Origin of the sequence: Micromonospora sp. NPDC049662 (assembly GCF_040675055.1) — a bacterium.
GTDB lineage: Bacteria > Actinomycetota > Actinomycetes > Mycobacteriales > Micromonosporaceae > Micromonospora.
In genome coordinates, this window is the sequence record NZ_JBFAOC010000032.1 from 1 (window position 1) to 57,671 (window position 57,671).

Genomic DNA, 57,671 nt, shown 5'->3' on the forward strand with positions numbered 1-57,671 from the left:
GGGCGCGGGGGTGCCCGACGGGGCGTGGCTTCCGGCGGCCGGGGCGGGGGGGTTCGGGGGCGCGGGGCCCCGGGGCGCGGGGCGGGTGGTGCACCCCCCCCCCCGCGACGGGTTCGTCACGGCCACGGTCGGCGGCTTCGGCGACGTGACGCACACCTTCGTCCAGCCACCCGAGGGGTCGGCCGGCCCGGTGCTGCCCGGCCTGACGCCCGGTCTTCCGGACGGGCACCTGCCGGAGGCGGGGCCGGCTCTGGGGCTGGGGGTGGTCGACCACCTCGCCGTCTGTCTCGAGGCGGGCACGCTCGACCCGACCGTCGACTTTTACCGCACGGTGCTGGATTTCGACATGACGTTCGAGGAGCACATCCTCGTCGGCAGCCAGGCGATGTTCTCCAAGGTGGTGCAGAGCCCGTCGCGGTTGGTCACGCTCACGCTCATCGAGCCGGACGCCTCGGCCGCCGCCGGGCAGATCGACGACTTCCTCAAGGGGCACGGTGGCCCCGGTGTGCAGCACGTGGCGCTGTGCTCACCGGACATCGTGTCGGCGATCTCGGCGTTGACCGATCGGGGCGTGGAGTTCCTGCGCACGCCGGAGACCTACTACGACCTGCTCGGCCAGCGACTCGACCTCGCCCGGTACGACGTGAACCAGCTGCGGTCCCGCAACATCCTCGTCGACGAGGACCACGACGGCCAGCTGTTCCAGATCTTCGCCAGGTCCACCCATCCGCGCCGGACGTTCTTCTTCGAGGTCATCGAGCGGCTGGGTGCGCGCACCTTCGGCAGCGGGAACATCCGGGCGCTGTACGAGGCGGTCGAGGCGGAGCGGACCAAGACCCACGACGTCCTGTGACCACCATCGCGGCCCAGGGAACCGACCTCGCCGGCCTGCTCTGCCTCGACGACGTGGCGTTGGCGGCGCGGCGGGTGCTGACCGAGCCCGTCTGGGACTACGTGGCCGGGGGCAGCGGCACCGAGTCGACGCTGCGCGACAACCGGGACGCGTTCGACCGGGTGCACCTGGTCCCCCGGGTGCTGGTGGGTACGGACACCTGCGACCTCGGCACGGAGTTGCTGGGCACGCCGATGGGTCTGCCCGTCGGGGTGGCGCCGATGGCCTACCAGCGGCTCCTGCACCCGGACGGCGAGGTGGCGCTCGCCGAGGCGGCCCGGGACGAGGGCGCGGTCTTCGTCGCCAGCATGCTCAGCAGCGAGCCGGTCGAGCGGATCGCCGCCACCCAGGCGGAGGTCTGGATGCAGCTCTACTGGCTGCGCGACCGCGGGCTGGTCGCCGATCTGGTGGCCCGCGCCGAGGCCGCTGGCTGCCGGGCTCTCATGCTGACGGTCGACGTGCCCCGAATGGGTCGTCGCCTGCGGGACATGCGGTCCGGGTTCACACTGCCCGACGACGTGGTGGCCGCCAACCTGCCGCCGGAGGTCGGCGCGGCAGCGCACTCCGGCGGTCTGCACAGTTCGGCGCTGATGGTGCACACCGGTCTCGCTTTCGACCCGAGGCTGTCCTGGCGGGATCTGGACTGGCTGCGACGACGGACGCGGCTGCCGATCGTCGTGAAGGGCGTCCTGCACGCGGACGACGCGGTGCGCGCGACGGACCTCGGGGCGGACGCGGTCGTGGTGTCCAACCACGGCGGCCGCCAGCTCGACGGCGCGGTGCCCAGCATCGCGGCGCTGGAGCCGGTGGTCGCGGCCGTGGCCGACCGGTGCGCGGTGCTCCTGGACAGCGGCGTCCGTAGCGGCGTGGACGTGGCGCGGGCGCTGGCCCTCGGCGCGTCCGCGGTGCTGGTGGGTCGGCCCGCTCTCTGGGGGTTGGCGGTGGGTGGCCGGGCCGGGGCCCGCCGGGTGCTCTCGTTGCTGCGGGCCGAGTTGGAGGATGCGATGGCGATGATGGGCTGCGCCGACCTGCGGGCGCTGGGCCACGGCACCACCGTGGCCGGTGGCGGGCCGGTGTCGACGGGGCGGGGCCGGGCGTCCGGTGACGCCCTCGCGGGATGGTCCCCGTGACCGGCCGGTCGGGGACGACCACGGTGGGCGCCCGCGCGCCGATCGCCCTGGCCGACCTGCACGGTTCGCTGGCCGACCCGGTGCTCGACTCGATGACCTTCCTCAACGAGATCGCCGGTCGCTTCCCGGACGCGGTGTCGTTCGCCGCCGGCCGGCCCTACGAGGAGTTCTTCGAGGTCGAGGCGGTGCATCGGTACCTGCGCCGCTACTGCGACCATCTGCGTGACGAGCACGGGTTGAGCGAACGTCAGGTCAACCGCACGCTGTTGCAGTACGGGCGGACCAAGGGCATCGTGCACGACCTGGTGGCCCGCAACCTGTCCGTCGACGAGGGGATGGACGTCGACCCGGAGTCGGTCGTGGTGACGGTGGGCGCGCAGGAGGGCATGTTCCTCGTGTTGCGGGCGTTGCGGACCGACCCCCGCGACGTGCTGCTGGCCGTCTCGCCGAACTACGTGGGCATTCGCGGGGCCGCGTCGCTCGTGGACATGACCACGCTGCCGGTGCGGGACGGCTCGCGCGGCATCGACCTGGCCGACCTCGCCCGGGTGGTGCGCGACGCCCGGGCGGCGGGGCAGCGCCCCCGCGCGCTGTACCTCGTGCCCGACTTCGCCAACCCGGCCGGGGCGAGCCTGGACACCGAGACCCGGGTGGCGGTGCTGCGCGCGGCCGCCGAACACGATCTGCTGATCATCGAGGACAACCCGTACGGGCTGTTCCACGCCGGTGGCGACCGCCCGGCCACGCTCAAGGCCATGGACGACGACCGTCGGGTCGTCTATCTCGGCTCGTTCGCCAAGACCGGGATGCCCGGCGCCCGGGTGGGTTACGTGGTCGCTGACCAGCCGGTGGCCGGCCCCGGGGGAACGGGCCTGCTGGCCGACGAGCTTTCCAAGATCAAGAGCATGGTGACCGTCAACACCTCACCGCTGGCGCAGGCGATCATCGCCGGCAAGTTGCTGGAGCACGACTGCAGTCTCGTCCGCGCCAACGAGCGCGAGGCCGGCGCGTACCGGCGCAATCTGCGGCACGTGCTGGACGGCCTGGCCGCGCGCTTCGGGCCGGGTGCCGGCGTTTCCTGGAACACCCCCGGTGGGGGCTTCTTCCTCGTGGTGACGGTGCCGTTCGTGGTGGACGACGCGCTGCTGGAGCGCTCCGCCCGCGACTTCGGTGTGTTGTGGACGCCGATGCACCACTTCTACGCCGACGGAGGTGGACGCCACCAGCTCCGTCTGTCGGTCAGCCTGCTGCAGCCACCGCAGATCGAGCAGGGGCTCGACCGACTGGCGGCCCTGATCAGGGAGATGAGGCCGGTATGAACGCACCCATCATGCCGCTGGCCGGCGGACAGGTCGTGATCCTGCTCGTCCAGATCGCGTCCCTGCTCCTGCTCGGCCTCGGCCTGGGCCGGTTGGCGGCGCGGTTCGGCCTGCCCCAGATCGTCGGCGAGCTGATGGCCGGCGTGGTGCTCGGGCCGTCGCTGCTCGGCCACGCCGCTCCGGCGGTCCACGACTGGCTGTTCCCCGCCGACCCGGCGCAGATGCACCTGCTGGACGCGGTCGCCCAGATCGGCGTCCTGCTGCTGGTGGGGGTGGCCGGCATCGAGTTGGACACCCGGATCGTCCGCCGCCGTGGCACCTCGGCTCTCCGAATCAGTCTGGGCGGTCTGCTCATCCCGATCGGCTTCGGCATCCTGATCGGTTACCTGGCCCCGGCCGTCCTCGTGCCGGACACCACCGAACGCCCGGTGTTCGCGCTGTTCCTCGCCGTTGCCATGTGCGTGACGGCGATCCCCGTGATCGCCAAGACGCTGGCGGACATGAAGCTCATCCACCGCGACGTCGGGCAGTTGATCATGACTTCCGGCATGGTCGACGACGCCGTGGGCTGGTTCCTGTTGTCGGTCGTGTCGGCCATGGCGACCGTCGGCGTACGCGCGGGTCAGGTCGCGCTGTCCCTGCTGCTGCTGGTGGCGTTCGTGGTCGCCGCGATCGTCGTCGGCCGGCCGCTGGTGAGTGGAGCGTTGCGGCTCGCCGGCCGGTCCACCGAGAGCGGGCCGACCATCGTCACGGCCGTGATCATCGTCCTCGTCGGCGCGGCGATCACCCAGTCGCTGCACATGGAGGCGGTGTTCGGCGCGTTCGTCGCCGGCATCCTCGTCGGCCAGGCGATCCGGGATCGGCGGGCGGTGCTGGCCCCCCTGCGGACCGTCGTGCTCACCGTGCTGGCACCGATCTTCCTGGCCTCCGCCGGCCTACGGATGGACCTCGGCGTGCTGCTCGACCGCGACGTGGCGATCGCCGCCTTCGTGGTCCTCGCGGCGGCGATCCTCGGCAAGTTCACGGGCGCGTACCTCGGTGCGCGATCCAGCCGGCTCGGCCACTGGGAGTCCCTGGCCGTCGGCGCCGGCATGAACGCCCGGGGCGTCGTCGAGATCGTCGTCGCCATGGTGGGGTTGCGGCTCGGCGTCCTGGACATCGCCACCTTCACGATCATCGCCCTCGTCGCCATCGTCACGTCGATGATGGCGCCCCCGCTGCTACGCCTGGCGATGTCCCGGGTCGCGCACAGCGCCGACGAACTCCTGCGCAAGGCCGACCACGAGGAGCAGTGGGCGACCGGACCGGTCGTCCGACCGGCGGGCACGGGCGCCCCGCCGGCCGCGTAGCGGGCCGACCCAGCGGATCAACCCAGGACGCCGGCGGGGCCGATGGGGTCGGCCTCCCCGGAATCGTGCAGGGCGAGGATGGCCTCGGCCGCGTTCGCGGGTCCGTCAGTGGCCGCGTACCAGCGCTGGACCCGCTCGGCCGCCTCGCGGTAGGACCGGTCGGCCAGCATCTCCGCGGCGAGCGTGACCAGTCTCGCGCCCACGTGTCTCGGCGCCAGCAGGCGTGCCGCGCCGATCCGTTCCAGCAGCGCGAGGTTCAGGTCCTGCTCCGGTTGGAGCGGAAAACCGAGCACCGGCGTGCCGCCGGCCATCGCCGTCTGCACGCTGCCCTGTCCGCCCGCGGTGATCGCCAGGTCCACCTCCGGCATGATCAGGTGGCTCGGCAGCACGCCGCCGACCATGACCCGGTCGCCGGCCATGTCGTGCAGGTCGTGGTGGGTGCCGGCGACCAGTACGCGCACCGGGAGGGTGGCGATGGTCGTCACCACGCGCCGCACGAAGCCGACCTCGGCCGAGTTGACCGCCACGTAGACGACCGGCCCCGGCTCGGCGAGGAAACGGGCGACCCGCTCGGGCAACGGCAGGTCGAGCCGGGCGTAGAGCGGCCCGACGCAGCGCAGCCGGGTGCCCGCCCGATAGCCGGACCGGCCGTCCGGCCGCCAGTCGGCCACCTCCGTGGCGGACACGCCCAGCACCTCCGGCACCTCCGGGATGAGCGCCAGGTCGCCGAGGACGAGCGCGGCGAGGCTGGGTACGCGCGGTACGCCCAGGTCGGCCGCCAGCCGGTTGAACCCGCCGCAGTAGAAGCCGACCCGGGACGGCAGGGAGTTCGACAACCACCGCAGCAGCGGCGACGGCAGCAGGCCGAAGTGCGCCTGACTCGGCGCCGGCAGCATCCCGCGCTCGAACAGCGGCGGTACCCAACTGCCGGCGTGCTCGGTGACCAGCCGGGCACCGGCCAGCCGGGTCGACAGCAGGGTGGTCAGCGTGAAGCCGGTGACCACCGTACGGATGTCGTGCTGGCGGAAGTACTCGGTCTCGGCGGTGACGTAGTCGCGCATCTCCCGGTCGGTGTACATGCTCTGACCGACGTAGCCCATGCCGATCTCGTCGCGGATGAACCGTTCGCACCGCTGCGGCGTCATCCGTTCACCGACGATGTCGTACGGGACGCCGACGTCGCGGAGCACGTGCTCGTAGGTGCCGCCGTGCGTGGCGATGCGGGCGGTCACCCCGCGCTGTCGCAGCGCGCGGTAGATCTCCAACATGCGCGAGGTGGCGGAGAGGAAGCCGCAGTGCGGCATCAGACAGATCACGCGGTCGTCGCCTCCGGGAGCGGACCGGCCTCCGGGAGCGGACCGGCCTCTGCGACCGAGTCGGCCTCCGGGAGCGGTTCGGCCTGCGGTGACGGGCCGACGCCGCGGGCCACCGCGCGTACCTCGTCCAGCACCCGGGCGACCGGCACGTCGGCGCGCTGGGCGACCGCCAGGGCGTCGTCGTACTCCGGTTGCACGCTGACCAGACGGTCACCCAGGTAGCCGCGCTTGACCCGTACGGCGGTGTCGCCGTACGGCATGGCGATCTGGTCGCGGCGCAGCCGGCGGCGCTGCACGGTGGACACCCGTACGCCGAGCGTGCCGGTGTAGGTGAAGACCAGCCGGCAGACCAGGTCGAGCTGCGCCGGTGCGGCCAGCACGCTGAGCAGTTGCCCCGGTCGGCCCTTGCGCATCAGCACCGGCGTGCACCAGGCGTCCGCCGCGCCCACGGCCCGCAACCGCTCCAGCAGATCCGGCCAGATTCGCGGGTCCAGGTCGTCGATGGTGGTGTCGACCCGGTGCAGCGGTTCGCCCTGCCAGGGTGTGGCGTCGGAGTCCGGGGCCGCCGAGGCGCCCACCAGCACCCGCAGGATGTTCGGGTGGCCGGCCGGGTCGCGGGTGCCGGCGCCGACCCCGACCGCGTGCGGCACCAACGCCGGTGGCGGCCCCCAGCCGGTGGCCAGGGTGGCGAGCAGGGCGGCGCCCGACGGCGTGCACAGCTCCATCGCGGCCGGATGGGCGGCGATCGGTGCGCCCGCGCCGGAGAGGATCTCCAGAACGGCGGGCACGGGTACCGGCATCGGGCCGTGCTCGGTACGGACCACGCCGGAGCCGACCGCGACCGGGCCGACCACCCGGATCGGCGCGTCGAGCAGCCCCAGGTCGGCGAGCGCGAGCGCGCATCCGACCAGGTCGACCACCGCGTCGAGGGCGCCGACCTCGTGGAAGTGGATGTCCGCCAGGGGTACGCCGTGCACCCGCGCCTCGGCCCGCGCGAGGGTGGTGAAGGCGGCGACCGCGAAGTCGTGCACCGCCGACGGGAGCGCCGCCCGCGCGATGATCGCGGTCACCGCGGCCAGGTCGCGGTGGGTGCCGCTGTCGGGTGCCGTGACGACGAGATGGGCGGCGCGCAGGCCGTGTCGGCGTACGCTCTCCAGCTTCAGCGTCACCGGCTCCACCGCGAGTCGCGCCACGCCCTGCTCGACGGCGGACAGGCTCGCGCCCGCGTCGAGCAACGCCGCCAGCAGCATGTCGCCGGCCGCGCCGTTGCTGGGGTCGACCCACAGGGCGGTGCTCGACGGGACCGCCGCGCTGTCCTCGGTCATCGTCCGCGGCTCAGCCATTCGCGTCTGCGCAGCTCGGCGTGCGGCGGGCGATCCTGGCGGCGGCGACGCCCGCGCCGAAGCCGTTGTCCACGTTGACGGTGAGCACGCCCGGGGCGCACGAGTTGAGCATGCCGAGCCAGGCCGTCAGGCCGTCCAGGTGCCAGCCGTACCCGACGCTGGTGGGCACCGCGATCAGCGGGCTGCCGACCAGTCCACCGAGGACCGACGGCAGCGCGGCCTCCATCCCGGCGATGGCCACCACCACGTCGGCGCGGGCGATCCGGTCCCGCTCGGCCAGCAACCGGTGCAGGCCGGCCACCCCGACGTCCACCACGAGATCCGCCCGGGACCCGAAGACGGCCACGGTGGCCGCGCACTCACGGGCGACCGGCAGGTCGCTCGTGCCGCCGCAGGCGATGGCGACCGTGCCCACCGGCGTGCGCTCGGGGCCCACCACCGCGGTCCGGGACACCGGATCCACCACGTCGGCGCCGAACTCGTCGGCGCACCGGGCCATGGCGGCGTCGGTGAGCCGGGTGGCGAGGATCGGAGTGTCCGGATGGGCGACGCGTAGCGCGTGCATCGCTCCCGTCACCTGTTCAGGAGTTTTGCCCGCGCCGTACACCACTTCGGGGTCGCCGGTGCGCGACAGACGGTCCACGTCCATCCGTGCGAATCCTAGGTCGATGAATTCCGGTGCGGACACCTCACGCTCCTTCCAGTACTGTCGAGCTGTGAGACCTGATGGATGGGCCTGGGGGGCCGCGGATCAGCTCGTCGCGGAATTCACACGATACGGCAAAACGCTCGTCGCATTCTCCGGTGGCGTGGACTCCAGCGTCGCCGTAGCGGCGGCGGTGCGGGCTCTGGATCCGGCCGATGTCGCCGCGGTGACGGCGGTTTCGGCCGCTGTCCCCGCCGCCGAGGTCGCCGCCGCCCGCGACTTCTGCGCCCGGCTCGGCGTGGCGCACCACGTGCTCGGCACCCGCGAGCTGGAGGTCGAGGGCTACCGCGAGAACGGCCCGCGCCGGTGCTACTTCTGCAAGAGCACGCTCATCGACACCGTGCGTGAGCTGGCCGACCGGCTCGGCTTCACGACAGTGGTGACGGGCACCAACGCCTCGGACCTGGCCGCCGGCTTCCGGCCGGGGATCGCCGCCGCAGCCGAGCGCGCGGCCCGCACGCCGCTCGCGGACCTCGGGCTCGACAAGCCGGCGGTACGCGCGATAGCGGAGCTCTGGGGCCTCGACACGGCCGCCAAACCGGCCGCCGCCTGTCTGGCCAGCCGGATCGCGTTCGGGGTGCCCATCTCGCCGGCCCGGCTGGCCCGGGTGGAGCTGGCCGAGCTGGCCGCCCGCCGCCTGCTGGACCCGCACGGGGTGGTCGACCTGCGGGTCCGTGACCTGGGTGACGGCGTCCGCCTCGAGGTCGACGCGCCCATCGTGGAGCGGGCCCGTGCCGACCAGCGGCTCGCCGCGGCCATCCGCGCGGCCGGATTCCCCGACCTGCCGCTCACGGTGGAGGCGTTCCGGTCCGGATCGATGAACGAACTGCTCGACGATCCGGACCGCTGGCGCTGACCGTCGGCGTCGTTTTTTCCGCGAATCGGTGGGCTGACGCGCGGCCCGTTTGACGCTATCCTCATCTGGTGAATTACAACCCGGGTGACCGACCCGCCACGCCGAACTGGTCTCTCGATGGTGCCCACGTCCTGCTCACCGGGGTGACCGGGTTCCTCGGGCAGGCGGCGCTGGAGCGGCTGCTCGCCGACTACCCCAACACCCGGGTGACGGTGCTGGTGCGCGGGCGCGGCGCGACGTCGGGCGCCGACCGCGTCGCCGGACTGGGGCGCAAGCCGGTGTTCCGCACGCTGCGCCGCAGGATCGGCGGGCCGGCCCTCACGCAGTTGCTGGCCGAGCGGGTCAGCGTCCTCGAGGGCGACCTCACCGGCTCGGTCCCGGCGCTGCCGGACGACCTGACCGCCGTCCTGCACTGCGCGTCCACCGTGTCCTTCGACCCGCCGATCGACGAGGCGTTCGAGGTCAACGTCGGCGGTCTGGTCAACCTCTACGATGCGGTCGTCGCGCTGCCGCGACGTCCGCACGTGGTCCACGTCTCGACGGCGTACGTGGCCGGCGCCCGCAAGGGCGTGGTGCCCGAGGCCCCGCTGGACCACGACGTCGACTGGCAGGCCGAGCTGACCGCCGCGCGGGCCGCCCGCGCCGAGGTGGAGCGCGCTTCCCGCCGCCCCGAGGCGCTGCGCGCGCTGTTGGCCGAGGCCCGCGCCGAGCACGGCAAGGCCGGCCCGCAGGCGACGGCGCGGGCCGCCGAGGAGGCGCGGCGTCGCAAGGTGACCGAGCGACTCATCGACTACGGCCGGCTGCGCGCGCACAGCGTCGGCTGGCCGGACGTCTACACGTTCACCAAGGCGCTGGGGGAGCGGGTCGCCGAGCAGTACGCCCGCGACGAGGGGTTGCGCCTCTCCGTGGTGCGCCCGGCGATCGTGCAGAGCGCGCTGCGTCATCCGTTCCCCGGGTGGTTCGACTCCTTCAAGATGGTGGACCCGATCATCCTGTCGTACGGGCGCGGCACGCTTCCGGACTTTCCCGGCCTGCCCGACGCGGTGGTGGACATCGTCCCCATCGACCTGGTCACCAACGCCCTGCTGGCGGTCGCGGCCGTCGAGCCGGAGCCCGCCGCGCCGGTCTACTACCACGTCGGCACCGGCGCGCGGAACCCGCTGACCCAACGCCAGCTCGACGAGAACATCCGCAACTACTTCCGCCGTCACCCGCTGCCCGAGGCCGGTCGCGGTCACATCGCGGTGCCGACCTGGCGCTTTCCGGGCGCGAGCCAGATCGAGCGCAAGCTGCGCACCGGTGAGCGCGCCGTGTCGCTCGCCGAACGGGCGCTGCTGCGGCTGCCGGCCTCGCCGCGCACCCGCGACTGGATGACGAAGGTGCACAAGGAGACCAAGCGGATCGAGTCGCTGCGTCGACTGTCCGACCTGTACGGCGTATACACCGAGGTCGAGGCCATCTACACCGACGGCAACGTGCTGGCGCTGCACCGCCAGGTGCCCGAGGAGATGGTCAGCCGGGGCAGCTTCGACGTCGCCGAGGTGGACTGGCCGCACTACCTCCAGGAGGTGCACTGCCCGGCCATCACCGCGCTGCTGCGGCAGTCGGTGACCCGGCGTCCCCGTTCCAGCGGGCGCGGGCCGCTGCCCGAGGGCCGCGACACGGTGGCGGTCTTCGACCTGGAGGGCACGGTGGTGGCGTCCAACCTCATCGAGACCTTCCTGTGGGCCCGCCTGTCCGACCGGCCGAAGGGCGGCTGGGCCAAGGAGTTCGCCGCGCTCGCCGGAGCCGCGCCGCGCTACCTGCGCGCCGAGCAGCGCAGCCGGGGTGAGTTCATCCGGACCTTCATGCGGCGGTACGCCGGCGCCTCCGAGGAGGCGCTGCGCGACCTGATCCGTGACCGGATGGGTGACGCGCTGCTGCGGCGGGCGCTGCCGGAGGCGATCCGGCAGATCCGCGCCCACCGTGCGGCCGGCCACCGCACCATCCTGATCACCGGCACCGCGGACATCCTCATCGAATCGCTGCGCCCGCTCTTCGACGACGTGGTCGCGAGCCGGTTGCACGTGCGCGACGGCGTCCTGACCGGCTTTTTGGCCTCACCGCCGTTGGTGGGCGAGGCCCGCCTGGCCTGGCTCCGCCACCACGCCGACGACATCGGCGCAGACCTGCGCAGCTCGTACGCGTACGGCGACAGCTTCTCCGACCGATCACTTCTCGAGGGGGTGGGCAACCCGGTGGCCGTCAACCCCGATCCCAAGCTGTACCGCCACGCGAAGCGCCAGAACTGGCGCATCGAGGAGTGGGGCGGGCACACGGTCGGCGCGGTCGAGAACATGGTCGAGCTGACCACCTCGGCCGCCGGCCCCGGCGCGCGGGGAGCGGCCCGATGATGCCGGCCCTGGAATACCGCCAGTCGACTCCCCGCTTCCTCGCCGCCCGGGGCGCCAGCTCCACCAAACTCGGCGGCCGGATGTCCGGCGTGCTCGCCAGCAACGTGGCGCCCCTGCGCCTGGTGCACCGGGCCGAGCCCAGCCTGCCGTCGGGCGACTGGGTCCGGCTGCGACCGCTGCTCTCCGGCATCTGCGGCTCGGACGTCAGCCTGCTGACGGGTCGCTCGTCGCCGTACTTCGGAGCGGTCGTGTCGATGCCCTTCGTGCCCGGGCACGAGGTGGTCGCGGAGACCCTGGACGACCTACCCAACCTGCCCAAGGGCAGCCGCGTCGTGGTCGACCCGGTGCTGTCCTGCGCCGTACGCGGCGGGGAGCCCTGCCGATGGTGTGTCGCGGGGCAGCACAGCCGGTGCGACCGGGTCACCGCCGGTCGTGTCTCCGCCGGCCTGCAGACCGGCTACTGCACCGACACCGGCGGCGGCTGGGGTCGGCAGATGGTCGCGCACGCGGCCCAGCTGCATCCCGTACCCGACACGATGGACGACCGTCGGGCGGTGCTCGTCGAGCCGCTGGCCTGCGCGGTGCACTCGGTCCATCGGGCGCAGGTGCCGGCCGGGGCGGCCGTGTTGATCGTCGGCGCCGGCACGGTCGGCCTGCTGACCCTGCTGGCGCTGCGTGCCCTGACCAAGGCCGGCCCCATCTACGTGGTGGCCAAGCACGCGCACCAGCACGCCCGGGCCCGCGAGCTCGGGGCCACCGAGGTGTTCCAGCCGTCCCGTGCGGCTCGCGCGGTACGCCGGGCCTGTGGCGGCACGCTGGAGCAACCCATGATCGGCGGCGACTTCCTCCTCGGTGGGGCGGACGTGGCCTTCGAGTGCACCGGTGCCGGGGCCGGCCTGGATATGGCGCTGCGGCTGGTCCGGGCCGGTGGCACGGTGCTGCTGTCCGGGATGCCTTCCGGCGGGGTGGACCTGACACCCGTCTGGTTCCGGGAGCTGAACCTCGTCGGGTCGTACGCCTCCAGCGGCAGCGCGGCGGCGAGCCCGACCGCCGGGACCGAGGCCGACGTGCCGGAGGCCGACGAGCCCGTCGGGGGCACGTTCGCCGAGGCGATGGCGCTGGCCGCCGAAGCGCCCCTGGACGGTTACGTCGACGCGATCTACCCGCTGTCGCGGTGGCGCGAGGCGCTCGGCCACGCCGCCAAGGCCGGGCAGTTGGGCGCCGTCAAGGTCGCCTTCGACCCCAGCCGCAACTGACCAAGCAGCCCGACGCACCCGCACGAGCCGGAACGACGAAAGGACAATTCATGAGCAGACCTGGCTTCGTGCTCGAGGTCGACGAGCGTACGCCGCCGCTGCTCGTCCACCAGGGGGAGGGTTTCCTCCTCGAGCGGTTCCCGCTCGGCACACGGGTAGTGTACCCGCCGGATTCGCTTCCGCCGATCGCCAACGTCGACGCCGCCATCCAGCGCGCGCTGCTGCACCCGGTGGACTCGCCGCCGCTGCCCGACCTGCTCCGCCCCGGGATGCGACTGACGATCGTCTTCGACGACCTGTCCCTCCCGTTGCCGCAGATGCGCCCACCGGACGTCCGGCAGCGGGTGATCGAGAACGTGCTGGAGCTCGCCGCCGAGGCGGGTGTGGACGACGTCGAGCTGATCGCGGCGAACTCGCTGCACCGGCGGATGACGCCGGCCGAGCTGAAGCGGATCGTCGGCGAGCGGGTCTTCCGGGCGTTCTTCCCCAAGCACCTGAAGAATCATGACGCCGAGGACCCGGACGGTCTGGTCCACCTCGGCACCACGCCGCACGGCGAGGACGTGGAGATCAACCGGCGGGCGGCCGAGAGCGATCTCATCGTGTACGCCAACATCAACCTCACCGCGATGAGCGGCGGCAGCAAGTCGGTGACCGTGGGTCTCGGCTCCTACCGGAGTCTTCGCCACCACCACAACGTCCACACGCTGCGCCACTCGCGCTCCTTCAACGACCCGCCGAACTCGGCCATGCACCACTCGTACGACCGGATGGCCGACGTGCTGGGCGAGGCGGTCAAGGTCTTCACGGTCGAGACCACCCTCAACCTCGACTCGTTCCCCAGCCAGGTCGGCTTCCTCAACAAGCGCGAATGGGAGTGGGGGATCGGCGACCAGCTCTCCTACCTGGCCGCCAAGCGGGCCAACGACCTGACGCCGCCCAAGCTGCGCCGACGCGTCTGGCAGAACAACGACGCGCCGTACGGGGTGACCGGGGTCAACGCGGGCCGGCCCGACTCGGTCCACCCGCTCACGCTCGCCAACGTGCACCGTCAGCAGCTCACCGAGGTGCAGGGTCAGAGTGACATCGGCGTGTGGGGCCTGCCCTTCATCTGCCCGTACAACGTCAACTCGATCATGAACCCGATCCTGGTGATGTCGCTGGGCCTGGGGTACTTCTTCAACCTCTACCGCAACCAGCCCATCGTGCGGCGCGGCGGGGTCGGCATCTTCTACCACCCGATGCCCAAGGAGTTCCACCCGGTGCACCACCCCAGCTACATCGACTTCTTCGAGGAGGTCCTGCCGCAGACCACCGACCCGGCGGCGATCGAGGCGAAGTACGAGCAGCAGTACGCGCAGGACCCCTGGTACCGGCACCTGTACCGGACCAGCTACGCGTACCACGGCGTGCACCCGTTCTACATGTGGTACTGGGGGGCGCACGCGATGGAGCACCTGGGCGACGTGATCTTCGTCGGCGCCGACCGGAAGACGGCGGCGGTGATGGGCTTCCGGGCGGCCTCTTCGCTCGCCGACGCGCTGGAGATGGCGCGTGACACGGTCGGGTCGAGCCCGAGCATCACCTACCTGCACGCCCCGCCCGTGACCCTGGCGGACGTCCGATGACCCGGGAGGCGACGTGCGCCTGATCGACGAGGTGAGGCTGCTGCGCGGCCGCCGCGACTGGCGTGGCCGGGCGACGACTCCTCGCTCCGCCGAGCCGTACGAGATCCGCCGCGAGCGCTCCGAGTTTCCCACCGCCTGGGCCCGCACCCGGGCGGCGGGGGCGGTCCGCTTCGGCCTGCAGCGGGGCGTGCTCAAGTCGGTGGCCTGGACCCAGACCCATCCGGTCGTTCGCGGCACGGAGTACCTCGACGGCTTGCAGGGGCCCGCCGTCTTCGTCTCCAATCACGCGAGTCACCTGGACACGCCGTTGATTCTCGGCTCGGTGCCCCGTCGGTTCGCGCGGCGGCTGGCCGTCGGGGCCGCCGCCGACTACTTCTTCGACGCGCGCTGGCGGGCCGTCGTGACGTCGCTGGTGTTCAACGCCTTCCCGATCGAGCGGCAGGGTGACCGGCGGCTACGCAGCCTCGCCACCAAGCTGCTCGGCGACGGTTGGAGCCTGCTGCTCTTTCCGGAGAGCAGCAGGTCCACCGACGGCTGGATGAGCGGCATGCGGTTGGGCGCCGCGCACCTGTGCTGCACGCACAACGTTCCGGCGGTGCCGGTCGCGCTGCGGGGCACGTTCGGCGCCATGCCGCGCGGCCGGAACTGGCCGGTGCCCGGCCGGCGCACGGTCGTGGTGCGCTACGGCCGGCCACTGTGGCCCCGCGAGGGCGAGGGGGCGCGGGCGTTCCACGAGCGGATGTCCGCCGCGATCGGCCGGTTGTGGGTGGAGGAGGAGGTCGGCTGGTACCGCTCACTGCGGACCGCGCCGGCCGCCGCCGTCGCGTCCACCACCGGGCCGCAGGCCGCCGAGTGGCGGCGGTTGTGGGAGTCGACGCGTCCGCTTCCCGCGGCCGACGGCCGCCCGGCCCGCCGTATCTGGCCGACCAGCCGTTCCTGACCGTCGGACGACTCCCGTCCGGGCGGTCGGCGTGCGGGCTACGGCCGCTCGCGCGGGAGATCGGCGGTTGGCTGCCCGGCGGCGTTGCCGGCCGGGAGACGGTAGCCGGCGAAGAAGACCGCCAGTCCCACCACGACGGTGAGCGCCAGCAGGGCGTTCTCCGCGACGCTGTCGGCGGTTGGCAGCGCCCCCGCGTGGGCCAGATGGAACAGCAGGTGTGGCGTGTTCGCGACGACCGACGCGGCCGCTGCGGCGAGACACAACTCCCGCACCGGCCGCGCGGCCGCCCACCCGAGGACGACCGCCAACGCCAGGTAGGCGTAGCCCAGGTCGGACAGCAGGTGCTCGTTGTACGGGCCACCGGCGGCGACCCAGCCCGCGCCGAACGGGAACCAGTCGAAGAACCACCGTGGCGCGACGGACGCCGGCACGCCGAGGGCGAGCATCTGCGCGGCCAGTAATGCCGATCCGATCCGAATCCACCGCATGGGGCTTTTCCTGGGCGCTTGCGCGTCGTGTGTCGGCATCTTGCCTCTGCTCAAAGGTTCGTTGACACCCTTCAACGAGGGCATCTATGGTTCGACCGTTCCTCGACTAATGAATTAGTAGCACAGACTCGCTTATGGGAGGGGGCTGCGACGTTGCGATCGTACGGGTCCTACATCGCAGGTCAGGACGTTCCAGCGGACAAGTGGGTACATTGCCTGCGCGCCTCGGCGGTGCTCGACGACATGCTGCCCCAGCTTTCCCTCAAGCGTGACCTGGACCGCGGCCGTCGCCACGACGGCGACGACCACGCGAGCGTCCTGGCCCGCTGCGCGGTGGCCGACGACGCCGTCGTCGAGCAGGCCATCCAGGCCGCCGCGGCGGCGGCGCCCGTCTGGGGCGCGATGCCTCTTCGGGTACGGCTCCAGGTGGCGCACCGACTCCACGAGGAGCTGCGCCGGCGGCACGACGAGGTGGTGGAGGTCCTCGTCCAGGAGGGGCACCCCCGCGCGCTCGCCGAGTGGGAGCTGGCCGGGTGCCTGCACGGGACGAGCCCCGAGACGATCGGGCTGTGCGCGGAGCAGATGCACCGGGAGTACGACGACGCGAACCGGCGTCTACTGGTGGTACGCAAGCCCGACGGCGTGGTCGCGCTGAGCCCACCGCAGAACGCGGCGGCGGTCAACTCGCTGCTCGGCGTTCCCGCGCTCGCCGCCGGCAACGCGCTCGTCGTGAAGGCGCCGCGGGGGAGCCCCTACGGCGTGATGTTCGTGCTGCGCGAGATCGTGGCGCCGATCCTCGACGAGGTCGGTGCCCCACCCGGCACCCTGAACGTGGTCTGCGGCCCGCCCAAGCGGATCCTCGACCAGTTCCTGGCCAGCCCGCTCGTCGACGACATCTTCTACTTCGGCAGCAGCGAACTCGGCATCCCGCTCGGAGTGGAGGCGGTACGCCGGGGCAAGAAGCCGATCCTGGAGTTGGCCGGCAACGACGGTTGCGTGGTGTGGCACGACGCCGATCTCGACCGTGCCGCCGAGGCGCTCACCGAGAGCTTCTTCGGGTCCGGGCAGATCTGCATGGTTCCCAACTACGTGGTGGCCCACCCGGCGATCGCGGACCGTCTGCTGGCCCGCCTGATCAGCCACGCCCGCAAGATCCGGCCCGGTCATCCCGAGGATCCGGACGTGCTGCTGTCGCCGGTGCTCAAGAGCGACCAGTTCGCCCGGTACGTCGAGCAGGCCACGGAGTGCGGCGCCGAGGTGCTCGCCGGTGGGAACCGGATGGAGCTGGACGGCTCGATCTCGTCCACCGGGGTGTTCGTCGAGCCGACCGTTCTGCGGGTCAACGGCCTGACCGACGCCCGGGCGGTGTGGGCGGTGGCCCGGGAGACCTTCTTCCCGCTGCTGCCGGTGGTGGTGCCCGACCCGGACCACGGCGACGGCCTGCTCGACGACGTCATCGACTTCCTGAACGCCAACGAGTACGCCCTGCGCAACTCGGTCTGGACCGGTGACGAGTCCATGGTCGAGCAGTTCGTGGCCCGGGTGCACAACGGGGGCCTACTCAAGATCAACGACTCGCACATCGGGTTCGTCCCGTACCTGTCCACCCACGGTGGCGCCGGCCTGACCGGCGGCCCGGGGGGCGAGAGCAACTATCCAATGCTGCGTACGTCGCACCTGCAGGGCATCAGCATCGGTCGCGACGTCCAGCCCCGGCGGGCGGCACTTGCCTCCCCGCTGCGTGCCGAGCGGGAGGGTCTGGCGGCATGAGCTTTCTCGACACCGAGCGGGACACCTGCGACATGCTGCTTCCCGGCCTGCTCAAGAGGCTCGGCGAGGTTCCCCTGATGGAGTTGGAGCGCCCGGGTGGGCCGGGCGTCGCCCTCTTCCGGGAGGCGGGGGGCGCGGGTCTGGTGGTGCCCAAGACCTACCAAGGGCTCGGCGCGTCCGCCCTCCAGGCCGTGCGGGTCACCCGCGCCCTGGCCGCGCAGGCGCCGTCGCTGGCGGTCGCCACCACGATGCACCAGTTCTCGGTCGCCGGCCTGGTGGCCCTGGCCCGGGCGAACGTCGGGTTCGAGTGGATGCTGCTGGAGGCGGTGGCCACCGATCGCCGGCTGGTGGCCTCCGGCTTCGCCGAGGGGCATGCCGGTCGCGGCATCCTGACGCCCACCATGACGGCCCGGCGGGACGGCAAGAACTGGCGGGTCACCGGTGCGAAGCGCCCGTGCAGCCTCTCCGCCTCGATGGACCTGCTGACCGCCAGCGTGGCGGTGCCCACCGACGACGGCGGCACCCGCCTGGGTGTGGCGCTCATCCCGGCGGAGTCGCCGGGCATCACGATCGAGCCCTTCTGGGCGTCGCCGGTGCTCACCGGCGCCGAGTCCGACGCCGTGCTGCTCAACGACGTCGAGGTGCATCCAGACCTGTTCGTCTACCCGGAGGTCGCGCTCGACGGCCAGCTCGACGACCTGCAGACCATCGGGTTCGTCTGGTTCCAGCTCCTGGTGACCGCGTGTTACCTGGGGGTGGCGTCCGCGCTGGTCGAGCGCGCGATCACCAGCGGCCGGGGACCGGTCACCGAGCGGGCGGACGTGGCGACCGCCGTGCAGGGCGCGGCGATCATGTTGGACGGCGCGGCACGGAGTCTCGACGACGGCGACGGCGGCAACGACGCCCTCGGCCGGGCGCTCGTGGTGCGCTTCGCCGCCGCGAACGCGATCGCCACGGCGGTGCGCGGGTCGGTGGATCTGCTCGGTGGGATGGCGTTCATCTCCTCGCCCGAGGTGGCCTATCTCGCCGCCACGTCGCACGCGGTCGCCTTCCATCCACCGTCGCGGGTGAGCACCGCCGCGGAACTGACGGCCTGGTTCGGCGGCCAGCCGCTCGTGGTGAGCTAGGAGGAGTGGTGACAGCCAGCAGCGTAGAGACCGATCAGCAGGTACGGGAGCAGGTCCGGAACAACTACCGTCGGTTCCTGTCCCGGGGCCGCGCCAAGCTCGGCGACATGTTCGGCGGGCACGTCGAGGTCGGTTCCGAGGGCGCCTGGGTGTACACCTCGGACGGCAACCGTTTCCTCAACGTGGGCGGCTACGGCGTGTTCCTGCATGGCGCCCGGCACCCGGCCGTGGTCGCCGCGGTCATCGCGCAGATCCAGAGCCATCCGATTGCCACCCGACTGATGCTGGAGCCGTCGGTGGCCGAGGCCGCGGCGGCGCTCGTCGCGGTGGCGCCGCCCGGGTTGACCCGGGTGCACTTCGCGGGCTCCGGCGCGGAGGCTGTGGAGGCGGCCATCAAGATGGCCCGTGTCCAGGGCCGGCGCAGGCTCGTCTCGACCGTCAACGGATACCACGGCAAGACCATGGGGGCGCTCTCCGTCACCGGGCAGGACCTCTACCAGCGCCCGTTCCGCCCGCTGTTGCCGGACGCGTCGCACGTTCCGTACGGAGACGCCGAGGCGCTGGCCGCCGTGCTGGCGGCCGGGCCGCCGGCCTGCGTGATCATGGAACCGGTGCAGGGCGAGGGCGGGGTGGTCATCCCGCCGCCCGGCTATCTGCGCGAGGTGTCCCGACTGTGCCGGGAGCACGGCGCGTTCCTGGTGCTCGACGAGATCCTCACCGGCGTCGGCCGCCTCGGTCACTGGTGGGGCGCCCTTCGCGAGGGCGTGACACCGGACGTGCTGCTGGCCGGCAAGAGCCTGTCCGGCGGCATCGTGCCGGTCTCCGCCGTGGTCGCCACCGCCGAGGCGTTCCAGGCCTTCGACAAGGACCCGTTCCTGCACACGTCCACGTTCTCCGGCGCGCCGATCGCGATGGCCGCCACCCGTGCCGCGATCACGGTCGCCACCGAGGAACGGTTGGTCGAGCGCTCGGCGACGCTCGGCGACGAGTTGCTGGCCCGCCTGCGGGCGGTGGCGGCCGGGTATCCGCACCTGGTTCGTGAGGTACGCGGCGTCGGGCTGCTGATCGGCGTGGAGTTCGCCGGTCCGGGGCTGGCCGGCGAGGCCATCCTCGAACTCCTCAACGCCCGGGTGATCGTGAACCACTCGCTGAACGCCAGCGCCGTGCTGCGCCTCACTCCACCCGCGGTGCTCTCCGGCGACGAGGTCGCCCTCCTGGTCGACGCGTTCGACGGCGCGCTGCGCACGCTCGGCCACCGCTATCCGACAGCAGACCGGCTGGGGGTCCACTGACATGCGACGGGTCGAGATTCAGGCATTCCTTTCCGGTGGGGACGGCGGCGCGGTGTTCGACCAGCTGGTCGACTTCGAGCGCTACCCGCACCTGGTCGACGTGGTCCAGAGGGTGACCGTGCAGTCGCCGGCCGACGCGCGACGGGTCGTCAGCTCGTGGGAGGTCCTGTTCCGCAACGGGATCCTGGCCTGGACGGAGGCCGACGACCTGGACCGCGATCGTCTCACCATCGAGTTCGACCAGATCGACGGTGACTTCGACGAGTTCTCCGGCGCGTGGACGCTGCGCCAGGACCCGGACGGGGTGGCGATGACGTTCGTGGCGAGCTTCGACTTCGGCGTGCCCAGTCTCGCCAGCATCATCGACCCGGTCGCGGAGCGGGTCCTCACCGAGACGATCCACCACGTTCTCCGGGGACTGTTCCCGGCGGTGACCATCCCGGACGGCGTCCTGGCGACCGCGTCGGTCGGCGTCAGCGGGAAGGCCTGACGATGGACCAGCTGAACACGTTCGACACGCCGACCACCGCCCGGCTGCACCGCGCGGAGTGGTTCGCCGGGCTCGCGCTGGCGAGTGGCCTGTTCATCGCGCACTGGGACGAGATCCGGTGGCTGCCGGCGATCGGGCTGTTCCTCTACATCGACCTGATCGGCTACATCCCCGGGGCGATCGCCTACCATCGCAGCCCGGACGGGCGGATCCCGAAGGCGTACTACGTCCTCTACAACAGCATGCACAGCCTGCTCAGCGCCGGACTGGTGGTGGCGCTCTGGGCCTGGCTGATCGGGCCGGAATGGGCGCTGCTGGCGGTGCCGATCCACCTCTTCGGTGACCGCTCGCTCTTCGGCAACCAGCTCAAGCCCTTCGGCGTGCCGTTCGAGCCGAAGCGTCTGCCCGCCTTCGACGCGCTGCTGCGCGAGGTGACCGGCGGTCCGTCGCCGGCCCCTGCCGGGCGAGCCGACTCACCGGTCCCGACGGGCACGTCGAGACCCACCTCGGTGGCCTGATGAGCCGGCCGGTCTCCGCGGCGAGCGGTTGGCAACGCGACGACCCGCGGGCCGCGCGACTGCCGGCCCTCGCCGGCGACGAGGAGGCGTCCGTCGCCATCGTCGGAGGAGGGCTGGCCGGGCTCGCGCTGGCGTACCAGTTGACGAACCACCTGCCCGCCCGCGACATCCTGGTCCTGGAGGCTACCGAGGTCGGCTCCGGCGCCAGCGGACACAGCACCGGCATCGTCGGCCCCGGGGTCGGCGGCCCGATCACGACACTGGTCAGACGGTACGGACGGGACCGGGCCCGGACCATGTTCGCCGCCACGCTCGACGGGATCGCCGCGCTGCGGCGGCTGGCCCGGGGTCTGCCCGACGGCTGCGAGCTGACCGACGGCTTCCAGCTCGTGGCCGCGTCGGCGCCCGCACACGCCGGATCGCTCCGACGTCAGGCGCAGACCCTGCGCGACCTCGGCTTCGACGCCTCCTACCTGGACCGTGACGGCACCACCGAGCGGCTGGGCAGCGCCCGTTACCACGGCGCGTTGTGCTACCCCGACGTGGCGCTGGTCAACCCGTGGCTGCTGGTCCAGGCACTCCGGGCGGCGCTGCTCACGGCCGGGGTGCGTATCGCCGAGAACACGCCGGTCACCGCGATCACCGGCGGCGCCCCGGTCACGGTGACGGCCGGGGGACATCGGGTACGCGCCAGACGGGTGGCCCTGACCACGGACGGCTTCACCACCGGGCTGGGACTGTTCACCCGGAACGTCGCGGTGATCCGTACCCATGTCCTGCGCACCGGCCCCGTACCCGCCGACCTGCTGGCGCGGACCGGTTGGGACGGGCGTGGCGCGGCCATCGACAGCCGGTCGTTCTTCAACTACCTGCGGATGACCGCTCGCGGCCGGCTGCTGTTCGGCGGTGGTCCCGCCCTGCTGGAGCCGCGCGTCGACGAGCGCGGTATCGCCGCCGTTCGGGACCGGCTGGTCCGCGAACTCGCCGCGACCTTTCCGGCGCTGGCGGACGTGCCGGTGACCGACTTCTGGTCCGGCGTCACGGCGTCCACGTTCGACCGGCTGCCGATCGTCGGTCCGGTTCCGGGCCGGCCGGGGGTGTGGTTCGCGGGCGCGTGGTGTGGGCACGGCCTGGCCCTCTCGGCGCTGACGGCCGAGGTGCTCGCCCCCCGGCTGGTCGACCGCTCGGATCCGACGGCGGCCGACCCGACCGCGCCGCTGCCGGAGCTGCCCTGGCTGCGCGGCACCGCGGGCCTGATGCCGACGGGCCGGATCGGCAACCTGCTGCTGGCCGGCTACCTGCGCGGGCTGGACGTGGCCGACAAGATCGCCCCTGCCCGCCGCTCGCCAATCCCACCCGCCCTCGTGACCCCTGTCGCGCCGACCGACCCGTCGTCGGCCGTCGAGCCAACTCGGCCCCCGGTCGCTGTGGCGGCGGAGCTGCCAGTCTCCGCGGCGTCCGGGCCGGCCACAACGCCAGACCTGCCGGTTGCCGCGGCCCCAGAGCCAGCGGCCACCGCGACGGTGCCGCCGGTCGGTGCGGCCGCGGAACCAACGGGCCCGGCCACCGGATTGCCGGCGGCGGCGACGGGCGGCGCGGTCGTGGCCGGCAACCGGGCGATGGAGCAGCAGGTCGACGTCGTGATCGTGGGGGCGCGGGTGGCCGGTTCGGCGCTGGCGGCCCGGCTCGCGGCGGCCGGTCTGTCGGTGGCCGTGTTCGACCGCGGTGACCTGCCCGCGCCGACCCTGTCCACGCACATCCTGCACGGCACCGAGGACCTGCGGATCGAGGGCGTGTACGACACCGTCGTCGCACAGGGCGTGCCGCCGCTGCACGACGTGTGGGTCCGGCTGGACGACGTGAAGCTGCACTTCCGCCACCCGGACGACCCGGGGCTGTGTCCACCTCGGGACGTCCTCGACCAGGTTCTGCTGGACCGGGCGGTCGCCGCCGGCGCCAAGACCTCCACCGGCACCGCCGTCGTCGGTCTGCGGCACGGCGCGGACGGCGCGGTGCGCGGCGTGACCGTGCAGCGTGCCGACGGTTCGGTCCGGGACGTGTCGGCGCGGCTGGTGGTGGGAGCGGACGGCCGTAACTCGTCGGTGGCCCGGTGGGTGGGTGCCCGCCAGTACCTGACGGCGCGCAGCGAACGGGCCCTGCTCTGGCGGTACTTCACCGGCGCACGGATTCCGCCGGCGCTGCTGTGGCACCGCATCGGGGTGCACATCGTCTCGATCCTGCCCACCGGTCCCGAGGATTTCGTGGTCATCGCGCAACCTCCGGAGCGCCTACAGGGCGAGCTGGCCGGTCAGAAGGTGGCCGGGTTCCTGCGGCACGTCGAGTCGGTCAGCCCGCAGGTGGGCCACCTCGCCGCCGCCGGCGAGCCGGTGGGGGACCTGCACCGCGTGGTGCGGTACCCGTCCTTCTTCCGGCAGCCGTTCGGGCCGGGCTGGGCCCTGGTGGGCGACGCCGGGCACGCCAAGGACGCCACCCTGGGACACGGGATCAACGACGCGCTGCGCAACGCCCGCGCGCTCGCGGCGGTGCTGACCGCGCACTGGGAGCAGCCGGCGGCGCTGTCGTCGGGGCTGGCCCGGTGGGCCCGGGACCGGGACCGGGCCGAGTTGCCGAACTACTGGTACGGCCAGGACATCGGCCGGGGCGGCACGGTCACCGCGATGGAGCACGCGTTCCTCGCCGGCCTCCAGCGCAACTCCCGGGCCGTGGGCCGGCTCGATGACGTGATGGGTGACCGGCTCGACGCCGACCGACTGCTCACCCTGCCCCGGCTGGTGGGTGCCGTCGCCCACCGTGTCACCGGCGGCGAACCCGCCTCGGCCGTCGGGCGTGAGGCCGTGGACCTTGTCCAGCTCGCGTGGGCACGCCGGCGCGCGGCGACCCGCCACGACCCGTCCGCTCCCTGACAGGTGGAGGCCACCGCCATGGAACCGATGACCGCCCTGGCCGTCCTGCGCCGGCACGCGCAGCACTCCAGCGCCGCGCTGGCGCTGAACAGGGAGACGCGGCACTTCACGGTGACCGGTCTCGACGGGTTCATCGCCTACCGGCCGGCCGGGCGGCGGCACGCCGTGCAGCTGGGCAGCGTCTACGCCGACCCGGAGGATCGCAAGCGGCTGCTCGGGGCGTTCCACGGCTGGGCGCAGCAGGAGGGCCGGCGGCTCTGCGCGGTCCAGCTCACCCCGGACGACCTCGATCTGTACGCCGAGTTCGGTTACCAGCTCAGTCAGCTCGGCGCGGCGTACTCGATCGACCTGGACAGCTTCAGCCTGCGCGGCCGCAAGTTCGAGAAGGTGCGCAACAAGTTGGCGCGCTCCCGGCGGGCCGGGGTCACCGTGGTCGAGGCCGGCCGGGACGTGCCGTACGACGCGGCGCTCGCCGCGCGCCTGGACGCCCTGGACGCCCGTTGGCTCGCGGACAAGGGCCGGCACGTCAAGCAGATCGAGTTCCTGGTCGGTGAACGTGCCCGCCAGGACGATCCCGTACGCCGGCTGTTCCTCGCGTTGTCCGACGGTGAGCCGGTGGCGTACGTGTCGTACTCCCCGGCGTTCGGCCGCGAGGGCGGCTGGCTGTACGACATCACGCGGCGTGAGCCCGACGCGCCACCCGGGGCGGTCGACCTGGCGTTCGTGGTCGCGTCGCAGCGTTTCCAGGCCGAGGGTGCGCGGTGGCTGCACCTGGGCCTCACGCCGTTCCGGGAGCTGTCGCCCCGGCACCAGCCGGCCGGTGGCAGCCATCGGGGCACGGACCGGCTGATCGGGTTCATCGCCGAGCACGGGGACTGGATCTACCCGGCCCGCAGCCAGGCCGAGTTCAAGGAGAAGTGGCAGCCGCGGGTGACGCCCGAGTACGTCGGCTTCTATCCGAGCGTGTCACTGCGTACCGTCTGGCGGTTGCTGCGGCTGACCCGGGCGGTGTGACAGACCGACGGTCGTCTCCGGAAGCCGCGCGGGCTTCCGGAGACGACAGTTCGTTTCAGCTTCGCGTCACTCGACGGTCACGCGAATGCGCCGCCGCCGGGCCGCGACGAGCGCGACGGCGCCGGCCAGCAACAGCAGGATGCCGGCGCCGGCGATCGTGAGGGCCTTGACGCCGGTGATCGGCAGACCGGGTTCGCCGGCTCCGCCGCCGTTGCCGGTGCCGCCGCTGGGGCTGCCGGTGGGCTCACCGCTGGGGCCGCCGCCGACCGGGGCGCCCGGCTGGTCCACGGTGTACGCGCGCTCCACCGTGTCGGCGGTGACCGGGGACTTCGCCCGGAGGTAGTCGACGAGCACGGTGAGGTCGTTGTCGCCGGTCGCGAGCGGGTCGACGCCGCCGGCGAGCGCCTTGAAGTTGTCACCGCCGGAGGCCAGGAACGAGTTGACCGTCACCCGGTAGGTGCCCTTCGGGTCGATGACCGTGCCGTTGAGGAAGATGCGGTCGGCGATGACCCGGTTGCCGGCCGGACCGTTCGGGTCGTAGACGTAGCTGAAGCCCTTGGAGACGCCCAGGTGCAGGAAGGGCCGCGACGCGCCCGCCGGTTGCCACTGCTGCTCCAGCGTCTCCTTGATCTCCGCACCGGTGTAGGTCTTGGTGATCACGTCGTTGGCGAACGGCTGGACGGTGGCGGCGTCGGCGAAGGTGACCGTGCCGTCCGGGCTCTTGACGAAGTCGGCGCGCAGGCCGCCCGGGTTCATGAAGGCGATCTGCGCTCCGCCCCGGTTGGCCGCGCGGGTGCCCTCCAGCTGGACGTCGGCGATGAAGTTGCCGAGGGTCGACTCGCTGCCACGGTCCTCGACGCCCTCGGCGGTGACGGCGCGCTTGATGTCGGCGGTGATCTCGCCGATCTTCACCTTGCCCTGCACGTCGGCCTCGGCCTTGGTGTCGGCGACGAACTGCGCGACCGCCGGGTCCGCCGGGTAGCCCTTGATCGGGAGGACGGCGCCTTCGGCGGCGGTCACCTTACCGTCGGCGACGGTGAGCTTGACCTGGTCCAGGGCGTCCCCGTACCGGCCGGTCTGCAGGACCGGCCGCTTGTGCCCCAGCTTCGGCACGTCGTACGAGCAGTTGTACGGGACGTGGGTGTGACCCGAGATGATGACGTTGATGTCGGCGCTGGCGCCGGCCACGATCTTGCCGAAGGGAGTGCTCGGGTCCGCCACGGCGGCGCAGGCGGCGGCGTCCGTGCCGCTCGCCTCCGAGCCCTCGTGCACGAGGAGCACGACGGCGTCCACGTCGTCGTCGGCCTTCAGCTTCGCCGCGACGCGGTTCGCCTCGGCGGTCGGGTCCTTGAAGGTCAGGCCCGGGATGCCGGCCGGTGACACCAGCGACGGGGTCTCCAGGGTGACCGCGCCGACGACGCCGATGCGGACGCCGCCGACCGTCAGCACGGTGGACTCCGCCAGGCGGCCGGGAGCGGCCTCGGTGCCCCGGTACACGTTCGCGGCCAGGTACGGGAAGCCGGAGCGGGGGATTACCCGGTCGTCGAGGTCGTCGAACCCGCGGTCGAGCTCGTGGTTGCCGACGCTCGACGCGTCGACGCCGATCATCTTGAGGAAGTCGATCGTCGGCTCGTCCTTCTGCACGAGCGAGATGAACGGGGACGCGCCGATGCTGTCACCGGCGGACAGGACCAGCGTGTTGTTGTTGGCCGCCCGCAACTGCTCGATCATGCCGGCCATCTGCGCGGCGCCACCGACTCCCGCCGTGGGCGCCTCCAGGCGGCCGTGGAAGTCGTTGAAGCCGAGGATCTGCACCTCGGTCGGCGCGGCCTGCGCCGGGGCCGGCGCGGTGCCCAGCACGACGAGTGTCGCCGCGGCCGTGGCCAGAGCCGCGCGCATAGGAAGGGAACGCAAGGGATACTCCTCATCGGACCATCGGTGGAAGCGCCATTCGGGCGCCCTCGAAGGAGATTGCTTGATCTTCGCGCTCATGGTCAGTCATCCGTGTGAATGGCGAGTAACGTACCCGTTCACGTGACCATCAGGTAATTGTCGGTGCTGAACGTTGCTCGTGCAGAGCGAGCCAGACCCGGTCGGCGGTGAGTGGCAGATCGGTGAAGCGGATGCCGGTCGCGTCGCGTAGGGCGTTCGCCAGCGCCGCCGCGACCGGATTGAACGGGCTCTCACTCATCGACTTCGCGCCCAGCGGGCCGACGGCGTCGCGCGTCCGGGCGAAGTGGACCTCCGTTCGCGGAATATCGGCGAGGGTCGGCAGGTGGTACTGGCGGAACGCGGCCGTGGTGACGGTGCCGCCCGCGTCGACGCGTACCTCCTCGCACAGGGCGGCCCCGATGGCCTGGGCGACCCCGCCCTCGACCTGGCCCCGGCACTGCATGGGGTTCACGACCGTGCCGGCGTCGGCGGCGTGGACGCTGCGCAGGATGCGGATCTCGCCCGTGTCCGGGTCGACCGCGACCCGGAACCACTGCGTGTTGAAGGCCACCGACCGTGGCGTGCCCGCGCAGTGCCCGTCGGCGGCCGTCTGCTCGCCGGCCGACTGGGCGAGTTCCCACAGGTCCGGCAGGGACAGCCGGTCGCCGGCGCAGTCGAGGGCGTCGGCGTCGAGTCGGCAGTGCGCGACCGGTACGCCGGTGTGCGCGGACGCGAACGCGAGCAGGCGGTCACGCAGCGCCCGACAGGCGCGCAGGACGGCGGTGCCCGCGACGATCGTGCCGGTGCTGCCGAACGCCCCGGTGTCGTGCCCGACCAGGTCCGTGTCGGACTGGCGGATGGCGATCCGGTCGGGCGTCGTGCCCAGCGTCTCGGCGGCGAGCTGCTGGTGCACGGTGGTGCTGCCGTTACCGAACTCGGCGGTGCCGACGGCGACCTCGAAACGCCCGTCGGGCAGCAGCGTCACCCGGGCGTCCGCGTGGTGCCCACCGGGTGGCGCGGTGGCGATCATCGACAGGGCCATGCCGTGCCCGGTGAGCCAGCCGGGCGGTGCGGGCGGTCCCGCGTCCCGCGCGGCGGCGGCGACGACGTCCAGACACTGGTCGAGGCCGTAGCTGCCGACGGTCAGGTCGTCGTCGTGGCCGGCCGGGGGGACGAGTCGTTCACCGGGGCGTACGACGTTGCGGGCGCGCAGGTCGACCGGGTCGAGGTCGAGGCGTCGCGCCAGCTCGTCGAGGACCGACTCGACGGCGAAGCTGACCTGCCCGAGGCCGTAGCCGCGGAACGCGCCGGCGGGGACGGTGTTGGTGTAGACCGCGTACCCGTCGACTCTCTTGTTCGGGCACCGGTACACCGACAGGGATTCGTGGCAGCCGTGGAACAGCACACCGGGCCCGTGGTTGCCGTACGCCCCGGTGTTAGAGACGACCCGCAGGCGGATGCCGGTCAGGGTGCCGTCCCGACGGGCGCCGGCGGTCACCTCGACGGTGAAGGGGTGCCGGGTGGTGGTGGCGGTGAACTGCTCCGCGCGGGTGTGTTCGAGTTTCACCGGGCGGCCGGTCTTCAGCACGGCGAGGACGACGAGGTCCTCGACGAGCATTTCCTGCTTGCCGCCGAACCCGCCGCCGACCCGGCCGGTGAGCACCCGCACCCGGTCCAGCGGCAGGTCGAACAGCCGGCACAGCGCGCGGCGGGTGAGGAACGGCGTCTGGGTGCTGGAGCGTACGGTCACCCGTCCGTCGGCGTCGACCCAGGCCAGCGCCCCGTGCGTCTCCAGGCTGGCGTGCTGCACACGTTGGGTGCGGAACGTCTGCCGATGGACCAGGTCGGCGGCCGCGAGCCCGGCGTCCACGTCGCCGACCTCGGCGTGGATCTCGCCGACCACGTTGTCGGCCGGTCGGGCGATGCCGGCCTCGGCGCCCCGGTCGCCGTGCAGGACCGGCGCGCCGGGTGCCATCGCCGCCTCCGGGTCGACGACCGCCGGTAGCACCTCGTAGCGCACGACGACGCGTCGGCAGCCCTCCTCGGCGGCGGCCTCGGTGTCCGCGACGACGGCGGCGACCCGCTGGCCCACGTGGCGCACCACGTCGTCCAGGAGCCGGGTGTCGGCCGGGTCGTCGCTCGGGTGCTCGTGCTGCGCGGTCGAGTAGCGACGGTCGGGGGCGTCCGCGTGGGTGAGCACCGCGTGGACGCCCGGCAGGGCGAGCGCCGCGGTGGTGTCGACGGCCAGGATCCGCGCGTGCGGGTGGGGCGAGCGCAGCACCTTCAGGTGCAGCAGACCGGGCACGTCGACGTCGAACGTGTACCGGGCCGCGCCGGTGACCACCTCCCGGCCGGCCGGCGCCGCCACGTTGGCCCCGACCGCCGCGCCCGAGGCCGGCTCGTGGACGTGGCGGTCACCGCGAACGGCGTCCTCGATCGCCCGGTAGCCGGTGCAGCGGCACAGGTTGCCCTTCAACGCCTGCGGGAGCGCGTCGAGTTGGCGCTCGTCGAGCGCGGCGGCCGTCATGATGAACCCGGCGGTGCAGAAACCGCACTGGAAGCCCTGCGCGTCCAGGAAGCGCTGCTGCACGGGGTGCAGGCCGTCGGGCGTGGCCAGGCCGCCGATGGTGGTGACCTGACGACCCCGGGCCCGGACCGCCGGGTAGACGCAGCTGTGCACGGGTTGACCGTCGACGTGCACCGTGCAGGCGCCGCAGTCGCCCGTGTCGCAGCCCTTCTTGACCCCGAAGCGACCGCGTTCGCGCAGGTAGGTGCGCAGGCACTGGCCGGGCCGGGGGGCCTGGTTGCACGCCGTCCCGTCAACCACGATTCCGCCGGCGGTCACCGCGGGCTCCTTCCGGCGAGTTCGGCGCGGATCTGCTCGGCGAACAGCAGGGTGAGGTGGCGTCGCCACCGCGGCAGACCGTGCACGTCGTCGACGTACCGCTCGGCGGGGATGCCGTCGGTGACGGCCTGCCGCAGCGTCCCGGCCGTGGGCAGGGTGTCGAACCGGAGCTGCACCGGCCGTACCGTGGACGCGGTCACGGTGAGCACGAACGACCCGTCCGGGTCGGTGCGGCCGACCAGCAGCGCGGCGGACCGGCCGCCGACGAACAGGGATCCCCGGCGCAACGCGGTCGGACTGCGCAGGGAGGCGGCGGGCAGGGTCATCGACCGCAGAAACTCCCCGGGTACGAGGGCGGTCGTGCCCTCGCCCGTCACGAAATCCGCGACCGCCAGCTCACGCCGGCCGCCCTCGGCGGTCAGCAGCAGGCAGGTGCCGTCCAGGGCCGCGCCCAGCGAGATCATCGGGCCCGCCGGCAGCGCCGTGCACATGTTCCCGCCGACGGTCGCCGTGTTCCAGATCTTGAACGAGGCGAGGAACGCCTCGCAGCAGCGCCGGACCAGCTCCCGCAGTGCCGTGGGCCGCACCGTCGTGGACCGGGCCAGCTCCGCGATCGTGCACGTCGCGGCGATGTCCAGGCCGCGCGGTGTGTCGGTCACCGGCGGCCAGTCCTCGCCGGTCAGGTCGCGGAGCCGGCGGAGGTGCCGATGGGGTTCGGAGAACAGGTATGTGCCACCGGCGAGCCAGGCGTCGCCCGGCTGCCAGCGACCGGCCGCCGCCGCGGGCACCACGGTCCGTACCGAGTTCAGATCCACCCCGCACACCCCGTCCCGCGAACCCGGTCGGCTCACCTGACAGCCATCTCAGCAGTGCGGAGGGTCGCAGCCCATTGGCTCAGGGCACGAAGGCTGCCGGGTGCTCGCCGCCGCGAGTTGGGCTTTCGCACAGCGGGCAGCCACCTGGACACGTACTCGTCCAGGCCGGGTGTCAAGGTCCTCGGTCGAGCCGAGGGGCGGACGGCGGACACCAGAATGAGCGTGATGCCGGTGAGTCATCTTGATGACCCACAGGCATCACGCTCAATGGAGCGGGTGGCTCCGATCCGGTCGGACCACGGGCCCGCGAGCGGCGGTTCACCAGCGGCCGAAACGGCCGGTCCGCTCGGCCTCCGCAGGCCGGCCAGGGGCTTTGACACACGGCCTAGTGGCGTTGCAGTTGCAGCGCGAGGTACAGGTCGACGCGGTCGTCGAAGCGGTGCAGCTTGCGGCCGGTGAGCTGCTCGATGCGCTGGATGCGGTAGCGCAGGGTGTTGACGTGGACGTGCAGCTCCTTCGCCGTGCGGGTCCACGAGCCGTCGCAGCGCAGGAACATGTCGAGGGTGTGCACGAGGCGGGCGTCGTGCGCGCGGTCGTACTCGGCGAGGGGGCGCAACAGCCGGCGGTGGAACGCCCGCCGGGCCTCGGTCGGGACGCCGGCCAGCAGCAGCGCGTGCGAGGACAGGTCTCCGCTGGACACCACCGCCACCCGCTCCTGCCCGGTGACGGCGTACCGGTAGGCGTGGCGGGCCTCCTCGACCGCCGTGTCCAGCGCGTCGGCCCCCGATGCCGCTGCGCTGATCCCGATGGCGAACCGCGCTGCGCCCAGAGCCGGTGTCAGTGCCCGCGTCGCCTGGCGGATCCCCTGCACGAGGTCGGCCGGGCTGACGTCGCCGGGGGAGTCGACGGGGATGAGCGCATGGACCTCGTCGCCGACGGTCGCGATGGCCGACGTGGGCGCCAGCGGCCGCACGACCTCCTCGACGACGCTGAGCGGCAGGTCGTCGGGCGCCGCCGTTGCGGTGCCGGCGGTGAGGGCGAGGAAGGTGGCGTCCGGGGCCAGGCGACACGCTTCGAGACGCGCCGCGATCTCGGCGGGCGCGGCGCCGCCGACCAGCGGTCGCAGCAGGAGCGCGGCGAGGCGACGCTCGACGTGCAGGTGCCGGTCGAGGTGGGCGCGTTCGAGGGTGAGCAGGGTGACCAGCCCTTCGACGGCCTGGCGGCGCTCGGGCTCCCAGGTGGTCAGGTCGCCCGCGCAGGCCAGGAACCACGTGCCGACCCGCCGGCCCGGGTGGGCGCTCGCGCCGAAGAGCGAGACGCGCCGGTCCCGGCCGACGCCGAGGACGTGGGGCAGCCGAGGGGCGGTCAGGAACGTACGCGCCAGCCGGGCGCACAGGTCGCCGTCGATCGGGGCGGTGCCCGCGACGAGCCGGCCGGTGGGCGACAGGACCCAGCAGGGGGTCTCGGCGGCGGCCGACGGCAACAGGTCGGCGAGGTGCGCGTCCTCGGTGAGCGCCGCGATCAGACCCTGGTGCCGGTGCACGGTCGCGGCCAGTCCGGTGGCTCTCTCGACCCGCAGGGCAGTGCCGATGGCATCGCTGATGACGGTGAAGGACACCTCGACGGGTACCTCGAACACGGGGACGTCGTGACGTGCGCACGCCTCGACGACATCGGCCGGGACGGTGCCGAACGCCGCCGCGCCGGCCCCGACCGCGCTGACGCCCGCCCGCGCGACGGCCGCCGCGAACACCTCGGAGTCCGTCGGACCGCGTCTCCACATGAGACCGGTGAGCACCACCTCGCCGCCGGACAGGTAACGGCTCGGGTCGAGCAGGTCGGTGGTGAAGAACTGCTGGATCACCCGCTCGCCCTGGCTGTGGCCGCTGAGCAACGTCAGTTTGAGGCCGGCCTGGCCCAGGAGGTCGTTGAGGCGCATCGACAACTCCTTGCCTTGGAGGAAGCTCCAGAGACCGTAGGGCGGCAATGTTTCAAGTTCGGTTCGCTCGCCCAATGCACCCGGCTCGATGTCGCTGTTTGACTACCGCCACCGCGAAGTGGAGGGGAGGTCCGGTGCACGAGCGTCTGACGTGGTTCAACGCGCTGCCGGCGGCCGACGCCGAGCGGGAGCTGTCGGCGTGCTGCGCGTCGCCGTCGTGGGCGCGGGCCATGGCCGCCGCCCGTCCCTACGCCACCCCGGCGGCGCTCGTCACCACGGGATCCGCGACGCTCGCCGCCCTGCCCTGGCCCGACATCGCCGAGGCGCTGGCGGCGCATCCCCGGATCGGGCAACGGGCCGACGGCGACGGGCGTGACGCGACCTGGTCCCGCCGCGAGCAGGCCGGCGTCGCCGACAGCGACGAGCGCACCCGGCTCGCCCTGCGCGAGGTCAACCGCGCCTACGAGGCCCGCTTCGGACACCTCTTCCTGATCTTCGCGAACGGACGGTCGCCCGCGGAGATCGTCGCCGCCGCCACCGCCCGGCTCGCCAACGGCGCGGCGGCGGAGCGGGAGGTGGTCCGGGCCGAGCTGACCCGGATCACGGCGCTGCGACTGACGAGGCTGATGGACGAGTGAGCCTCTCCACGCACGTCCTCGACACCGCCCGCGGGGAACCGGCCCAGGGAGTGGCCGTGCACCTGTACCGCTGGGCCGGCGACCGGTGGATCGACGTCGCCACGGGGCGTACGGACCCCGACGGGCGGCTGCGCGACTGGGTGCCCAAGCGGCGCTGGGCCCGGGGGACGTACCGACTCTGCTTCGACACCGCCGGCTACCTCGGCCTCGGGGCGTTCTTCCCGGAGGTGTCGGTGGTGTTCGTGGTCACGGATGTCTGGCGGCACGTGCACGTGCCCCTGCTGCTGAGCCCGTACGGCTATTCGACGTATCGAGGGAGTTGACCCGTTGGACGTTGTTCTCGGCCCCCACCAGTACGGCAAGGCCGAAGTGCGGCTGGTCCACGTCGTCCGCCACGGCGAACGGCACGACCTGACCGACCTGACCGTCGGCGTCGCGCTCGCCGGCGACCTGGCCGACACCCACCTGACCGGCGACAACAGCAAGGTCCTGCCGACCGACAGCCAGAAGAACACGGTGTACGCCTTCGCCCGCCAACACGGCGTCGGCGCGATCGAGGACTTCGGGCTGCGCCTGGCCCGGCACTTCGTCGAGTCGCAGCCCGCCGTCACCCGGGCGACCGTCGACATCCACGAGCACGCCTGGGGACGCCAGGGCCCGCACTCGTTCGCCCGCTCGGGGGCCGAGACGCGGACGGCGACGGTCACCGTCGACGGGTCGGACGCCGTCGTCGTCTCCGGGCTGACCGGGATGGTGCTGATGAACACCACCGACTCGGAGTTCTTCGGCTTCGTGCGGGACGCGTACACGACGTTGCCCGAGGCGCACGACCGGATCCTGGCCACGGCGGTGGACGCCCGCTGGCGACACGCGACGAGCGGGAGCGACGACTGGGCGGTCTCGTTCGGCGAGGCACGGCGGCACCTCGTCGAGGCGTTCGTCGACACGCACAGCCTCTCCCTGCAACAGACCCTCCACGCGATGGGTCAGCGGGTCCTCGAAAATCGGCCGGAGATCACCGAGGTACGGATGTCGCTGCCCAACAAGCACCACTTCCTCGTCGACCTCGCACCCTTCGGGCTCGACAATCCCAACGAGGTCTTCCACGCCCCCGACCGCCCGTACGGGCTGATCGAGGGCGCCGTGCGTCGCGACGACGCGCCACGGTGGGTCGAGTCGTGGTGGGACGTGTGACCCCGCCCCGGCCGGAGCGCATCGTCATCGAGGGCTGCGCGGTCGCGACCGTCGACGGCACGGGCCGCGAGTACGAGCGCGGTCACCTGGTCGTCGAGGGTGGACGGATCGTCGCCGTCGGGCCCGGTCCGGCGGCCGCCACGGACCAGGCGGGGCCCGTCCGGCGCGTCGACGGCACCGGCTGCCTCGCCACGCCGGGGCTGGTCAACACCCACCACCACCTCTACCAGTGGGTCACCCGGGGCCTCGCGCAGCAGGCCGACCTGTTCGGCTGGCTCACCGACCTGTATCCGGTGTGGGCGCGCATCGGCGAGGAGGACGTCTCGGCGGCCGTCGGCGCGGGGCTGGGCTGGCTCGCGCTGTCCGGCTGCACCACGACCACCGACCACCACTACGTGTTCCCGGCAGGGGCCGGCGACCTGTTCGCCGCCGAGGTGGCCGAGGCGGGCCGGGTGGGGCTGCGCTTTCACCCCGTCCGCGGCTCCATGGACCTCGGCGCGTCCGCCGGTGGTCTGCCGCCGGACCACCTCGTGGAGGACACCGACGCCGCGCTGGCCGCGACGGCCGAGGCGATCGACCGCTTCTCCGACCCCGCACCGGACGCGATGGTCCGGGTCGCGGTCGGTCCCTGCTCCCCGTTCTCCGCGAGTGAACGGTTGATGCGGGACGCCGCCGCGTTGGCGCGGGACCGGGGCGTCCGGCTGCACACCCACCTGGCCGAGACCGTGGACGAGGAGGACTACTGCCGGGCCACGCACGGCTGCGCGCCCGCCGAGTACGCCGAGCGGCTCGGCTGGCTCGGCGACGACGTCTGGCTTGCGCACGGCGTGCACCTGGACGCCGACGCCATCGGGCGGATCGCGGCGACCGGCACGTCGTTGGCGCACTGTCCCAGCTCGAACGCCCGGCTCGGCGCGGGTATCGCCCCCGTGCGGGACCTGCTCGACGCCGGCGCGTCCGTCGGCCTCGGCGTCGACGGCGCCGCCTCCCAGGAGGCCGGACAGCTGGTCGCGGAGGTACGCCAGGCCCTGCTGGTGGCCCGTCTGCGGGGTGGGCCGACCGCCCTGACCGCGCGCGAGGCGCTCACCCTCGCCACCCGTGGCGGCGCCCGCTGCCTCGGCCGCGCGGACGAGATCGGCTCACTGGAGGTGGGCAAGCTGGCCGACGTCGCGCTCTGGCGTCTCGACGGGCTCGGCCACGCCGACATCGCCGATCCGGTCGCCGCCCTCGTCCTCGGCGCGCCGGCGCCGGTGGAGCTGCTGCTCGTCGGCGGTCGACCGGTCGTTGAGGGCGGCCGTCTGAGCACCGTCGACGAACGGGACCTGCTCCTGCGGGCCCGACGGGCAGCGGGTCGGCTGCGCGACGCGATCCGGTGACGGCCCACCCGACAGCGAGGACAGGAGTGCACGTGCCGACGATGACCGAACGGGAAATCCTCAGCCCCGAGGCGCTGGGGTTCGTCAGCGAGCTGCACCGGCGCTTCGACGCCCGCCGGGCGGAACTGCTCGCCCGTCGCGCCCGGCGACGCGCGGAGATCGCCCGGACCGGCCGACTCGACTTCCTGACCGAGACGAAGGACATCCGCGAATCCGAGTGGCGGGTACCCCCGCCACCACCCGGTCTCGTCGACCGGCGCGTGGAGATCACCGGACCCACCGACCGCAAGATGGCCATCAACGCGCTGAACTCCGGCGCGCAGGTCTGGCTCGCCGACCTGGAGGACGCCAACACGCCGCACTGGGCGAACGTCATGGCCGGGCAGATCAACCTGTACGACGCCGTACGCGCCACGATCACCCACGACGCGCCGGACGGGCGGCACTACGCCCTGCGCGGGGACGGGCCGCTCGCCACCATCGTCGTACGACCACGGGGCTGGCATCTCGACGAGCGTCACGTGCTGGTCGACGGCGTGCCGGCCGCCGGCGCGCTCGTCGACTTCGGCCTGCACGCCTTCCACAACGCGCGGGAGTCGATCGCGCGGGGCGTCGGCCCGTACTACTACCTGCCAAAGCTGGAGAGCCACCGGGAGGCGCGGCTCTGGCACGACGTGTTCGCGTACGCCGAGGACACGCTCGGCATCGGACGCGGCGCGATCCGCGCGACCGTGCTCATCGAGACCATCACGGCGGCGTTCGAGATGGACGAGATCCTGCACGCGCTGGGGCCGCACGCCGCCGGGCTCAACGCGGGGCGCTGGGACTACCTGTTCTCCATCATCAAGAACTTCCGCGAGCGGACCGTGCTGCCCGACCGTGCCGCGATCACGATGACCGCGCCGTTCCTGCGCGCGTACACCGATCTGCTCGTCGCGACCTGTCACCGCCGTGGCGCGGTCGCCATCGGCGGCATGTCGGCCTTCGTGCCCGGCGGTGACGCGCAGCGGAACGCGGCGGCCTTCGCGCAGGTCCGCGCGGACAAGGAGCGCGAGGCGAACGACGGCTTCGACGGCTCCTGGGTGGCCCACCCGGCGCTGGTGCCGGTCTGCCGCGAGGTCTTCGACGGCGTCCTCGGGCAGCGCGACAACCAACTGGACCGCATCCGCGACGACGTGCGCGTGCCCGCCGACCGGCTGCTCGACTTCACGGTCGCAGGCGGCGAGGTCACCTCGGCCGGGTTGCGGACCAACGTCTCGGTCGCGCTGCGTTACCTGGAGGCCTGGCTCCGGGGCGTCGGGGCCGTCGCCATCAACAACCTCATGGAGGACGCGGCCACCGCCGAGATCTCCCGCGCCCAGGTCTGGCAGTGGGCGCACCAGGCTGTCCGGCTGGCCGACACCGGCGAGACGGTCTCCGCGGACCTCGTCCGACGCGTCGTGGGGGAGGAGCTGGCCGGGATTCGGCACGCCGTGGGGGAGACCGCCTACGCGGCCGGGCGGTGGCCGGACGCACGGGCCCTCGTCGAGCGGGGCGCGCTGGACGACGAGTTCGTCGACTTCCTCACGGTGCCCGCGTACGAGGTCGTCGACTGATGGGCCGGCGACTGCACGAGCGGACCGGCCTCGAACTGGACCGCCGGCTCGCGCCGGTCGACGAGGCGCTGCGGCGGCGCTACCCGGGTGCGGCCCCCGGCCGGCAGCCGGTGCACACCGTGTACGTCCCGGCGGACCGGTACACCCCGGACCTGTGCCGGCGCTGGGGCGAGCAGGCCCTCGACACGCTGAACGGGTGCCCACCCCTGCCGTTCCCGGTGGAGCTGCGCGACCGCGTGCTGGCGAAGCTGTCCACCGAGCCCATCGAGGATCTCCGTCTCGACTTCGAGGACGGCTACGGCGTACGCGACGACGACGAGGAGGACGAGAGCGCCCGCGTCGCCGCGACGGCGCTGCGGAACGGCCCGCGCCCCGCGTTCGTCGGGCTGCGCTGCAAGAGCCTCGACGCCGACAGCCGGGACCGGGCGATCCGTACCCTCGACGTGTTCCTCGACGCGCTCGGCCCACCCCCACCCGGTTTCGTCGTCACCCTGCCGAAGGTCCGGGCCGTCGAGCAGGTCGCGGCGATGTCCCTGCTGTGCGCGGCGTTGGAGGCCGCGTACGCGCTGCCGGCCGCGAGCCTGCGCTTCGAGCTGCAGATCGAGACCCCGGAGGCGGTGCTGGGCGCGGACGGCACCGCCACCGTCGCCCGCATGATCACCGCCGCCCAGGGCCGCTGCGTCGGGCTGCACTACGGCACGTACGACTACAGCGCCGCCTGCGGCGTCGCGGCCGCCCACCAGTCGCTCGACCATCCCGTCGCCGACCACGCCAAGGCCGTCATGCAGGCGGCGGCGGCCGGCACCGGCGTACGCCTCAGCGACGGCTCGTCGAACGTGCTCCCGGTCGGCGACGCGACGGCCGTACACCGGGCCTGGCGGCTGCACACGAGCCTGGTCCGGCGGTCCCTCGCGCGCGGCTTCTACCAGGGTTGGGACCTGCATCCCGCGCAGTTGCCCACCCGGTACGCCGCCACCTACGCCTTCTTCCGCGAGAGCCGTGCGGCCACCGTGGAACGCCTCACCGCGTACCTGGACCGCCGCGCCGGGGGCGTGCTGGACGAACCGGCGACCGCACACGCGCTCGCCGGGTTCCTGCGCCGTGGCCTCGACTGCGGCGCGCTCGACCCGGACGAGGTCGGCGTCGACCGAGCCACCCTGGAGGCGCTGTGAGCTACGACCTCGTCCTGCGCTCGACGCGGGTCGTCACCCCGCGGGGCGAACGGCCGGCGACGGTCTGCGTCACCGACGGACGCATCATGGCGGTGACCGACCACGACGCCACGCCCGACGGGCCGGTCACCGACCTCGGCGACCTGGCCCTGCTGCCCGGCCTCGTCGACACCCATGTGCACGTGAACGAACCCGGGCGTACCGAATGGGAGGGCTTCGCCTCGGCCACCCGCGCCGCGATAGCCGGCGGCGTGACGACGATCGTCGACATGCCGCTCAACTCCCTCCCGCCGACCGTGTCGGTGCCGGCCCTCGACGTGAAGCGCCGCGCCGCCGACGGCGCGGTGCACACGGACGTCGGTTTCTGGGGCGGAGCTGTGCCCGGCAACGCCGGAGACCTCGCGGCGCTGCACCGCGCCGGTGTCCTCGGCTTCAAATGTTTCCTCGTCGACTCCGGTGTGCCGGAGTTCCCGCCGCTGGACCCACCGGCGCTCGACACCGCGCTCCGCGCGGTCGACGCCCTGTTCATCGTGCACGCCGAGAACCCCGACGACATCAGCGCCGCACCACCGTCGCGCCGCTACGCCGACTTCGTGGCGTCCCGGCCACCGAACGCCGAGACAACGGCCATCGCCCGGGTGCTGGACGCCGCCCGACGCGCCGCCGCACGCGTCCACATCCTGCACCTGTCGTCGGCCGACGCCCTGCCGCTGATCGCCGCCGCGCGGGACGCGGGCGTCAGCGTCACCGTCGAGACCTGCCCGCACTACCTCTGCCTGAGCGCCGAGGAGGTGCCCGACGGCGCCACCGAGTACAAGTGCTGTCCGCCGATCCGGGACCGCGCCAACCAGGACCGGCTCTGGGCGGGTCTAGTCGCCGGGGTCATCGACTGCGTCGTCTCCGACCACTCACCCAGCACACCGGCCCTGAAGAGACCGCCGAGCGGTGACTTCGCCGCCGCGTGGGGAGGCATCTCGTCGTTGCAGATCGGCCTGCCGGCCATCTGGAGCAGTGCCCGGCGGCGCGGGTACCGGCTGATCGACGTCGTCCGGTGGATGGCGCAGCGGCCCGCCGAGATCGCCGGACTGGGCACCAAGGGGCGCATCGCTCCCGGTTCCGACGCCGACCTCGTCGCCTTCGCACCGGACGAGCCGTTCGTGGTCGACCCGACCGCGCTGCGGCACCGCCATCCCGTCACCCCGTACGCCGGGCGGACGCTGCACGGCGTCGTACGCGACGTGTGGCTGCGTGGCCAGCCGGTCTCGCCGGACGGACCGCCACGGGGACGCCTCATCTCCGGGAGCAGCCGATGAGCACACTTCCCGACCTCGCCTCCCGGGCGCTGTCCGGTGGCGTCGTCCACGCCAACGACGAGTTCTTCGCCCCCGCCGACCACCTCGTCGACCCGAAGCCGCCGACGTTCGCCCCAGCCACCTTCGGGGCCAAGGGCCAGGTGTACGAGGGGTGGGAGACCCGCCGTCGGCGTACCCCCGGGCACGATCACGCCATCGTGCGGCTCGGCGTGCCCGGGATCGTGCACACCGTCGTCGTGGACACCAGCCACTTCACCGGCAACTACCCGCCGTACGCGGCCGTCGACGCCTGCCGCCTGGACGGGCATCCGGCACCCGAGGACCTCGCCGACGCGACCTGGACGCCCCTGGTGCCCCGGGTGGCGCTCGCCGGCGACACCCGCAACGTCTTCTCCGTCGAACCGGGACACCGGGTCACCCACGTACGCCTGTCGATCTTCCCGGACGGCGGTGTCGCCCGGTTGCGGGTGCACGGCGAGGCCACCCCCGACCCCCGGTTCCTCGCCGGTGGCCTGGTCGACCTGGCGGCCCTGGAACACGGGGGTCTCGTCGTGGGATGCAGCGACATGTTCTACGGCACGCCCCACAACCTGATCGCCCCCGGCCGGGCCCGCACGATGGGGGAGGGCTGGGAGACGGCCCGCCGCCGCGACGACGGCAACGACTGGGTCCTGCTGCGCCTCGCCGCACCCGGTGTCGTCCGGCTCGTCGAGTTGGATACCAGCCACTTCAAGGGCAACGCGCCCGGGGCGGCGGCGGTCCGCGGGTGCGCCACCGACCCGGACGACCCGGACGGCTGGTTCGACCTGCTGCCGGTGACCCGCCTGCAACCCGACACCCGGCACCGATTCCTGGTCACCGACGCGGACGCGGTGACCTGGGTACGCCTCGACGCGTACCCGGACGGTGGAATGGCCCGGCTCCGCGTCCTCGGTGAGATAACCCCGGCCGGCCTGGCCACCCTGCGAAACCGTTGGTCATCGGCGTGAACCTGGCGTCCGCGGATCTCGTGACGATGGGCGTCTGAGCTGCTGCCACGGCCGTCGGCGTTACGTCTCGGCCGTGGGCGCGGCCACGGACAGCGCCGGCCGGGCCATCCGGTCCAGGGCGTCCTCGCGACTGTCGAAGATCGGGAAGACGCCGTCCAGGCGCATCGTGTGCAGGACGGTCCGGATGAACCGCGACGGCGCGGCGAGGCAGAGCGTGAGGCCCCGCTCGCGGGCGTCGAGGTGGGCCCGGACCAGCAGGCCGAGGCCGGTGGAGTCGATGGCGTGTACACGACTCAGGTCGACCAGCACGGGTGCGCCCGCCTCGGCCGCCTGCCGCAGCGCGGCACGCAGCGCGTCCCCGGTGGCGATGTCGATGTCGCCGCTGGCGGTGACGATGGTGGCGTCGTCGAGGTGGTCGATGCCGAGAATCCCGCCGGGACCGTGGCCCTCGATCGAGGCCTGCCGGGGGTTCGCGGGCGGGAGCAGGCTGCAGTGGGGGCAGCGGTGTGGTCCGGTGGCGAACGGCGAGCCGCTCCAGCCGTGCTCGGACACGAGCGTCCAGACGACCTCGGCGTCGGGCAGCACGCAGGCGGTGGCGGTGAGACTGTCGCCGCAGATGTCACAGATGAGGGTCATCAGGTTGTCGTCCGGGACGACGGTCATGCCGCTGATCCTTTCTGTCCGCCGCGAGCGGCGAGCGCCGGCTCGACCGGCCGCGACTCGTCCCGCGTCGCCGGATCGCCGGGCGACGCCGACGGCGGTTCGGTGACGATCGGCAGGACCTGGTCCAGCCGGGCGTGGTGCAGGATGCGCTGGATACGCCGGTTGGGGTTGCGTACGACGAGGGTCCCGTCGGCGCGGGCCAGCCGTCGGTGGATGTCCAGCAGCAGGCCGATGGCGGCGGCGTCGAGGTAACGGCACTCCGACAGGTCGACGACGACCTGCCCGGGGCGCAGCGCCAGCAGCCGGTCGAACACGGCGCCGCTCTCGGCCAGGCAGCTCAGGTCCAGTTGGGTGATGCTGACCTCCACCAGCGGCAGCGCGTACGACGGAGGTTTGAGTGGTCCCGTCACTGTCGTACCCCTTTCTCGTGCTCTGGTCGCCTGCCACCGTGCCGGTCCGGCGTGGCGGGCGTCGCGCGGATCTATGACAGTTGGGTGACAAATCCGCAGGCCGGCGGACGCGATTGGCCGTGTCGTCGTGGCCTGGGGATGATGCGGTTATGACGGCCGTACTGGTGATCGAGGACGACGACCGGATCCGACTGGCGCTGCTGCTCGCCCTCCAGGACGAGGGGTACGACGCGGTGGGCGCGGCCACCGCCGAGGAGGGGCTGCGCGCGCAGCGCCGTGATCCGGCGGACTACGTGCTCGTCGACCTGATGCTTCCCGGCCTCGACGGCTTCGAGTGCATCCGGCAGCTCCGCCGCGACGACGACGTGCCAATCGTGGTGGTCAGCGCCCGGGACGACACCCATGACATCGTCGCCGCCCTGGAGGCCGGCGCGGACGACTACCTGGTCAAGCCGGTCGCGATCAAGGAACTGACCGCGCGGCTGCGGGCGCTGCGTCGCCGTGCCCGCGCCGTGGTCGGGGGGCCGGCGGCGGAGCCGGTGCCCGTGCTGGCGTTCGGCGAGTTGGAGATCAGTCCCGACGCGGGCGAGGTGCGTCGTGGCGGCCGGCCGGTGGCGGTGACCCGTACCGAGTTCCGGTTGCTGTGCGAGCTGGCCGAGCACGCGGGCCGGGTGCTGTCACGCCAACAGTTGCTGCAACGGGTCTGGGGCTACGACATCGGCGACGAGCGGCTTGTCGACGTGCACGTCGGCCGGTTGCGGCAGAAGATCGAGCCCGACCCGGCGACCCCTCGGCACCTGGTCACCCTGCGGGGTATGGGTTACAAGTTGCAGCGATGAGACGCCTCGGACTGCGTACCCGGGTCACCGCCGCGTTCGCCGTCGGCGCGCTCCTGCTCGCCGCCTCGATGGCCCTGGTCTCCTATGAGCTGACCCGCCGATCCCTGATCGGAGAGCGGGAACGCACCGCCCTGCGCGCCGCGTACTTCGACGCGACGGTCGTGCGCGCCGGGATCGACACCGACACCCCCAATGTCGTGGAGGTGCTGCGGTCGCTGGACACCGGCGGCGGACGTCGCCCGGTGCTGCACCTCAACGGCGAGTGGTACGCCCGCACGGCCGACCCCGGCCCCACCACCGCCATCCCCCAGGACCTGCGCCGCGTCGTGGCGTCCGGGCAGCCGGCGGTGCAACGGGTACGGGTGGACGGTCAGTCGGTTCTTGTGGTCGGCGTGCCCCTGTCCGCGACGGCGACGTACTTCGAGGTCAATTCCCTGCGCGAGTTGGAGCAGACGTTTCAGGTCCTGGCGCTCGCGTTGACCACCGTGGCCATCATGATCGCCGGGTCCGGCGCCGCGCTGGGGTGGCACGCCACCCGGCACGGGCTGCGCCCGTTGACGGCGGTCGCCGACGCGGCGGAGAAGATCGCGGCCGGTGACTTCACGGCCCGCCTGGACCCGGCCACCGACCCCGACCTGACCCGGTTGTCCTCCTCGTTCAACCAGATGGTCGACCGGCTCGCCCACCGCATCGAGCGCGACCGCCGCTTCGCCGCCGACGTCAGCCACGAGCTGCGGTCGCCGTTGCAGACCCTCGCCGCCGCGGCGAGCGTGCTGGCCCGTCGCCGGGAACACCAGGACGAGCGGACGGCGATCGCGGCGGGGTTGGTCGCCGACGAGATCGACCGCTTTCAGCGGCTCGTCAACGACCTGATCGACCTGGCCCGTAGCGACCAGCCCGCGCACCGCGCGCCGGTGGACCCGGTGGCGCTGGCCCGCGCCGCCTGCGAAGCCCTGGACCTGCCGGTGTCGATCGTGCGGCTCGCGCCCGGGGCGCCCGCGACGTGGCGGGTCGAGCGTCGGCGCGTCGCGCAGATCCTGGCGAACCTGCTGGACAACGCCGTGACCTACGGGGGCGGTCCGACGTCCGTCCTGCTCGACCGCGACGGCAGCGCCGCCGTGATCGAGGTCGAGGACGACGGCCCGGGCGTACCCGTCGAGGACCGGGAGGCCATCTTCGACCGCTTCGTGCGTGGACGTGCCGCCCACACGCGTGGCGCGGGCGACGGCACCGGGCTCGGTCTCGCCCTGGTCGCCCAGCACGCGAGCGCGCACGGTGGGACCGTCACCGTCACCGACCATCCCGGCGGCGGCGCCCGGTTCCGCGTGACCCTGCCGGAGAGCCTGGCATGAGTCGTCGGCGCCTGCTCGGTCTGGGTCTCGTCGCGCTGCTGGTCGGCTGCGGCATCCCCGCCGACGACGCGCCCCGCCCGGTGTCGCCGCCGCGCGGGCCGTTCCCGACCACCGCCGACACCGCATCCGCCGACACCGCGCCGGCCGGTCCGGCCACCGAGACCCTCTGCCTCGTACGCGACAACCGGATCGTCCCGGTGCTGCGGAGCGTCGACCGTCCACCCACCATCGAGGAGCACCTGCGGCACCTGTTCGCCGGCCCCACCACTGCCGAACGCGACACCGACCTCACCAGTGCCCTGCCGGGGGCGGTCAACGCGGCCGGTGTGACGCTGAGCGCCAGCCAGGCCCGGGTCATGGTCGACGAACCTGGTGACGACGCCGGTCGCAGCGACGAGGTGCTCGCCTTCGGGCAGATCGTCTGCACGCTCACCAGCCGTCCCGACGTCAGCACCGTGACGTTCGTGCGCGACGAACGGCCGCTGGGAGTGCCGCGCGCCGACGGGTTGCTGTCGGCACAGCCGCTCGGCCGTGCCGACTACGCCCCCCTCATCGCTCCACAGTGAGCGCTCCGGCTCAAGGTCGATCGCCGAATGTCGTTTCAACCGGTCAGGTCCATGGGTATCTGCCCGCCGGCTGATCGTCCGATCGACGGAGACCCTCGTGATCATGGCTTTGCTGCTCGACCTCGCCAACATCGTCGGCGGCTTCCTGCTCGCCATCGCCGTGCTGCGGTTGCTGCCGCGCGTCGGTGACGACCTGGGCCGCCTCGCCGGTCGGGTGGCGCCGATCGCGTGGGTGGTCGGGCTCGTGGCGCTGGTGACCGGCGGCTACTACCTGATCGTCCACCTGGTGTCCGGCCCCCGGGTGTTCCACTTCGAGGTGGTCGGGATCGGTGTCGGCCTGGCCCTGTTGTGGGGCCGTCTGACCGGTCGTCCGGCGTCGGGCGTGGAGCAGTCGGACGGCGCGACCGGAGTCCGCCTGTTGCTCGCGATCTTTGGCCTGATCGCGATTGTCGTCGGCATCCAGGGGCTGTTCACCCCGGACGGCTGATCGTTTTTCTTACCCCCCTTACTGAGGAGACCTCCATGTCCGCCCAGGCATTTCTCTACATCATCGCCGTCATCCTGATCGTGCTCGCGGCCCTGCCCCTGCCCACCCGGGGCATCTCGTTCGCGCTGCTCGGCGCCGCCTGCGCGCTGCTCGCCTACGCCTGGCCGGTGATCACCAACTGATCCCGCGCTGTGGACAGCCGGTGGCCGGGAGCGCGAGGCGTTCCCGGCCACCGATGGTCAGAGCGGCCGGCCGAAGTGGCGGGTGAGCGCGGCGCGCAACGTGCCGGCGTCCCCGGCCGACCAGGCGACGAAGCAGTCGGGGCGGACCAGCAGCCCGGTCGCGGTCGTGCCCTCCAGGTGGCCGGTGACCACGTCCACCCGGTCCCGCCAGGGTGCGGCGACCTCGGCCCAGGCGCCCGTGGAGTCCAGCAGCAGCGGCCGGGCGCCGCGGGTCAGCTCGGCGAGTCGTACGACGCCCCGGTCGCCGTGCACGACCACGTCGGGGGCGGACCGGCCGGCCATCGGGTCGGCGGGATCGGCGGGGTAGCGGATGTCCGCGCCGGACATCAGCGCCGCGATGTGCCCGGTCACCTCCGGTATCCGCAGTAGTTCGCCGAAGAGTTCCCGCAGCCCGGTGATCTCCTCGCCGGGACCGATCAGCGCCGACTGTGCCTCGGTGGACATGACGACCCGCTCGGCGACCGGACGACGTTCGGTCTCGTACGTGTCGAGCAGACCCTCCGGCGCCCAGCCGCGCACGGTGGCGGCGAGCTTCCACCCCAGGTTCACGGCGTCCTGCAGGCCGAGGTTGAGGCCGGGGCCACCGATGGCGGGGTGCACGTGCGCGGCGTCGCCGACCAGCAGCACCCGACCGGCGCGGTAGCGGGCGGCGATCCGGGTGTTGCGACCGGTCAGCCGGCGGAGCAGGCCGGGGCCGTCGGGTGGACCGAGAGGCACGTCGACGCCGAGCACCCGGGTGACGCTGGCGCGCAGCTCGGCCAGGCTCATCGGGGTCTCGTCGCTCGTCGGCGCGTCGGGCCACTCCGTGGTGCTGACCAGCGCCGGCCGGCCGGGGAACGGGGCCCAGGCGATCAGGCCGCGCGGCGTGCGGGTGTGCAGGAACGGCGGCACGACCCCGTAGCCGGGGGCGAGCAGGCCGCCGGTCTCGGGGTCGAGGAACGACGCGGGGACGGTCACCGTCGCGGTACGGGAGACCGACCGGTCGTTGGTGACGCCGGGGAAGTCGATGCCGGCGGTACGGCGTACCCGGCTGCGGCCGCCGTCCGCGCCGACGACGAAGCGGGCGGTGAGCCGCGTACCGTCGGCGAGGTCGACCTCGACCGCGTCGGGCCGTTGGCGCAGGTCGACGACCTCGTGGCCGCGGCGCAGGTCGACGCCGAGTTCGGCGGCGCGGGCGGCGAGGGCGGCTTCGAGCTGGGCCTGCGGCACGCCGAGCACGTAGTGCGGGTTGTCCGTGAGCACCGTGAGGTCCAGCGGGAACGCGCCGAAGGTGAAGGCGGGTTGCGGGGACGGCGGGTTGCTGTCGCCGCTGAGGCGCGCGTACAGGCCGCGCCGGTCGAGGAGGCGGACGACCTGGCCGACGAGGCCGTTGGCGCGGGGCTCGCCGCCGGGCGTCGGGTGGCGTTCGAGGACGACGGGGTGGACACCGGCGAGAGCCAGTTCGCAGGCGAGCATCAGGCCGTTGGGGCCGGCGCCGACGATGAGGACGTCGATCACGGTCGTGATCCCTTCGGGGCGTGCGTCGTCGCCACGGCGGGCGCGGCGTACGACCGGCCCGCCGCGGGGTGTGACGCGGCTGAGGATGGTGGGTGAGGGGTGCCCGGGTGCGGGCCGGCGCGTCAGCGGGGCGGCGCGGGGAGGCCGGCGGCGACCTGGGCGAAGGCGTCGGTGATGAGGTGTTCGATCGGAGTGGGCGGGTCGGCGCTGTCGAGGTAGTGCTGCATGGCGACGGCGACGGCCGCGCTGGCGGCGGCCGCGACGAGCCTCGGGTACATGTCGGTGGCGAGGTCGGTCCCGGTGCGTTCGGCGACCGCGTTGGCCAACTCGGCCTCGGCGGTTGCGACGGCGCGCAGGCGCTCGCCCTGGAGGGCGGGCTCGGCGAGCATGGTGCGGACGCCGGCCACCCACTGGGCGTGCGCGGGGGAGGGCATCGCCTCGACCTCGGGGCCGCGCGTGAACTGCGCCAGCGCGGCCTGGGTGAGCGCGGCCCACAGCGGCTCGTCGGCGGGGCGTTCGCGCAGCGCGGCGGCGGTGCGTAGGCTGCGGTCGAGGTGGCGGGAGGCGATGGCCTCGGCCTTGCTGGAGAAGTAGTTGTTGAAGGTACGCGGGGAGACGCCGGCCGCCTCGGCGATGTCCTCGACGCGGACGTTGTCGTAGCCGCGCTCGGCGGTGAGGTGGATCGCGGCCCAGCCGAGCGCCGCCCGCGTCTCGGCCTTCTTGCGCTCCCGCAGCCCCGTCATGCCACCACCCTAGCACTTCTTGCGTGCCACGCAAAGATGCGTGACACGCAAGAAAGCTGAGCTCCCGTGCTCACCTCTGACGGTGAACGCGTCATCGCCGCACAGGCGGTGGTGCTGGCCGACCCGCAGGGCTGGACCCCCACCGGCCCGCGACCCCAAGCTGTCGCCTCCGCGTACTTCCGCGTTCGGCATCAGGTCGACTGAGATCGATAGAGTGCGCCGACCGCCACCGACGGCGGTCCTCACGTGTGCGAAGGGGAGTCGATGCCGACGACAACACGCCGCCCAGCCCGCGCCCTTGGTGCTCTCGCGGCCGCCATCGCGCTGGTGGCGGCCCTGCTGCCGGCCACACCGGCGGCCGCCGCGACCACGGCCTTGCGGGCGGCGACGCTGAACATCTACAACGGGTTGAGCCAGGCCGACTTCGCGCACGACCTGAACCTGATCGCGTCCCGGGCGGACCTCGTCGGTCTCAACGAGGTCGGCAACCGCAAGGACTTCCTGGAGAACTGGGCCGCCGACAACGGATGGTGGTTGTACGCGCCGGGCGGCACCAACCAGGCCGGTGAGGCACTGATCGCCCGCCGGAGCATGTTCGACGTACGGGACAAGGGCTCGATCTTCGTATGTGACACCAACGGCCCGGGCGAGGTGCCGCCCGCGCGGTACAACAACTGGGTCACGTACCGCCACAAGGCCAGCGGTCGGACCGTGACACACATCAACGCCCACGCGGTGGCCGGCATCGAAGACGCCGGCCGGCCGGAGGACCTGCCGCGCACCCGGTGCGCCGAGGCGCAGTTCCAGGGACTCAAGGACCTGGCGGTCGACAAGCAGGGCGGAGGCCAGGTCATCGTGAGCGGTGACCTCAACGTCGACTTCAGCGCCGACCGCGCCTTCGGGTACGCGAAGTTCCCGTGGCGGGTCTTCGAGGCCAACGAACTGCCCAACCTGCGCTCCAACTACAACCTGTACGGCGAGAAGGGCACCGGTACGCACGGCAACCGGCACATCGACTACATCTACTTCTGGAAGCGGCTGCCCGAGTACCAGCTCATGTGGATGACCGGATACGACATCGTCGGCGGCACCGCGTCCGACCACAACGGCGTCGTCGCCACGTTCACCATCCAGACCTGACGCGCCGGGGGATACCCTGCCTGCGATGCAGGAAGGCCGGACAGGAGGTGCCGCGATGACGGCAGAGCGGGCGTTGCCGACGCAGGAGGACGTGCTCGGATACTTCGACAAGCTGTCGAACTGGGGCCGGTGGGGCGACGACGACGAGCGCGGCACGCTGAACCACATCACCGACGACGTCCGACTGGCGGCGGCGCGGGCCGTGCGCCGTGGCAGGAGTGTGTCCTGCGCGTGGGAGGTCACCGTGCCGGGGGAGATGGAACGGTCGACGACGACGTGCCCGTACGCCGTGGAGATGCCGGGCGCCGAGAACATGCCGGCCGCCTTCCACGCCGACCGGCGCTGGGGCTTCTCGAACGAGCGACTCGGCATCACGTACCACGGCAACACCATCACCCACCTCGATTCGCCGTGCCACATCTTCTGGGACGGCGCGATGTACAACGGGCGGTCCCACTCGCTGGTCGACGAGGCGGCGGGCTCGGCGTGGGCGGCCGTCACGGCGGCGGCGGACGGCATCATCACCCGCGGTGTCCTGCTGGACGTCGCCGGGGCCCGCGACGTCCCCTGGTGGGAACCGGGCCAGGGGGTGTTCCCCGACGACCTCGAAGAGGCCGAGCGCCGCCAGGGCGTACGGGTGGGTGTCGGCGACGCGGTGCTCCTGCGTACCGGCCACGGGCGCTTCCGGCGCGAGGGGCGCTCGGCCACCGGTTTCGCGCAGACCGGTTGGCACGCGTCCTGCCTGCCGTGGCTCCACGAGCGCGGCGTCGCGCTGATCGCCGCCGACTCCCCGCAGGACGTCCAGCCCTCGGGGTACGACGACGTGTTGATGCCCGTGCACGCCGTCGGTCTCGTCGCGATGGGTCTCTGGCTGCTCGACAACTGCGACCTGGAGGCGTGCGCGACGACCGCCGCCGAACTCGGCCAGTGGGACTTCCAGCTCGCCGTCGCACCGGTCCGCTTCGCCGGCACGTCCGGCAGCCCGGTCAACCCGATCGCCACGTTCTGACCGGTACGCGGGGCACCTGGGGCACTCAGCGCGGCTGCGCGAGTTTGGCGTCGAGCGCCCCGGTGTCGGCCTCGCCGAGCGAGGAGAGGATGTCCCGCGCCCGCTGCCACGCCAGGCGGGCTGACGGGGCGTCGCCGGCGGCCAGGTGAGCGTCGCCGAGACTCACCAACGCGTCCGCCTCCAACCGGCGGTGACCGATCTCGCGGCGCAGGCGGACGGCGTGCCCGTAGCAGGTGACCGCGTCGGTGAACGCGTCGAGCTGAAGGTGCGACTGCCCGAGGCTGCCCCAGGTGATCGCCTGCCCGAGCACGTTCTCCGCCGACGTGAACAGGGCCAGCGCCTGCTGGCAGCTCTCGATCGCGGCGTGGTGGTCGCCGAGCTGGCCCTGGGACCAGCCCACCGCGTTCAGCGCGAAGGCCTGGCCGGTGACGTGGCCGGCCTGCCGGTGCAGCCGCAGCGCCTCCCGGGCGTGGCCGAGGGCCAACTCGGGCTCGCCCGTCTGGTCGCGGATCCAGCCGAGGTTCAGTTCGGCGCGGGCCTGCCCGGCGAGGTCGTCCAGCCGCCGGTACCGGTCGTACGCCAGCTCCAGGTGGCGCTGCGCGTCCGCGTACCGGTGCAGCGCGATGCCGGCGAAGCCGAGCACCCCGTGGGCGTACGCCTCGGCCCGGTCGTCGGCCAGCCGGACGGCCGCCGACAACGCCGCCCGCAGGCTGCCGGTCCAGTCTTCCCAGTAGCCGCGCTGGTTGAGATAGGTGGTGATCGCCCAGGCCAGGTGGCACGTGTGACGGTCGAAACCGTGGTCGGCGGCCAGCCGCAGCGCCGAGAGCAGCACCGGGTGCTCGTCGGTGAACCACGCCAGCGCCGCGTCCCGGTCGGCCAGTGGCACCGGCGCGACCCCCGGCCCCGGCGGGTCGATCGGCAGTCGGTCCCGCTGCGAATAGAGCAGTTCGTCGGCGGCGTACGCGACGCCGAGGTAGTGGTCGAGCAGGCGGGTACGGGCCGCGTGACGGTCCGCCTCGCCGTCCTCGACCGCCGTCAGCTCGGCGGCGTACGCGCGCAGCAGGTCGTGGTACGTGAACCGGCCGGGCCGGTGCTCGTTGAGCAGGTGGGCCCGGGTCAGCTCGGTCAGGTGGCGGTGGGCCCGCGCGGGCGTGATCCCGGCGAGGCTGGCCGCCGCCGCGACGGCGAAGTCCGGGCCCGGATGCACGCTCAGCAGCCGGAACAGCCCGGCGGTGGCCGGGTCGAGCGTCCGGTACGACCAGGACATGACCAGCCGCAGGTCGGTGACGGGTTCACCGCCGTCGAAGGCGTCGAGGCGATCGGCCTCCGGGCGCAGGTGCGCGGCCAGGTCCGTCAACCGGAACCCACTGTGGATCGCCGCGCGGGCGGCCACGACCGACAGCGCCAGCGGCAGCCCGGCGGAAGCGCCGAGGATGGCGTCGACGGCCTCGGGCTCGGCGGCCACGCGTTCCGCGCCGAGGCGTCGGGTCAGCAGCGCGCGGGACTCGGCCCCGGACATGACGTCCAGGGTGACCGGATGGGCGCCGTTCACGCTGACCAGGCCCAGGAACTGGTGGCGGCTGGTGACGAGGACGAAGCAGCCCGGCGCTCCCGGCAGCAGCGGGCGTACCTGGTCGGCGTCGCCGGCATTGTCCAGTACGACGAGCACCCGTCGGCCGGCCAGCAGGCTCCGGTACCGGGCGACCTGCTCGTCCAGCCCGGTCGACGGGCGGGCCGCCGGTCCCGCGAGAGCGTTGACGAACCCGGCGAGCGCCGTGCTCGGACTGAGCGGGACGCCGCCCGGGTCGAAGCCGCGCAGGTTGACGTAGAGCTGGCCGTCGGGGAAGTGCGCGGCGACGCGGTGCGCCCAGTGCGCCGCGAGCGCGGTCTTGCCCACCCCGGCGGTGCCGGAGACGATCGCGAGCCCCATCGCGGTCGGCTGATCCACCGACCGGGCCAGGATCTCGTCGAGGCGGGCCAGCGCGCCCTCGCGGCCGACGAAGCCGAAACCGTCCGCCGGCAACTGCGCCGGAACGCCACTGGACGGGGGCGGGGTGGGCGCCCCGGCGAGGAAACGGTCCCGTCTCGACCCCTGTAGACCGAAGGCGTCGGCGAGCAACAGCATCGTCGCGGGACGCGGTCGGGCGATCCGCCCGGCCTCCAGGTCCCGCAGGTGACGGACCGACAGCCCGGTCTTCGCGGCCAGATCCTCCTGGGTCAACGCGCTGCTGCGCCGAAGCTCCTGCACGGCCTCCCCGAACACGGAATCACCGTATCGACGGCGCTGAACGTGGACAATCGGCCATCCGACGTACGATCCGGCGCGCACCGCGCCGTGCCGTGACACGGCCGCACGGGTACGGTTTCGATGCCCGACAAACGCCGGGGCGGCAGCGGTCGGCCCGGTGGCGACGGACGGTGGAAGGAGCGACGGTGACGCAGCCGAGAGCACTTGTGGTCCGAGGCGGATGGGAGGGGCACCAGCCGGTCAAGGCGACCGAGTTGTTCATCCCCTTCCTCGAACGCAACGGCTACGCGGTACGGGTCGAGGAGTCGACGGAGATCTACGCCGATGTCGACGAGTTGGCCGGCACCGACCTGATCGTGCAGTGCATGACGATGTCGGAGATCACCTCGGCCCAGGTGGCCGGACTCGCCGCGGCGGTCGTCGCCGGCACGGGCTTCACCGGCTGGCACGGCGGCATGGTGGACGCGTTCCGTGCCTCGGCGGAGTACCTGCACCTGGTGGGCGGCCAGTTCGCCAACCACCCGGGCAAGGAGCCGTGCGAGCGCCACGGTGCGGAGGAGGACAACTTCCTGCCGCACACCGTGCGCGTCACCGACCTCGGCCGGGAACACCCGATCACCGCCGGCATCGAGGACTTCGACCTGGTCAGCGAGCAGTACTGGGTGCTGCACGACGACCTGATCGACGTCCTGGCCGTCACCACCCACCCCACGCGGGAGTGGCATCCGTGGCACCGGCCGGTCACCTCGCCGGCGATCTGGACCCGCCGCTGGGGCGCGGGCCGCGTCGTCGTGACAACTCCGGGCCACAACCTCGACGTGCTGGAGCACCCGTCGGTACGTACCGTCATCGAGAGGGGGATGGTGTGGGCGACCCGCACGGCGTCGGCATCGTAGGTCTCGGGGTCATCTCCCGCGCGTACCTGGACACCCTCGCGCACCACCCCGCGGTGCGGATCGCCGCGCTGGCCGACCTCGACGAGTCCCGGTCGGCCGCGGCGGCGGCCACGGTCCCCGGCAGTGCGGCGATGAGCGTCGAGCGCCTGCTCGCCCACCCGGACGTGCACACGGTGCTCAACCTGACGATCCCCGCGGCGCATGCCGACGTCTCACGCGCCGCGATCGACGCCGGCAAGAACGTGTACGTCGAGAAGCCGCTCGCCGTGACGTTCCCGGACGGCCGCTCGATCGTCGACCGCGCCGCCTCGGCGGGCGTCCACATCGGATGCGCGCCGGACACCGTCCTGGGCACGGGCACGCAGACGGCGCGTGCGGCGATCGACGACGGCCTGATCGGCCGCCCGATGTCCGCGACGGCCGTCATGGTCACGGCCGGTCACGAGCGCTGGCACCCGCACCCGGACTTCTACTACACCCCCGGCGGTGGCCCCCTGTTCGACATGGGGCCGTACTACATCTCGGCGCTCGTGCACCTGCTCGGGCCGGTCCGCGCGGTGGTCGGGGCCGCCAGCCGCCTGCGCTCCGAGCGCGTCATCGGTTCGGGCCCACGCGCTGGCGAACACATCCCGGTTCGGGTGGACACCCACGTCACCGGCGTCCTCGAACACGTCGACGGCGCGCTGTCCACCATCACCACGAGCTTCGACGGCATCGCGACGACCGCCGCGCCCATCGAGGTCCACGGGGAGACCGGCACGCTCGCCGTGCCGGACCCGAACTACTTCGACGGCGAGGTCCGCCACTTCGCGCTCGGTGGCGACGAGTGGCGTGCCCTCCAGGCGCGCGCCGGGTACGCCGAGAGCGGCCGGGGGATCGGCCTGCTCGACTTCGTCCTGGCCGACCGCCAGCGTGCGCCCCGCGCCGGTGGCGACGTCGCCCTGCACGTCCTCGAGACGATGACCGCGCTGCTGGAGTCGGCGGCGCAGGGCCGGCGGATCGAGCTGACGACGACGCCGCGCCGGCCGGTGCTCGTGCCGCTCACCCCGGCGACGCAGTGGAAGGGCGTCGGATAGCCATGCTCCGGGGCTGGCACGGCTGGTTCGGCACCTTCACCGGCGTCGCCGTCGTCACGGTGGTCGTCCTGCCGCTGGCCGCGCTGGCGGTGTGGGCCCTGGCGCGTCGTCGGCGTGCCGCCGGTGACCCGCACGCGTGGCGCAAGTCGGCGGCGGAGGTCGGCATCGTCTACGGGACGGTGCCGTGGGTGTGGATGATCCTCCTGCCGGGGTCGGCGGCCGGCGTCGTCGCCGGTCGGGTGAACCTCGTGCCGCTACGGGACCTGGTCACGATCGTCGTCGATGGTGGCCCGTCGAGGGCGACGGGCCAGATCGTCGGCAATCTGCTGGTGTTCGCGGCGCTGGGGTTCTTCGCCCCGCTGCGGTTCGCGGCGTTGACGTCGGTGCGCCGGGTTCTGCTGCTCGGGGCGGGCTGCTCGGTCCTGGTGGAGGCCGCGCAGTACGTCCTGCGGCTCGACCGGGTGTCCTCGGTGGACGACGTGCTGCTCAACGCCGCCGGTGCGGGCCTGGCCGCGCTGGCGTCGCGACGCTGGTGGACGTCCGTGCCGGCGGATGCGGTCGCGCGGCGGACGTCAGATGGTGATGACGACCTTGGCCCGCGCGTGTTCGCCCTCGACGTACCGGATGGCGTCGGGCACCTCGTGCAGCGGGTACGTCCGGTCGACGACCGGGGTGAGGCGGCCGGCCTCGACGTGGGCGCGGAGCGTGTCGAGGTGCTGCCGGCCCGGCGTCGTGGTGAGCGTGACGACGCGCTGCCGGACCAGCGGCGCGAGTAGTCGTCCGCGCGCGATCAGCCACACCGGCCCGACGAGGCTGCCGCCTCCGTACACGCCGCCGCCGGAGAGCACCAGCGTCCCGGTCGGTGTCAGCGCGCGCCGCAGGTCGGTGAGGGAGCGGTTGCCGACCAGGTCGAGCACGACGTCGTGGCGGCGTGAGCCGTCGGCGAAGTCGTCCCGGCGGTAGTCGACGACGTCGTCGGCGCCGAGGGAGCGGATCAGGTCGACGTTGCGGGTGCTGCAGACCCCGGTCACGGTCGCGCCGAGCGCCTTGCCCAGTTGCACCGCGAGGGTGCCGACGCCGCCCGAGGCGCCGTTGACGAGCAGGCGCTGACCGGGCTCGACCCGCCCGACGTCGCAGAGTCCCAGGAGCGCCGTGGTGCCGGCCAGTGGCAGGGCCGCCGCCTGCTGGGGGGTCAGGTTCGTTGGCATCTGTGCGACCTGCGTCCGGGGCACGCACGCGTACTCGGCGAACGCGCCGTTGGCGTCGCCGAGGTCGCCGAAGACCGCGTCGCCCACCCGGATGTCGCGTACGTCGGCCCCGACGGCCTCGACGCGGCCGGCGATGTCCCGACCGCGGATGCGTGCGCGGGGCCGCGACAGGCCCATCGCCAACCGCGCCATCCGGGGATCGCCGCGCATGGCGTGCCAGTCGTACGCGTTGAGCGAGGCGGCCCGCACCCGCACGAGCACGTCGTTCGGGGCGGGTGTCGGCGTGTCGACGTCGCCGAGAACGAGTGTTTCCGGGCCGCCGTACCGGTCCTGCACGATCGCCTTCATGGCCCCTCCCTGGGGTGTACGGTGTACACCAACGGTAGGTGTACGCCGTACACCTGTCAATGGTGGTTATCGTTCAACAACCGCCGGACAGGACGAGGACGAGATGGTCGAGCAGGCTGAGACGCTGCGCCGTACGCCGTTGAGCAGGGACCGCATCCTGCGGGCGGCCGTCGCGCTCGCCGACGAGACCGGCATCGAATCACTCAGCATGCGCAACCTCGCCCAGGACCTGGGCGTCGTGCCGATGGCTCTCTACAAGCACGTGGCCAACAAGGACGAACTGCTCGACGGCATGATCGACGTGGTCGTCGGCCAGATCGACCCACCCGAGCGCGACACCACCTGGAAGGACGCCATCCGCCGGCGCATCCTCTCGGCGCGGGCGGTGCTGCGCCGGCACCCCTGGGCGCCGCTGGCCATCGAGTCGCGGACCATGGCGACGCCGGCCGTCCTGGCCTACCTCGACTCGGTGGTCGGCACCCTCCGGGCCGGTGGGTTCTCCGCGAACCTCGCACACCACGTCATGCACACGATGGGCAGCCGGGTGCTGGGCTTCAGCCAGGAGCTGTTCGACGACTCCCGCCGCGCCGGTCGGTCCGGAGCGGCCAGCCCCGAACCCGCCGCGGCGATGCCGCCGGAGTTCGCCGCCCGGTTCCCACACCTGGCGGAGATCGCCACCGCGGCGTCCCACGACGACGAGTCGGTCGTGGGGCAGGGCTGCGATGACCAGTTCGAGTTCGAGTTCGCGCTCGACCTGCTGCTGGACGGCATCGAACGGCTGCACGAGCAGGGCTGGGCGTCACCGCGACGACCCCGGTGACGCCGTTTCTTCACCCCGATGTCACCGGTGGAGCCCACAGCTGACGCTTCGGTGTTCGTCGGTGCGGGTTGGCTTTCGGCCGTCGCACTGTCTTGATCAGGAGCTGATCCCCGTGCCTTCCTCCCGTCGTACCTTCCTCGCCGGCGGCGCCGCCGCCGGTGTGGGCCTCGCCGTCGCCGGTGGCCTGCCGTCCCTGGCGCAGGCCAGCCCCGCCCGACCGCACTCGCCGGGCGGGGCTGGTCGCGTTCCCTTCCCGCCGCTGGTGGACGACCCCAAGGGGATCCTGGCCCTGCCCAAGGGCTTCCGCTACACGATCGTCACCCGTACCGGCGTCACCCGCCTCGACCGTGGTCAGGGCGTGACCCCGGCGGACCACGACGGCATGGCCGTCTACGACGCCGGACGCGGCCGCTACACCCTGATCCAGAACCACGAGATCGACCCGGGCGCTGAGTTCGGCGTACCGCACGTCAAGGGCACCGTCTACGACCCGGGCGCCGTCGACGCCGGTGGCTGCACGGTGATCACGACCGATCTCGCGGGCCGCAACCTGGGCGAGTTCGTCGCCCTCTCCGGCACCATCTCCAACTGCGCCGGCGGCCCGACCCCGTGGGGCACCTGGCTGACCTGCGAGGAGACCGAGGACCGCGCCGGCGACAGGTGGGAGGAGGGCGACCGCTCCGGCGTCTACGCCAAGGACCACGGGTACGTCTTCGAGGTCTGGGCCGACGGCAGCGCTGACCCGCGGCCGATCAAGTGTCTGGGTCGCTACTCCCACGAGGCGCTGGCGATCGACCGGGACCGCACCCACGTCTACCTCTCCGAGGACGCCGACGAGCCCAACGGCCTCTTCTACCGCTGGTCCGCGCCGCGCGGCGTGAAGCTGGGCCCGGGTGTGCTGACCCGCCTCGCGCCGGACGCCGGTGTCCTCGCCGCCATGCAGATCATCATGGACGACGGTTCCGTGCTGCCGGACGTCGCCTACCTGACCTCCGCCCAGCTCGGCCGCCCGTTCCCGGTCCGGTGGATCGAGGTGCCGGACCGCGACGCGCGGCACACCTCCGTACGCGAGCAGTTCGCCGACGGTCAGGTCACCCGTGGCCGCAAGTTCGAGGGCGTCTGGAGCACCGACGAGGGCGTATACGTCGTCAACTCCTACGCCTGGGACGAGGGCGACCTGCCGGCCGACGCGGCGCCGCACGACGGCATGGTCTGGTTCTACAGCTTCAAGGACCAGACCATCCAGCTCGTGACGTACTTCCCGCACCAGGCCGCCGCCGAGGAGGGGACGCCGGTCAAGTACACCGACATCACCTTCGACGGCCCGGACAACGTGACGGTCACCCCGTGGGGGAGCCTCGTGCTCGCCGAGGACGGCAAGGGCGCCTCGCACGTGCTCAGCACCATCCCGGGCGGGCCGACGTACGCGATCGCCCGCAACCAGCTCAACGACTCGGAGTTCTGTGGCCCGACCTTCAGCGCCGACGGGAAGGTGCTGTTCGTCAACATGCAGGACCCGGGCCTGACCCTGGCGATCACCGGCCCGTGGGAGAAGTACCTGAGCTGAC

At 72.8% G+C, this 57,671-nt stretch carries 49 protein-coding genes and 2 pseudogenes; 37 read left to right on the forward strand and 14 right to left on the reverse strand.

What is annotated here, in order from left to right:
• The 4 genes and pseudogenes from AB0J36_RS22345 to AB0J36_RS22360 all read left to right on the forward strand — a co-directional run.
• The coding region (locus AB0J36_RS22345; protein ID WP_363661062.1) for a VOC family protein at nucleotides 1-853 on the forward strand (853 nt) is incomplete at its 5' end.
• Between the two features lie 35 nt (nucleotides 854-888).
• Nucleotides 889-1,929, forward strand: a pseudogene (locus tag AB0J36_RS22350) (alpha-hydroxy acid oxidase); the annotation flags it as partial.
• Between the two features lie 185 nt (nucleotides 1,930-2,114).
• Complete coding sequence (locus tag AB0J36_RS22355; protein ID WP_357125708.1) at nucleotides 2,115-3,341, forward strand: PLP-dependent aminotransferase family protein; 1,227 nt, start codon at nucleotides 2,115-2,117, stop codon at nucleotides 3,339-3,341.
• Nucleotides 3,338-4,690 carry a cation:proton antiporter gene (locus AB0J36_RS22360; RefSeq protein WP_357125263.1) on the forward strand — a complete coding sequence of 451 codons (1,353 nt, stop codon included), beginning with the start codon at nucleotides 3,338-3,340 and terminating at the stop codon, nucleotides 4,688-4,690. The genes AB0J36_RS22355 and AB0J36_RS22360 overlap by 4 nt, the downstream gene beginning before the upstream one ends.
• A 17-nt stretch (nucleotides 4,691-4,707) precedes the next feature.
• On the opposite strand, the gene AB0J36_RS22365 is transcribed toward AB0J36_RS22360, so the two are convergent.
• From AB0J36_RS22365 to larB, 3 genes are read right to left on the reverse strand one after another with little or no spacing between them, the layout of a single operon-like run.
• Nucleotides 4,708-6,006 (reverse strand): nucleotide disphospho-sugar-binding domain-containing protein, encoded by a 1,299-nt coding sequence (locus tag AB0J36_RS22365; protein ID WP_363661063.1) that lies wholly within the window; start codon nucleotides 6,004-6,006, stop codon nucleotides 4,708-4,710.
• Nucleotides 6,003-7,349 (reverse strand): nickel pincer cofactor biosynthesis protein LarC, encoded by a 1,347-nt coding sequence (larC, locus tag AB0J36_RS22370; protein WP_363661064.1) that lies wholly within the window; start codon nucleotides 7,347-7,349, stop codon nucleotides 6,003-6,005. The genes AB0J36_RS22365 and larC overlap by 4 nt, the downstream gene beginning before the upstream one ends.
• On the reverse strand, nucleotides 7,342-8,037 hold the full coding sequence (gene larB, locus AB0J36_RS22375) for a nickel pincer cofactor biosynthesis protein LarB (RefSeq protein ID WP_357392585.1): 696 nt from the start codon (nucleotides 8,035-8,037) through the stop codon (nucleotides 7,342-7,344). Before larB ends, larC begins: the two co-directional genes overlap by 8 nt.
• On the opposite strand from larB, the gene larE reads away from it, so the two are divergent.
• The 5 genes from larE to AB0J36_RS22400 all read left to right on the forward strand — a co-directional run bounded on the left by larE (nucleotide 8,018) and on the right by AB0J36_RS22400 (nucleotide 15,128).
• Complete coding sequence (gene larE, locus AB0J36_RS22380) at nucleotides 8,018-8,911, forward strand: ATP-dependent sacrificial sulfur transferase LarE (RefSeq protein ID WP_357392584.1); 894 nt, start codon at nucleotides 8,018-8,020, stop codon at nucleotides 8,909-8,911. The two genes, larB and larE, sit on opposite strands and share 20 nt — an antisense overlap.
• A gap of 68 nt (nucleotides 8,912-8,979) precedes the next feature.
• Entirely contained in the window at nucleotides 8,980-11,304 is a 2,325-nt protein-coding gene (locus AB0J36_RS22385) for an HAD-IB family hydrolase (RefSeq protein WP_357125281.1), read from the forward strand.
• Entirely contained in the window at nucleotides 11,301-12,560 is a 1,260-nt protein-coding gene (locus tag AB0J36_RS22390) for a zinc-binding dehydrogenase (protein ID WP_363661065.1), read from the forward strand. Before AB0J36_RS22385 ends, AB0J36_RS22390 begins: the two co-directional genes overlap by 4 nt.
• Nucleotides 12,561-12,610: 50 nt before the next feature.
• Nucleotides 12,611-14,188, forward strand: coding sequence for a lactate racemase domain-containing protein (locus tag AB0J36_RS22395; protein WP_357125287.1), 1,578 nt, complete (start codon nucleotides 12,611-12,613; stop codon nucleotides 14,186-14,188).
• Nucleotides 14,189-14,201: 13 nt separating this feature from the next.
• Nucleotides 14,202-15,128 (forward strand): lysophospholipid acyltransferase family protein, encoded by a 927-nt coding sequence (locus AB0J36_RS22400; RefSeq protein ID WP_357125290.1) that lies wholly within the window; start codon nucleotides 14,202-14,204, stop codon nucleotides 15,126-15,128.
• 38 nt (nucleotides 15,129-15,166) lie between these two features.
• Here AB0J36_RS22400 and AB0J36_RS22405 read toward each other — a convergent pair whose 3' ends face one another.
• The gene (locus AB0J36_RS22405) at nucleotides 15,167-15,616 is read right to left on the reverse strand and encodes a hypothetical protein (RefSeq protein WP_357125293.1); all 450 of its coding nucleotides are present in this window, start codon (nucleotides 15,614-15,616) and stop codon (nucleotides 15,167-15,169) included.
• Between the two features lie 153 nt (nucleotides 15,617-15,769).
• Between AB0J36_RS22405 and AB0J36_RS22410 the strand changes: the two genes are divergently transcribed.
• Genes AB0J36_RS22410 through AB0J36_RS22440 form a run of 7 tightly spaced genes read left to right on the forward strand, consistent with a single transcriptional unit; the run spans nucleotide 15,770 to nucleotide 24,751 of the window.
• On the forward strand, nucleotides 15,770-17,386 hold the full coding sequence (locus tag AB0J36_RS22410; protein ID WP_363661066.1) for an aldehyde dehydrogenase family protein: 1,617 nt from the start codon (nucleotides 15,770-15,772) through the stop codon (nucleotides 17,384-17,386).
• On the forward strand, nucleotides 17,383-18,513 hold the full coding sequence (locus AB0J36_RS22415; protein ID WP_357125299.1) for an acyl-CoA dehydrogenase family protein: 1,131 nt from the start codon (nucleotides 17,383-17,385) through the stop codon (nucleotides 18,511-18,513). Before AB0J36_RS22410 ends, AB0J36_RS22415 begins: the two co-directional genes overlap by 4 nt.
• Before the next feature lie 8 nt (nucleotides 18,514-18,521).
• On the forward strand, nucleotides 18,522-19,805 hold the full coding sequence (locus AB0J36_RS22420) for an aminotransferase class III-fold pyridoxal phosphate-dependent enzyme (RefSeq protein ID WP_357392581.1): 1,284 nt from the start codon (nucleotides 18,522-18,524) through the stop codon (nucleotides 19,803-19,805).
• A gap of 1 nt (nucleotide 19,806) precedes the next feature.
• Nucleotides 19,807-20,295, forward strand: a complete 489-nt coding sequence (locus AB0J36_RS22425; protein WP_357125305.1) for an SRPBCC family protein — start codon at nucleotides 19,807-19,809, stop codon at nucleotides 20,293-20,295.
• Between the two features lie 2 nt (nucleotides 20,296-20,297).
• Nucleotides 20,298-20,813: a hypothetical protein gene (locus tag AB0J36_RS22430; RefSeq protein WP_357392580.1), complete on the forward strand. Its 516-nt coding sequence runs from the start codon at nucleotides 20,298-20,300 to the stop codon at nucleotides 20,811-20,813.
• Nucleotides 20,813-23,737, forward strand: a complete 2,925-nt coding sequence (locus AB0J36_RS22435) for an FAD-dependent oxidoreductase (protein ID WP_363661067.1) — start codon at nucleotides 20,813-20,815, stop codon at nucleotides 23,735-23,737. Before AB0J36_RS22430 ends, AB0J36_RS22435 begins: the two co-directional genes overlap by 1 nt.
• 18 nt (nucleotides 23,738-23,755) lie before the next feature.
• On the forward strand, nucleotides 23,756-24,751 hold the full coding sequence (locus AB0J36_RS22440; RefSeq protein ID WP_363661068.1) for a DUF2156 domain-containing protein: 996 nt from the start codon (nucleotides 23,756-23,758) through the stop codon (nucleotides 24,749-24,751).
• 66 nt (nucleotides 24,752-24,817) lie between these two features.
• Here the strand turns inward: AB0J36_RS22440 and AB0J36_RS22445 are convergent, their stop codons facing one another.
• From AB0J36_RS22445 to AB0J36_RS22460, 4 genes are all read right to left on the reverse strand, one after another.
• A complete protein-coding gene (locus AB0J36_RS22445) occupies nucleotides 24,818-26,665 on the reverse strand; it encodes a 5'-nucleotidase C-terminal domain-containing protein (RefSeq protein WP_363661069.1) in 1,848 nt (615 codons plus the stop codon).
• A 127-nt stretch (nucleotides 26,666-26,792) separates the two neighbouring features.
• Nucleotides 26,793-29,528 carry a molybdopterin cofactor-binding domain-containing protein gene (locus tag AB0J36_RS22450; protein WP_363661070.1) on the reverse strand — a complete coding sequence of 912 codons (2,736 nt, stop codon included), beginning with the start codon at nucleotides 29,526-29,528 and terminating at the stop codon, nucleotides 26,793-26,795.
• A complete protein-coding gene (locus AB0J36_RS22455) occupies nucleotides 29,525-30,343 on the reverse strand; it encodes an FAD binding domain-containing protein (protein WP_363661071.1) in 819 nt (272 codons plus the stop codon). The genes AB0J36_RS22450 and AB0J36_RS22455 overlap by 4 nt, the downstream gene beginning before the upstream one ends.
• 385 nt (nucleotides 30,344-30,728) lie before the next feature.
• Nucleotides 30,729-32,282 (reverse strand): helix-turn-helix domain-containing protein, encoded by a 1,554-nt coding sequence (locus AB0J36_RS22460; RefSeq protein ID WP_357125327.1) that lies wholly within the window; start codon nucleotides 32,280-32,282, stop codon nucleotides 30,729-30,731.
• 134 nt (nucleotides 32,283-32,416) lie between these two features.
• Between AB0J36_RS22460 and uraD the strand changes: the two genes are divergently transcribed.
• The 8 genes from uraD to alc are packed head-to-tail and all read left to right on the forward strand — an operon-like array spanning nucleotide 32,417 to nucleotide 40,559.
• Entirely contained in the window at nucleotides 32,417-32,920 is a 504-nt protein-coding gene (uraD, locus tag AB0J36_RS22465; protein ID WP_357125330.1) for a 2-oxo-4-hydroxy-4-carboxy-5-ureidoimidazoline decarboxylase, read from the forward strand.
• Nucleotides 32,917-33,243, forward strand: a complete 327-nt coding sequence (gene uraH, locus AB0J36_RS22470; RefSeq protein ID WP_355047963.1) for a hydroxyisourate hydrolase — start codon at nucleotides 32,917-32,919, stop codon at nucleotides 33,241-33,243. Before uraD ends, uraH begins: the two co-directional genes overlap by 4 nt.
• Nucleotides 33,244-33,247: 4 nt before the next feature.
• The gene (pucL, locus tag AB0J36_RS22475; RefSeq protein ID WP_363661072.1) at nucleotides 33,248-34,114 is read left to right on the forward strand and encodes a factor-independent urate hydroxylase; all 867 of its coding nucleotides are present in this window, start codon (nucleotides 33,248-33,250) and stop codon (nucleotides 34,112-34,114) included.
• Nucleotides 34,111-35,490: an 8-oxoguanine deaminase gene (locus AB0J36_RS22480; RefSeq protein ID WP_363661073.1), complete on the forward strand. Its 1,380-nt coding sequence runs from the start codon at nucleotides 34,111-34,113 to the stop codon at nucleotides 35,488-35,490. The genes pucL and AB0J36_RS22480 overlap by 4 nt, the downstream gene beginning before the upstream one ends.
• 41 nt (nucleotides 35,491-35,531) lie before the next feature.
• Entirely contained in the window at nucleotides 35,532-37,085 is a 1,554-nt protein-coding gene (aceB, locus tag AB0J36_RS22485) for a malate synthase A (RefSeq protein WP_363661074.1), read from the forward strand.
• Entirely contained in the window at nucleotides 37,085-38,257 is a 1,173-nt protein-coding gene (locus AB0J36_RS22490; RefSeq protein WP_357125340.1) for a hypothetical protein, read from the forward strand. The genes aceB and AB0J36_RS22490 overlap by 1 nt, the downstream gene beginning before the upstream one ends.
• Entirely contained in the window at nucleotides 38,254-39,570 is a 1,317-nt protein-coding gene (gene allB, locus AB0J36_RS22495) for an allantoinase AllB (protein ID WP_363661075.1), read from the forward strand. The genes AB0J36_RS22490 and allB overlap by 4 nt, the downstream gene beginning before the upstream one ends.
• The gene (gene alc, locus AB0J36_RS22500; protein ID WP_363661076.1) at nucleotides 39,567-40,559 is read left to right on the forward strand and encodes an allantoicase; all 993 of its coding nucleotides are present in this window, start codon (nucleotides 39,567-39,569) and stop codon (nucleotides 40,557-40,559) included. Before allB ends, alc begins: the two co-directional genes overlap by 4 nt.
• Nucleotides 40,560-40,619: 60 nt before the next feature.
• Here the strand turns inward: alc and AB0J36_RS22505 are convergent, their stop codons facing one another.
• Both AB0J36_RS22505 and AB0J36_RS22510 read right to left on the reverse strand, forming a co-directional pair.
• On the reverse strand, nucleotides 40,620-41,222 hold the full coding sequence (locus AB0J36_RS22505; protein ID WP_363661077.1) for an STAS domain-containing protein: 603 nt from the start codon (nucleotides 41,220-41,222) through the stop codon (nucleotides 40,620-40,622).
• Nucleotides 41,219-41,632, reverse strand: a complete 414-nt coding sequence (locus tag AB0J36_RS22510; protein ID WP_357125352.1) for an STAS domain-containing protein — start codon at nucleotides 41,630-41,632, stop codon at nucleotides 41,219-41,221. The genes AB0J36_RS22505 and AB0J36_RS22510 overlap by 4 nt, the downstream gene beginning before the upstream one ends.
• Nucleotides 41,633-41,781: 149 nt before the next feature.
• Between AB0J36_RS22510 and AB0J36_RS22515 the strand changes: the two genes are divergently transcribed.
• The 5 genes from AB0J36_RS22515 (at nucleotide 41,782) to AB0J36_RS22535 (ending at nucleotide 45,058) form a co-directional block, all read left to right on the forward strand.
• Nucleotides 41,782-42,471, forward strand: a complete 690-nt coding sequence (locus AB0J36_RS22515; RefSeq protein ID WP_355048002.1) for a response regulator transcription factor — start codon at nucleotides 41,782-41,784, stop codon at nucleotides 42,469-42,471.
• Nucleotides 42,468-43,823, forward strand: a complete 1,356-nt coding sequence (locus tag AB0J36_RS22520; protein ID WP_357125356.1) for a HAMP domain-containing sensor histidine kinase — start codon at nucleotides 42,468-42,470, stop codon at nucleotides 43,821-43,823. The genes AB0J36_RS22515 and AB0J36_RS22520 overlap by 4 nt, the downstream gene beginning before the upstream one ends.
• Complete coding sequence (locus AB0J36_RS22525; RefSeq protein WP_357125359.1) at nucleotides 43,820-44,389, forward strand: GerMN domain-containing protein; 570 nt, start codon at nucleotides 43,820-43,822, stop codon at nucleotides 44,387-44,389. Before AB0J36_RS22520 ends, AB0J36_RS22525 begins: the two co-directional genes overlap by 4 nt.
• A gap of 103 nt (nucleotides 44,390-44,492) precedes the next feature.
• Nucleotides 44,493-44,876 (forward strand): hypothetical protein, encoded by a 384-nt coding sequence (locus tag AB0J36_RS22530; RefSeq protein WP_355048247.1) that lies wholly within the window; start codon nucleotides 44,493-44,495, stop codon nucleotides 44,874-44,876.
• Nucleotides 44,877-44,911: 35 nt separating this feature from the next.
• A complete protein-coding gene (locus tag AB0J36_RS22535; protein ID WP_355048005.1) occupies nucleotides 44,912-45,058 on the forward strand; it encodes a hypothetical protein in 147 nt (48 codons plus the stop codon).
• Nucleotides 45,059-45,115: 57 nt separating this feature from the next.
• On the opposite strand, the gene AB0J36_RS22540 is transcribed toward AB0J36_RS22535, so the two are convergent.
• Nucleotides 45,116-46,615, reverse strand: a complete 1,500-nt coding sequence (locus AB0J36_RS22540; protein WP_363661078.1) for an FAD-dependent monooxygenase — start codon at nucleotides 46,613-46,615, stop codon at nucleotides 45,116-45,118.
• A gap of 122 nt (nucleotides 46,616-46,737) precedes the next feature.
• Nucleotides 46,738-47,358, reverse strand: coding sequence for a TetR family transcriptional regulator (locus AB0J36_RS22545; RefSeq protein WP_357169106.1), 621 nt, complete (start codon nucleotides 47,356-47,358; stop codon nucleotides 46,738-46,740).
• Nucleotides 47,359-47,424: 66 nt separating this feature from the next.
• Here AB0J36_RS22545 and AB0J36_RS22550 point away from each other — a divergent pair, with 66 nt between their 5' ends.
• Genes AB0J36_RS22550 through AB0J36_RS22560 form a run of 3 tightly spaced genes read left to right on the forward strand, consistent with a single transcriptional unit; the run spans nucleotide 47,425 to nucleotide 49,507 of the window.
• A complete protein-coding gene (locus AB0J36_RS22550; RefSeq protein WP_357125370.1) occupies nucleotides 47,425-47,562 on the forward strand; it encodes a hypothetical protein in 138 nt (45 codons plus the stop codon).
• Between the two features lie 60 nt (nucleotides 47,563-47,622).
• On the forward strand, nucleotides 47,623-48,498 hold the full coding sequence (locus AB0J36_RS22555) for an endonuclease/exonuclease/phosphatase family protein (protein ID WP_357125373.1): 876 nt from the start codon (nucleotides 47,623-47,625) through the stop codon (nucleotides 48,496-48,498).
• A 55-nt stretch (nucleotides 48,499-48,553) separates the two neighbouring features.
• Nucleotides 48,554-49,507 carry a cyclase family protein gene (locus AB0J36_RS22560; protein WP_357169112.1) on the forward strand — a complete coding sequence of 318 codons (954 nt, stop codon included), beginning with the start codon at nucleotides 48,554-48,556 and terminating at the stop codon, nucleotides 49,505-49,507.
• Nucleotides 49,508-49,532: 25 nt separating this feature from the next.
• Here the strand turns inward: AB0J36_RS22560 and AB0J36_RS22565 are convergent, their stop codons facing one another.
• Complete coding sequence (locus tag AB0J36_RS22565) at nucleotides 49,533-51,770, reverse strand: tetratricopeptide repeat protein (protein ID WP_363661079.1); 2,238 nt, start codon at nucleotides 51,768-51,770, stop codon at nucleotides 49,533-49,535.
• A 170-nt stretch (nucleotides 51,771-51,940) separates the two neighbouring features.
• Here AB0J36_RS22565 and AB0J36_RS22570 point away from each other — a divergent pair, with 170 nt between their 5' ends.
• The 3 genes and pseudogenes from AB0J36_RS22570 to AB0J36_RS22580 all read left to right on the forward strand — a co-directional run.
• A complete protein-coding gene (locus AB0J36_RS22570) occupies nucleotides 51,941-52,651 on the forward strand; it encodes a ThuA domain-containing protein (protein ID WP_363661080.1) in 711 nt (236 codons plus the stop codon).
• Nucleotides 52,621-53,727, forward strand: coding sequence for a Gfo/Idh/MocA family oxidoreductase (locus tag AB0J36_RS22575; RefSeq protein WP_363661081.1), 1,107 nt, complete (start codon nucleotides 52,621-52,623; stop codon nucleotides 53,725-53,727). Before AB0J36_RS22570 ends, AB0J36_RS22575 begins: the two co-directional genes overlap by 31 nt.
• A gap of 194 nt (nucleotides 53,728-53,921) precedes the next feature.
• Nucleotides 53,922-54,236 (forward strand): annotated as a pseudogene (locus AB0J36_RS22580) (VanZ family protein); the annotation flags it as partial.
• Nucleotides 54,237-54,299: 63 nt separating this feature from the next.
• Here AB0J36_RS22580 and AB0J36_RS22585 read toward each other — a convergent pair.
• The gene (locus AB0J36_RS22585) at nucleotides 54,300-55,283 is read right to left on the reverse strand and encodes an NAD(P)-dependent alcohol dehydrogenase (protein WP_363661082.1); all 984 of its coding nucleotides are present in this window, start codon (nucleotides 55,281-55,283) and stop codon (nucleotides 54,300-54,302) included.
• 103 nt (nucleotides 55,284-55,386) lie between these two features.
• Here AB0J36_RS22585 and AB0J36_RS22590 point away from each other — a divergent pair, with 103 nt between their 5' ends.
• Nucleotides 55,387-56,103, forward strand: coding sequence for a TetR/AcrR family transcriptional regulator C-terminal domain-containing protein (locus tag AB0J36_RS22590; RefSeq protein WP_357125392.1), 717 nt, complete (start codon nucleotides 55,387-55,389; stop codon nucleotides 56,101-56,103).
• 112 nt (nucleotides 56,104-56,215) lie between these two features.
• Nucleotides 56,216-57,670, forward strand: a complete 1,455-nt coding sequence (locus AB0J36_RS22595) for an alkaline phosphatase PhoX (RefSeq protein WP_357392566.1) — start codon at nucleotides 56,216-56,218, stop codon at nucleotides 57,668-57,670.
• Nucleotide 57,671 lies beyond the last annotated feature (1 nt).

Coding starts and splice junctions, on each gene's coding strand:
- AB0J36_RS22355 (WP_357125708.1), top strand. CDS start 2,115: ATGACCTTCCTCAACGAGATCGCCGGTCGCTTCCCGGACGCGGTGTCG.
- AB0J36_RS22360 (WP_357125263.1), top strand. CDS start 3,338: ATGAACGCACCCATCATGCCGCTGGCCGGCGGACAGGTCGTGATCCTG.
- larC (WP_363661064.1), bottom strand. CDS start 7,349: ATGGCTGAGCCGCGGACGATGACCGAGGACAGCGCGGCGGTCCCGTCG.
- larE (WP_357392584.1), top strand. CDS start 8,018: ATGAATTCCGGTGCGGACACCTCACGCTCCTTCCAGTACTGTCGAGCT.
- AB0J36_RS22390 (WP_363661065.1), top strand. CDS start 11,301: ATGATGCCGGCCCTGGAATACCGCCAGTCGACTCCCCGCTTCCTCGCC.
- AB0J36_RS22395 (WP_357125287.1), top strand. CDS start 12,611: ATGAGCAGACCTGGCTTCGTGCTCGAGGTCGACGAGCGTACGCCGCCG.
- AB0J36_RS22405 (WP_357125293.1), bottom strand. CDS start 15,616: ATGCGGTGGATTCGGATCGGATCGGCATTACTGGCCGCGCAGATGCTC.
- AB0J36_RS22415 (WP_357125299.1), top strand. CDS start 17,383: ATGAGCTTTCTCGACACCGAGCGGGACACCTGCGACATGCTGCTTCCC.
- AB0J36_RS22425 (WP_357125305.1), top strand. CDS start 19,807: ATGCGACGGGTCGAGATTCAGGCATTCCTTTCCGGTGGGGACGGCGGC.
- AB0J36_RS22430 (WP_357392580.1), top strand. CDS start 20,298: ATGGACCAGCTGAACACGTTCGACACGCCGACCACCGCCCGGCTGCAC.
- AB0J36_RS22435 (WP_363661067.1), top strand. CDS start 20,813: ATGAGCCGGCCGGTCTCCGCGGCGAGCGGTTGGCAACGCGACGACCCG.
- AB0J36_RS22440 (WP_363661068.1), top strand. CDS start 23,756: ATGGAACCGATGACCGCCCTGGCCGTCCTGCGCCGGCACGCGCAGCAC.
- AB0J36_RS22460 (WP_357125327.1), bottom strand. CDS start 32,282: ATGCGCCTCAACGACCTCCTGGGCCAGGCCGGCCTCAAACTGACGTTG.
- aceB (WP_363661074.1), top strand. CDS start 35,532: ATGACCGAACGGGAAATCCTCAGCCCCGAGGCGCTGGGGTTCGTCAGC.
- AB0J36_RS22490 (WP_357125340.1), top strand. CDS start 37,085: ATGGGCCGGCGACTGCACGAGCGGACCGGCCTCGAACTGGACCGCCGG.
- alc (WP_363661076.1), top strand. CDS start 39,567: ATGAGCACACTTCCCGACCTCGCCTCCCGGGCGCTGTCCGGTGGCGTC.
- AB0J36_RS22505 (WP_363661077.1), bottom strand. CDS start 41,222: ATGACCGTCGTCCCGGACGACAACCTGATGACCCTCATCTGTGACATC.
- AB0J36_RS22515 (WP_355048002.1), top strand. CDS start 41,782: ATGACGGCCGTACTGGTGATCGAGGACGACGACCGGATCCGACTGGCG.
- AB0J36_RS22520 (WP_357125356.1), top strand. CDS start 42,468: ATGAGACGCCTCGGACTGCGTACCCGGGTCACCGCCGCGTTCGCCGTC.
- AB0J36_RS22525 (WP_357125359.1), top strand. CDS start 43,820: ATGAGTCGTCGGCGCCTGCTCGGTCTGGGTCTCGTCGCGCTGCTGGTC.
- AB0J36_RS22530 (WP_355048247.1), top strand. CDS start 44,493: ATGGCTTTGCTGCTCGACCTCGCCAACATCGTCGGCGGCTTCCTGCTC.
- AB0J36_RS22535 (WP_355048005.1), top strand. CDS start 44,912: ATGTCCGCCCAGGCATTTCTCTACATCATCGCCGTCATCCTGATCGTG.
- AB0J36_RS22545 (WP_357169106.1), bottom strand. CDS start 47,358: ATGACGGGGCTGCGGGAGCGCAAGAAGGCCGAGACGCGGGCGGCGCTC.
- AB0J36_RS22555 (WP_357125373.1), top strand. CDS start 47,623: ATGCCGACGACAACACGCCGCCCAGCCCGCGCCCTTGGTGCTCTCGCG.
- AB0J36_RS22560 (WP_357169112.1), top strand. CDS start 48,554: ATGACGGCAGAGCGGGCGTTGCCGACGCAGGAGGACGTGCTCGGATAC.
- AB0J36_RS22585 (WP_363661082.1), bottom strand. CDS start 55,283: ATGAAGGCGATCGTGCAGGACCGGTACGGCGGCCCGGAAACACTCGTT.
- AB0J36_RS22590 (WP_357125392.1), top strand. CDS start 55,387: ATGGTCGAGCAGGCTGAGACGCTGCGCCGTACGCCGTTGAGCAGGGAC.